Genomic DNA, 55,512 nt, shown 5'->3' with positions numbered 1-55,512 from the left:
GATAAAACCGTGTTGCTGTCGCTTCGCTTTCGCACAGATAAAACCGTGTTGCTGCCGCTTCGCTTTCGCACAGATAAATTGCCACAGGACGTGGCCTTCTTAGACTGAGTTCCTCTATTTCAGCTGTGTTTGGACACCCACTGAAAAGTAACTTAAATTCACATTCATTTGCTGAAAGAAGTTAAATAATCTATACCTTGTCGTCGTACTTTCATCACTCGCAATGCAGTAAACAATTCAGCATATTGGAATTGCTAGTTCAATCATTTACTAATCGCTAGATGTCTCATTTTATGATGAGACATTCGTGAATCACGCCGAAACCGAATATTTGTTCTATATTATCATACTTCACACTAGATGAGAAATGTATTCAAAGAATATTCATTAATAGTATCGCCTTATTTTTTTCACAATTTTCTCATTTTATCGAAATATTCGCTAGTTTTAACGTGAAGTTTATAAATCTTCTATGTATAATAGATATATATTTAATTAAAGGGTGGGGTTTGTATGGAAAATTACCGTTTTACAGCTTTTGAACAAACTGGGGAAACATTGTTTGATGAAACATGGACATTCGAAAACGATGAGGCTGCAAAAATCAACGGTCTACAGCAGATCGAAGAAAAAGGTGTTGCCAACAAAACTCATCGCCTTGTTAACGCTTCGGGTAAATTAATCTTATTCCATGTCTAAAAATGACTATTAAAAGGCACGTAGTACACCTTACTACGTGCCTTTTTAGGCCAACATGATGTTGGTCACTCAGTCGTGTGTTGTTGTTGTTGCTGTCGCTTCGCTTTCGCACAGATAAATTGCCACAGGACGTGGCGTTCTTAGACTGAGTTCCTCTATATCAACGGGTATTTGGACACCCAATGAAAGAAGTTAAATTTATTTCCCTACAAATGCAGGTGCTCTTTTCTCTACAAATGCATGGATTCCTTCCAAATGATCGGTCGTTTTACGCATCGCTGCTTGCCCTGCTGCTTCCATTGATAAAATACTCTCTAATTGCGGTAAATTTTGAGCATGTAGAATTTTTTTAGTCGTAATCATCGATGCAATTGGAGAAGCAAGCATTTTTCCTACTAGTTGGTCCGTAATCGCAAAAACAGTCCCATCTGGTGCAATATAATCAATTAACCCTTCATCATGTGCCTCCGATGCCGTTAAAACTTTACCTTCCCAAATCATTTGTTTAGCTTTAACAGTACCTACACGTTCCTTCATAAAGAAATGTCCCCCACCATCAGGGATGAGCCCTATGCCGATGAAGTTCATAGCGAGCTTACTATTTTCACAGGCCACAACTATATCTGCCCCAAGCGCTAGACTAAAGCCTAATCCGGCTGATGCTCCATGAACCGCTGCAATGACGATCATCGGTAGCTGGTAATACGCTTTGACAATACGTGTTAAGTAAACCATTGCCTCATTAATATTAAGCGGCTTATTTGGATCTAGCATCGCTTTAATATCGCCACCTGCTGAAAAGACTTTTCCTTCCCCGCGAATAACGAGAACTTGTATTTCTTGTTCCTGCTGTAGTGCCTCAAAGCATTCTGCTAGTTCACGCATCATCACATCATCCATAGCATTCATAGCATCTGGTCGATTTAATGTTAATGTTGCACGGCGTTCTAATTTTTCTAATGTAATCGTTGAAAATTCCATCCCTACACCCCCAAATATGAATAGTCATTCACTATGTACTATTCGCGTTTTTTTAGAAAACTCCTTCTACCCTACGCAAAATTGCACTTGATATGCTATATTTAAGGACGAATATCGATTTGAAGGTGGTTAATGATTGTGACACAGAAAGACTATCGTGTATTACTTTATTATAAATATATAGCTATTGAAGACCCTGTGGCATTCGCAGAGGAACATTTAGCACTTTGTAAAGAAATCGGGCTTCTTGGTCGTATTTTAGTTGGCGATGAAGGTATTAATGGAACGGTTTCAGGCACAGTTGAGCAAACTGATGCTTACATGAATCATATGAAGGCAGACCCTCGTTTTAGCGACATTATGTGGAAAATTGATGAAGTTGAAGGGCATACCTTTAAAAAAATGCATGTGCGCCCTCGTCAAGAGATTGTACACCTCGGTTTAAACGATGATATTAATCCTTTAGAAATAACAGGAGATTATTTATCACCAAAGGAATTTATGGAACGTATGCAGGAAGACAATACGGTTATTATTGATGCACGTAATGATTATGAATATGACCTCGGACATTTCCGTGGTGCTATTCGTCCAGATATTGAAACCTTCCGTGACCTACCAGATTGGATGGAGGCCCATAAAGAAGATTTTACGGGCAAGAAAGTTTTAACTTACTGCACAGGTGGTATTCGCTGCGAAAAATTCTCTGGCTGGTTAAAACGTGAAGGCTATGGAGAAAGTGTTGGTCAATTACATGGTGGAATTGCCACGTATGCAAAAGACCCTGAGGTAAAAGGTCAACTATGGGATGGGCAAATGTTCGTCTTTGATCGACGTCGCAGTGTACCCATTAATCAGGTTGAGCATGTGATTGTTGGTAAGGATTTCTTCACAGGTGAACCGACAGAACGTTATACAAACTGTGCAAATCCTGAATGCCATAAATTAATGCTTTGCGAGGAAAAGCATGAGGCCTTTTATATGCGTAGCTGTTCAGACGAATGTCGCCGCGCAAAACGCAACTTCTTCGTTGAAGAGAATGGTTGGACAAAAGAGCAGATTGAGGAACAAATCGTTAAAATCGCTCAAGTTCAAAATTCTTCTTTATAAGAAAAAAGAGCATCATCCATTTGTGATGATGCTCTTTCTTATTTTTCAGGATTTTCATTCCCCTTTTGCCAAGTAACGCCCTACCTGTCGGCCACTAAATAAACAACCTCCCACAAATGTCCCTTCTAAAGCACGGTAACCATGTACACCGCCGCCACCAAAACCACTAACTTCCCCAGCTGCAAATAAACCCGGTACAGGCTGACCATCCGCTCCTAACACAGCACCATTCAAATTTGTCTGTAAGCCTCCTAATGTTTTACGCGTTAAAATATTTAAGCGAACCGCAATAAGTGGCCAATTGTTTGGATCTAAAATTTTATGGGGCTTTGCAACGCGCACAAATTTATCACCTACATAGTTTCTTGCGCCATGAATAGCATTAACCTGTAAGTCCTTTGTAAATTTATTATCCATTTCACGATCCCTTGCTAAAATTTGCTCTTTTATTTTGATAAAATCAAGAAGGTCTTTGCCAGCCAATTTGTTCATTCCATCAACTAACTCCTTTAAATCATTAGCAATTACAAAGTCCTCACCATGATTTTTAAATGCCTGAATGGGAGCTGGTGGTCCTGGCAAAACACGTTTCAAAACATCAGTAATACTTTTATTTGTTAAATCTGGATTTTGCTCAGAGCCCGATAGTGCAAATTCTTTTTCAATAATTTTTTCCGTTAAAATAAACCATGAGTAATCATAGCCAGTTTTTTGAATGGCTTCTAATGTACTTAACGTATCAAAACCCGGAAAATTAGGTGCACTAAATCGATTGCCTTCTGCATCAAACCATAATGATGATGGGCCAGGCAAAATTCGAATACCATGATTGGGCCAAATAGGGTCCCAATTTTTCAAGCCTTCTGTATAGTGCCACATGCGATCTCTATTAACGATACGCCCACCGGCATGTTCCGTAATTTCTAACATTCTACCGTCTACATATGCTGGTACACCACAGACCATATTTTTCGGTGGTGTTCCAAGTCGTGCTGGCCAACTTTTTCTAACTAAATCAAAATTTGCACCTATTCCACCGCTGGCTACAATAACCGCTCCAGCTTCATAAGAAAATTCACCTATGCCTAGTCGAGAGCTTTTTTCTCCACGGTTTGCATAGCTTTGCGCCAAAACTGTGCCACTAATCCCTGTAATTTTTCCATCTCGTTGAATAAATTCGTCTACTCGATGTCTCGGTTTAAAATCTATATAACCATTCTTTATGGCCTTTTTCACTTTTTCAGCAAAAGGCTTTACAATGCCTGGTCCGGTTCCCCAAACTATATGGAATCTAGGTACTGAATTACCATGTCCGCCTGCTAACGATCCCCCGCGCTCTGCCCAACCGACGACAGGAAAAAACTTCATCCCCATAGACTTTAACCAGCTATATTTTTCACCAGCTGCAAAATCTACATAAGCTCTAGCCCATTTGTATGCCCATGAATCTTCATCCTCCAATCGATCGAAGCCAGCCGTTCCTTGCCAATCCTGCCATGCAAGCTCTTTACTATCCTTAATACCAAGCCTTCTTTGCTCAGGTGAATTCACTAAAAAAATACCTCCAAAGGACCAAAATGCCTGTCCCCCCATTGAATTTTCAGGTTCTTGATCTACTAATAGAATTTTTTTCTTTGCATCCGCTAACTCACAGGCAGCTACTAACCCCGCCAGTCCTGCACCGACAATTGCTACATCATACATCATTCTATACCCCCTAAAAATCAATCTTCCTTTACTTACATTCTTCTCTAATTGACAGTTTACCTTCTACACTTCGTAATTTTGACAAAAATGTGACAAGAAAATAATGTTCGCTTTCCTCCTCTAAACAAAGAAAGTTTCCAACGTATAATTTTCGACCTCGAATATTTGTTAAACGCCCATGTAATCTGACGTAACATATATCGGTAGCGCTTTCATTGTCCTTCCCTAAAACACGAACAATTAATGAATGACAACAATAAAACGTTCGCGTTTAACCGTTTTACAGACTTCCGAAGTCATGAATTTTAATCTTTTTCAGAAATATTGTTGACAAAGGTGAACAATAAGGATTATGATGTTAACAATTAAATCACACGAAAATATAACGACGGAGACACGCTAGTCGCTAGAAAATCCAAAGAGAGCTGATGGTTGGTGTAAATCAGTGATTTCTACGATAATAGTTCCACTCCTGAATAGATAAGCCGAACATCTCCAAAGTAAGCTTATCCGTCACATGCACGTTACGCATATAGCTAAGACTGCTAAAAAATTTTTAAGCAGTGATTAAGGGTGGTACCGCGAACCAATGTTTATTATGCCTTTCGCCCCTTACAACACAATATCTGTGTTTGTAAGGCGTGGAGGGCTTTTTTTATCTTCATTTTGTAACACTTACAAAATGAAGACAAAGCCTCTGGCGGATGTCATGGATTTTGTAAGGAATAAACAAAGGATGTTAGCCTAAAACCTTTGCATCCTGCGAAAACGGCTAACTGACCTGCATCGGTAAAAACGCCACGTCCTGTGGCATTACCGAAATGACCGACATCGTGTCGGCCCTCGTGCAGGCCTAAGCACAATTCAAAATCCAGACGCATTGTTTATCTGCGTGAAAGCAAAGCGTCAGCGGCAATTACGCCAAGGCGAAATTGATATTGCTCTCATTTCTACAAAGGAGATTTGTATGCTGTAAGATGTACTATCTCTACAAAATTCAGACTGTTTCGTATATAAAGAACACTAACATTTTTTAATTAAAAGGAGCTAATTACAAATGACTACATTACAAATGACTACTGCAACAAAGGCAATTAACGTATTTATCGCTGACCCACTAAGTGAAGATGGTATTTTTCCTCTACGACAAGAACAAGATTTAGACTTAAATATCATCGTTGATACTGGTCTTGCACCAGAAGAATTAATCGCAAAAATTGCAGATGTAGATGTTTTACTAGTACGTTCTCAAACAACGGTAACACGCGAAGTAATTGAAGCGGCTAAAAACTTAAAACTTATCGGACGTGCTGGAGTAGGTGTAGACAACATTGATCTAACTGCTGCAACTGAACATGGTATTATCGTTGTGAATGCACCCGACGGCAACACGAACTCTGCTGCTGAGCACACTATTGCCATGATGACTTCACTTGCTCGTCACATCCCACAAGCATTCAATACACTTAAAAATGGTAAATGGGATCGTAAATCTTATGTTGGTGTTGAACTTAAAAATAAAACTCTAGGTGTTGTAGGCTTCGGTCGTATCGGTGTTGAAGTTGCTTATCGTGCAAAAGGTCAACGCATGAATGTTATGGCATACGATCCATTCCTAACAGACGAACGCGCTAAAGAGTTAGGGGTAACAAAATCAACAGTTGAAGAAATTTGTGCTGCTGCAGATTTCATTACCGTACACACACCACTTCTTCCTGAAACACGTAACCTTATTAACAAAGAAAAATTCGCTATGATGAAAGATGGAGTGCGCATCATTAACTGTGCACGTGGCGGTATTATCAATGAGGATGATTTATATGATGCAATCGTAGAAGGTAAAGTAGCGGGTGCTGCTCTTGACGTATTCGTATCTGAGCCAGCAACAGATCATAAACTACTTACTTTACCGCAAGTAATCGCAACACCTCACTTAGGTGCATCTACAATTGAAGCACAGGAGTCTGTAGCGGTTGACGTTTCAAACGACATCATTAAATTCTATAAAACAGGTACTGTAACTAATCCAGTGAACATGCCATCTATTCCAAAAGAGTTGCTTGCACAAGTTGAGCCTTTCTTCGAATTAGCTGAAAAACTTGGTTCATTCTTATCTCAACTTACAACTGAGCCTGTGAAAGAAATCAACTTATCTTATGCTGGTGAAGTAGCAAATTATGATGTTCGTCCATTAACGTCAAACGCGTTAAAAGGCTTATTAACTAAAAATCACGGTAATCATGTTAATGACGTAAATGCTCGTTACCTATCTGAACGTATCGGCATGAAAATAAATGAGCATAAAACAACAACTGCAAAAGGCTTCACTAGCTTAATTACGATTGAAATTAAAACAGTAAACGAAACACACACAGTTGCTGGTACATTATTAAATGGTTTAGGTGCACGTATTGTTAAAGTAGAAGACTACGTTGTTGACGTTATCCCACAAGGTCACCTTCTTTACATTAAAAACACTGACAAACCAGGTGCTATCGGTCGCGTAGCAACAAAGCTAGCAGAAAAAGATGTGAACATCGCAACAATGCAAGTTGGTCGTGCACAAGTTGGTGGAACAGCTGTCATGATGCTAACAATCGATAATGCTGTAACAGAAGAAGATTTAACATTCGTTGCACAGCTTGAAAATATTGATGAAGCAAAAGCGATTAACCTATAATAGATTGATTGATAAGCAGAGAGTAGTTGCTCTCTGCTTTTTTTATTTTTAGGCTCATCACCATAACGTAGGGTTGATGTCCATTCCGACTGAGCGCTTTCCTCGGAAGGGAGGACGATGAGCAGCTAAAGCGAAGCGGTAGCAACAACTTGGGTTTGTCTGTGCGAAAGCGAAGCGGCAGCAACAACTTGGGTTTGTCTGTGCGAAAGCGAAGCGGCAGCAACAACTTGGGTTTGTCTGTGCGAAATGTTAGGAAAACAGGATATGTTATAATAAGAAAGTAATTTGAAGCAATGATTTTGAAACCATTGGTTGCTTTTAAAAGTTTATATCGTTTTAGGAGAGTAACAATTATGAAAAAAACAATAATCTTCTTTGCAATAGGAAGTAGTATTTTATTATTGTTTTATACAATGTTTAAGCTTATCGGGAATGAATCTTCTATGTTGACATTAATAACATATGGGTTATTTACGGTCACTTTTATTTATTCAATCATTTATTTATTTCAAAAGAAATGGGTTCCAATTATTATTCAATTAATAACACTACTCATAGTGATTGTATTGCCACCATTGATTAGAACAGAAGTGAATTTTTATTTTTATAAAGATGATAGAGAAAAAATCATTAGCATGTTAGTCAATGGGGAAATAAAAAAAGAAGCAAATAGATACGGAAGTAAAGGTTTTTACTCGTATTACACTCCCCCGCAATATATAGATGCGGTTAAAGATGAGACGATCAGAGTAGGTATGCATTCGAAAGATCATTTTTTTGTCTTTTTCCAATCAGCTGAACAACCCTTTATGGACATGCAGGGTTTAAGGGAAGGATTTATTTTTTCATCCGCAGGTGAATTTCCAACTGCCAAAGAGTTTGATTATTATAGTGATTACAAGAAAATAGATAATCACTGGTATTTCGTATCAAGTGATGTTAACAGATTTGAGAAATCATGTTTGTTTTTATGTGAATAATTAAGTAAAAGATAAGAAGTTGACATTCAGTAGGAAGCTTTAGCACAATAACTAAATTATCCATTGTTGATTGCGGACTATCTCCAAATTTACAAGGGCTACTCTCGCTTATTTATTTTTGGGGCTCATCACTATGACGTAGGTTTGGTGTCCGTTCCGACTGAGCGCTTTGTCGCTGCCGCTTCGCTTTCGCGCAATAAACATTTGTTGTTGCTGTCGCTACTCTTTCGCACAGATAAAACAATTGCTGCCACTTCGCTTTCGCACAGAGCAAAGCTTCCTGGGGACGTCCGATGAGAAGCTTGGACAAAAAGATGTTTTATGTACGAAAACTATGTATTGCAATAGCTTTTACATTGCTGTATTTTGCATATTATATACACTACTAGCTGTTCAATTAGTTATTGGACAGCTTTTTTTACACACCAAAATAAAAAAGTATCCCAGAAACACTTCTGAGATACCCCCTCCGAATAAGGGCAATCCTAGCCCTCATTTCAACGCTATACAAATATTTTTAGCTTCCGTAAAGAATTCCAAGCTATGATGACCGCCTTCACGTCCTACCCCACTCTTTTTAAAGCCTCCAAACGGGGCACGTAAATCACGCACAAACCAGCAATTTACCCAAATCGTACCTGCACGTACATCGTGTGAAATACGGTGAGCGCGCTGTAAGTTTTCGGTCCAAACAACTGCACTTAAACCGTACTCTGTCCCGTTTGCTATCGCAAGTGCCTCTTCTTCCGTTTCAAACGGGATAATTGTAACGATAGGACCGAAAATCTCCTCTTGGCAAATGCGGGCTTGTGGATTTTCTTGTAAATAGATTGTCGGCTGTAAATAATAACCCGTACTTAGATGCGCTGGTAATTCAGGACGTTCACCACCATAAATAAGTGTAGAATTTTCATATTCAGCTATACTTAAATAGCTCGTTACCTTGTTATAATGTGTTTCACTTACGACTGGTCCCATATTCGTTTTTGAATCTTGAGGGTCACCAACGACTAATGCTGCAGCCGCTTCTTTAAAACGTGTAAGGAATTCATCTAAGATTGTTCGTTGCACTAAAATACGTGACCCCGCTAGACAAACTTGACCGGAATTCATAAATGCTGCTTGAATCGATACCGGTATAGCTTTTTCTAAATTCGCATCTTCAAAAATAATATTTGCTGCCTTGCCACCTAGTTCGAAGGAAACCTTTTTCAATGAATCAGCACCGTTTTTCATGATTGCTTTACCTGTCGTCGTTTCCCCCGTGAAGGAAATTAAATCGACTTCTGGATGTGTCGTCATAAATTCACCTGCTGATTGTACCCCAAAGCCATGAACAACATTAACAACACCGTCTGGAATACCCGCCTGTTGGGCAATCTCACCAAGTAACGATACGGTTAAAGGTGTAATTTCTGCCGGCTTTATGACCGCCGTATTTCCTGATGCTAAGCATGGACCAAGCTTCCACGTTGTTAGCATAAACGGTAAATTCCAAGGGGTAATTAAAGCAGCAACCCCAACTGGCTCATAGCGCGTATAATTTAAATAAGCATCATCCATTGGGTATACTTCGCCGCCTTGCTGTTCCATAAAGTCAGCAAAAAACTTTAAATTTTCTGCGGCACGTGGAATTTCACGTTCTAATGCTACTTGATAGGGCTTACCTACATCTAATGCTTCTAGGCGTGCTAACTCTTCTTTGCGTTCTAGAATAATTTCTGCCATCCGACGAATTTTTGCCAAACGCTCAGATAAAGGCATTGTACGCCATGGCCCTTCTTCAAAAGCTTTCCGTGCTGCTTCACACGCCCGATCCACATCTTCAAAGCTTGCTTCATGGACTTTTGCAATAATCTCCTGGGTCGCAGGATTTTTCACCTCGAACAATGTTTGAGAAGAAGATTCTACATATTCCCCATTAATAAATAGCTTAACTTCTTTCAATTTCGTTTGTGTATTCCCCATAGTAGACACTCCTTATTATTCATTTTGTCGACGGTGGACGGACTTCCCTGCAATTCCCCAATGAGCGCTTGGGATTTCATTTAAGCATACACGAACCGTTTCAAGCGGTGCGTCTAATACAGAAGAAACGGTTTTGCTCACTTCTTCAATTAACCTTTCCTTTTGTTCTGGTGTACGTCCTTCAATGAGTGTTACTTGAATAATTGGCATTTCACCTTCCTCCTTCTCTATAGGTCTACTTCAACTGTTAACGACTCCATTCCGTCAAAGCTTACAGTAAAGCTATCCCCCGCATGCATTGTTGCGGCTCCTGTTAACGCACCACTTAGCACAATATCTCCAGCTCGAATGTGTTGTCCACGAGCGATTAATTTATTCGCCATCCATGCAATGGCACGTGCTGGATGTCCCATAACTGAACCTGCTGTACTCGTCGCAAAGATTTCATCATTTTGCCTAAAAATACAGCCCATATTCACAAGATCCACTTCGTTCACCGCATACTTTTGTGAACTTACTATGTAGCGCGAAGAAGAAGAGTTATCGGCAATCACATCTGGTAAGGTAAAATTGAAATTTAAATAACGACTATCGATCATTTCCATGGCAGGTGCAATATAATCAGTCGCTTTCAAAACTTGTGCAACAGTTACATTTGGACCGCGTAAATCTTCTTTAAAAACAAAGGCAATCTCTGGCTCAATTTTCGGATGAATTAAAGATTTCAAGGAAATCGGCAGTTGTGGATTTAGCGCCATATTCGCTAACAGCACGCCATAAGATGGCTCATGTACACCCATCATTTGTTGTTTTGCCTTACTCGTTAAACCAAGCTTTAGCCCTGAAATGGTTGTTTGCTCATGCATACGCTTTAGTTCAATTAGTTTGTCTTGAATGTCATAGGCTGTTTCCACTGTCAGCTCTGGATATTTTTCGACAAACTTCGCGACCTCAGACACATCTCGCTCTGCTTTATACAACTCATACGCAATTTGATCTAGCGTATCTGTTTTCATCATCGCTCATCCCTCCGGTTCTACTAGACTGTCTTTGCAATCTCACGAGCAATTTCTGCGATTATATCCTCTTGCCCACCTACCACTTTCCTCTTGCCGAGCTCCACTAAAATTTCACGTTCATCTACGTTGTATTTTTTCGCTGCTTCCTGCGTAAATAATAAAAAGCTAGAGTAGACACCAGCATAGCCCATCATTAAGCTAGCGCCTGTTATTTCTTGCGGACGTGGCATAATTGGTGCAACTACTTCATTAGCAACATCGATGACACTATATAAATCAATCCCAGTTTCATAGCCAAGACGATCGAAAACAGCAGCCATTACTTCCGTTTGTGTATTACCACTACCAGCGCCTAAACAGCGTAAACTACCATCTACATACGTAGCACCTGCTTCGACAGCAGCTATCGTATTTGCCAAGGCAAGTGATAAATTATTATGTGCATGGAAGCCAATTTCACAAGAAACATGTGACTTTAATGCGGCTACACGTTCCTTGACCTCATGAGGTAACATGGCACCTGCTGAATCCGTCACATAAATAATTTCTGCACCGTAACTCTCAAATAACTTCGCTTGTTCTACTATTACGGACGTTGGAGCCATATGTGCCATCATTAAAAATCCAACTGTTTTCAATCCTAGCTCACGGCTTAAGTAAATATGTTGTCCCGCAACATCGGCCTCGGTAACATGGGTTGCCACCCTGGCCATTTTAGCTCCTGCCTTCACTGCATTTTTCAAATCTTCTTTTACACCTATACCAGGTAAAATTAAGACCGAAATAGCCGAATCACCACATTCTTCTCGTGCCGCCTCGATTAACTTCAGTTCATCCACTTTTGAAAAGCCGTACTGTAGAGAAGAGCCCCCTAATCCATCTCCATGGGATACCTCAAAATATTTCACCTTTGCTTTCCTTAAACCACGAGCTACATCTCTCACTTGCTGCTCTGTAAATGCATGGCGCATTGAATGACTACCATCACGCAATGTGACATCTAAAACTGTTAATTTTGTCATTTACTCACCTCCGCTTGGTTCGCCCTCACTGTTTCATGATGCTGTTTAGCGATTTCATTCCCTACTTGTACTGCTGCAGCCGTCATAATATCGAGATTTCCTAAATAGGTTGGGAAAAAATCTCCTGCTCCCTCTACTTCTAAAAAGATTGATACCTGTTTACCATTAAAAATAGGAGCGCTCGTCATGCGATATCCAGGTACATATTGCTGAACAGCTAGCACTATATCTTCAATTGCTTCGATAATTTCTTGTTCCTTGTCACATTCATTCACTAAAACATGCACAGTATCACGCATTATAATCGGCGGATCAGCTGGATTTAAAATGATAATCGCCTTTCCCCTATTCGCTCCGCCTACGTCCTCTATTGCATTTGCTGTTGTTCGTGTAAATTCATCTATATTAGCCCGTGTTCCAGGTCCTGCGCTTTTACTCGCTACCGTTGCAACAATCTCCGCATATTCAACATCAGCTACTTGGTTAATAGCATAGACAATTGGAATAGTCGCTTGGCCACCACATGTCACCATATTGACATTATCGGCCGCCGTGAACTTTTCCAAATTAGCACACGGCACAACGAATGGGCCAATAGCAGCTGGCGTTAAATCAATGATTTTCTTACCAAGAGCAAGCACTCTCTCACTGTGCATAGAATGCGCCTTTGCAGTTGTGGCATCAAATACAATATCAAAAAGCTCAGGACATGCCACTAAGCCATCTATTCCATTCGTGATTGTATGATAGCCACGAGCCTTCGCACGTTGAATTCCCTCAGAAGCAGGGTCAATCCCTACCATGACGCTCATTGTTAAGAAATCACTACGCTCAATTTTGTACATTAAATCTGTACCGATATTACCGGAGCCTAAAATCGCAATTTTTAACTTTGCCATCTTCATTTCTCCTCCTTCAGCCTAAACGTAGCGGACACAGTACCTAGATGGGCAAACTCTGCCGTAAACGTATCTCCATCCTCAAGTGTGACTGCCGCTGTTAATGCTCCTGCTAACACCAACTCACCCGCCTGTAAACCGATATGATATTTACTAAGTTTATTAGCTAACCATGCAACTGCACGTAATGGATCACCCATGACAGCGGCAGCGGCTGCACTATCAAACAATTCACCATTTCGGTAAACATTCATGCCAATATGCGGTAAGTCTATATCTAGCAATTTAGTAGGCGATCCGCCAATAATCACCATGGCAGATGAACCATTGTCTGCGACCGTATCTTCAAAACGAATTTTCCAATCTACTATGCGACTATCAATTACTTCTAGTGCGGGGACAATGTAATCTGTCGCCTCAATGACATCCTCCACTGTAATATTTGGTCCATATAAATCCTTCTTCAAAACAAATGCAATCTCAAATTCCAACTTTGGTTGAATAAATTGATTGAGTGAGATCGTTGCACCATCGACTTCCACCATATCCGATAAAATATGACCGTAGTCTGGCTCCGAAACTTTAAATTGCTGCTGCATTGCTTTACTCGTTAAACCAATCTTCTTACCAACAATTTGCTTCCCCTCTTGTTGCTTTGTAGCAATTTGAAGTAATTGAATAGCATAAGCGTCATCTACAGTTATGTCTGGAACAATAGATGATAGCGGATCGATTGGTTGCTTCGTTGCCTCAGCTTCCTGTAATTTCTCTGCATATAGTTGTCTATCCATATCTGACCTCCTAGACCTGTAGCGTGGTTTCTGCTGATAATGCACCATACTGTCCGTTAAAGAATAGCAATGGCTCCCCATCTTCTAGATGAATGTTTTTCACTCGTCCGATAAATAACGTATGATCTCCTTCTATATAGGTGCTAGCTACCTCACAGCTCACCTGTGCAATAGCGCCTTCAATTGTCGGTGCACCTTGTAAATCACCGAACGTTACTTGACGCTTTTCTTTTATTTGTCCGGCAAATAGCATGGATAGCTCTTGCTGCTGTGCTGATAAAAAATTGACAGTAAATGTTCCGCTTTGTTGGATATGCTCCAGCATCGAAGCTTTTTCACCGATAGAGATGACAACTAATTTTGGATCAAGAGAAACAGACATGAACGCATTTGCAGTCATACCATGGATACTGCCATTTACATTTGTTGTAATTACTGTGACTCCTGTTGCAAATTTCCCCATCGCATTCCTAAACAAACGATCCTCCATTACATAACCTCCTTATGATTTAGTGCTGTCTCAAATACTCTGAAGTAGTATTTGAGACAGCGATGTAAATTTTTCAGGTAAACTATTACTGGCTCATCATCATCACGTGGGTTGATTTCCGTTCCGACTAGACGCTTTCCCAAGGAGTTGCCCAGTTGTAACGAAGATCAACTTATATATACGACATACGTTTTTTAACAAATAATATCGCTAACTTTTGGCGATGAACTACTATTGTTTATTTCACAGGAACCTTTATTGATCGATCTGGTGTACCATATAAGAAATACTCATTAGGTAGTGGAGAGCCATACCAAACAATCGCTTCATCTAACTCATTTTCATGCCATGTTATTGGCTTCCAATCAGGATCGAAAATTAAGTAACCTGAATCGCCAAATAATTCAACTCGGTTGCCACCAGGCTCCATCACGTACATGAAGTACGCTTGACTCACACCATGCTTGCCAGGTCCAGCTTCTATTTGAATACCGTTTTCTACAAAAATATCTGCTGTATCCATTAGGTGCTGTGGATAGCCGTACCAAAAAGCAATATGATGGAAGCGGCCACTATTGCCAGTTTGGTCGTTCATTAACGCTACCTCATGTACAAGTGGGCTAACACTCATCCATGCACCAATTTCCTCATCATTGTTTAAAACAATTTGTTCACGTAATTTGAAGCCTAAATGCTCTGACATAAACTCACGGTTTTTTGCTACATCTCTACACATTAAGTTAATATGATCTAAACGACGTGCCGGAACACCCATCAACGGGCGCTTTTGTGGACGACTTTTTAATAATGTTTTTTGATCTTCAGCAGGCTGAAAATAATCTACTTCCCACAAAATCTCTTGGTTGTGTCCATCTGGTGTGACAAATTGGTAGGCACGACCGTGACCTAAATCACCATCAATCCAGCCTTTTCCGTAACCGCTTTTTTCTAAAGATGCCACCCGACGCTCTAGCGCTTCTGGTGAACTTGCTCGCCATGCAGAATGTCCAAGTCCAGCTTCTTTTCCTTCCGTAAGCTTTAATGTGTGATGATAAAAATCTTCATAGCCTCGTAAATAAACAGATTGCCCCTCGCGTGCAGTAATTTGTAGTCCCATATAATCTGTGAAGAATTTTAAAGATTCCTCTGGCTTTGGTGTAAAAAGCTCCACATGCGCTAATTGTGCTACATCAAAATTTGACATCAAACATTCCCCCTAATTGTTTTCATTATTTATTTGTAAAATAATTCACATCATCTGGATTAACCCACGTTGGGTCTGTCCACCCCGTTAAATCGTAATCTGCCATACATTGCTCAGCAAACGCGATAAACTCATCTGTTTTACCGCTACCTTGTGCACCGAACAACGTTTGTAATCGAATATCTTCATGGTTTCCAGCATAATTACGTTCATATAATTCACTACGGCCGCCAAACTCAGTACCAATCGCATCCCAAAGTAGCTTAATTGTTTTAATCTTTTCAAGGGCTTCAATACCATTTGAACCACGGTAAAGCTTATCTAATGTCGGACGGAATTCCTCGTTTAAAAAATCCCTTGCACTAGATGGTTGGACGATTAAATTCCCCGCTACAATCTGCTGAATGATGCCCTTAATCTTTGGCCAACCTTCCTGTAAAAATACACGATACGCTAATCCACCATTTAAATTCGGAACAACGGTGCCATTTTCTTTTTTCTCAGGATTCAGCGCCATCGCATCGCTTAATGACCAGAACATATGACGCCAAGCTATAATTTCACCGATATGCACCTGTACACCACGGAATTGATCGGTGCCCGCTGTTTTTAATGCTTTCAATAATACGCCGATAATAAAATCTAATTTCACAGCTAAGCGTGTGACACCTTGGAAAGTAAAACGATTAATGAAACCGCTTTCTACAAAGAATGAAGTTGTCTTTTGCATATCTTCATAAATTAAAATATTTTCCCATGGGATAAGTGCTTGCTCGAATACAAGTACCGCATCATTTTCATCGAAACGGCTACTTAGCGGATAATCAAATGGGCTCCCCATAACTGCAGACGTCATTTCATACGAAGCACGACTGATAAGCTTCACACCGGGTGCATCCATTGGTGCAATAAAGACAACTGCAAATTTTTTATCTTTAATCGGTAATCCATACGTACCAACAAAATTGTAATTCGTAATAGCTGAACCTGTAGCCACCATCTTTGAACCACTAATAATCAAGCCTTCGTCCGTTTCACGTTCCACTTGGATAAAAACATCCCCTACTTCATGGACATCTTTATGTCGATCAACAGGTGGATTCACAATTGCATGATTAAAAAACCAATTACGTTCTTGTGATTCTTTGTACCAACGCTTTGCATTTTCTTGGTAAGGTGAATAATATTCCGCGTTTCCGCCAAGTGTTGCAAGGAATGAAGCCTTATAGTCTGGTGTCCGCCCCATCTGCCCATATGTAAGTCGGGCCCAAGCAACAATAGCATCTCGACCTTTAATTAAATCATCCGCGCTACGTGCTGCACGGAAATATCTATGGGTATAACCACCACTACCTGTATCCGTTTCACAAGTTAAAATATCTTTGTATTTTGGGTCATGCATGGCATCATATAGACGTGAAATTGATCGTGCTGAATTTCGAAAAGCTGGGTGGGTCGTGACATCCTTTACACGTTCACCATGTAACCAAATTTCCCGACCATCCTTTAAACTTTCTATATATTCCTGCCCTGTCAAAGGCTTCGTACCTTGCTTTACAACCATTCTCTTCCCTCCTACAATTATTTTTTCTTGTTTGACATGTCTATTTAACTGTAATGCTTTTCGAATTTTTAGATAATTTATTAAAAGTATAGTAATCTGTTTTTTTTCTTTAAAATTTGAAAGGGAAATATGCGAAAAATAGAAAAAAGCCAGCGAATTCGCTGACTTCTCTTACTTTTTATTTTCTATCGCTTTCATTACATAATAGATTTTCAAAGCCAATTGGCATCTGAATCGCCCATCACCTGTACGTAAATCTTCTCGCAATAGAGATTCAATTTTCTCCAATCGGTAACGAAAACCAGGAATGGATAGATTCAAAGCCTTCGCTGTCTTATTGACATTCCCACTGTGATTTAAGAAAACTTCTAACGTATGGACAAGTGTTGCATTATTTTGCTTATCATAACTTAATAGATGACCAAGTACCTCTTCATAAAACTGTAAAAGCTCCTTTGGATTTGTCGTCTTTAAAAATAGCATTATGTGCTGAAAGTTTTCGTAAATAGCAGCCTGTGTCTGTCCAGGTGCTGCATATCGCAAAAATTGACAAATCAATCTTGCCTCGTTGTGACTGTTCCCAATTTCCTCTAACTTCTCTGCATTTTTTCCTACACCAATTTGAAATATAGATTGTTTGAATCGTTCTTTTAAACGTTTCGATAATACGCTAACAAAGTCCGACATATATTCGATATTATTCTCACAGTCCTCTAGAATAAGTAGGACTTCCTGATTTTTAATAAAGCATTCCACATTTAAATACTCTGTCATTAAAAAGCTGTGTAATATTTCCGGGTCCTCATGCTCAGTTGTTATAACAATTACACGATTGTTTTTACTCGGATCAAAATAGAAAATACTACGTGCCTTTTTAATAAGTTCCTCTGTGGAAGATTGTCTACTCATGACTTCATCTAAAAAATCAGACTTTCGTTGCCACTGTGATTGAGCAATTTGCATCTGTGTATATAAATAAATTGAGAAGACCGTTACAGCGCGTTCAATAATCATTTCCTGCTCGCGCGTTAGATTATTATGACTAAGAATCACTAAAGTCCCCAATTGTTTTTTCATGGTCATAATCTCATACTCATGTCGAAACTCTTTTCTCTTACGACTTCCTTCTATATAAAGTTGCTCATCATCCTTTTGCATAAAATAATAGCCGATTGGCTTCATTAAATATCTACGCTCAATTGTTACACTACATTGTAAAGCATCACTTAAAAGATGTAACAGTTGATTCAACGTATAGCCTTCAAGCATGGCATGTGTCATTTGCTTATGGATGGTATCAGAATGTAGGATCGAATTATTCAACGTTTTTAACTCATTGTACGTAGTATCTAACTCGTCAGCTAAGGACGTTTCTTGAAAATATCGTAATATATCTAGTTGCTCTGCTGTAGCATGCTCTTTTGTTCGAACGACAAATTTACAATAGTCATCGCATTTACCACGACACTTTTCTTCAAAAATGACAATCTCCTTTGGATAAGTTTTTGCTAAAAAACCTGCTACATAGCCAATCAATGTCCAACATACACTTTCGTCACTAAAACCAAAATGGCGGACGTGCTCCTCCGCCTCGTAAGAATGAAACCACTTACCTTCCATTTCAAATTTATCGTCACTTATTTCCAATACATCAATTTCTACACTAACAACGCCCTCTAATGTATGAATCGCCGCTCCAGCTCTTATCAACTCTTTTAACTCTTTCCAATTGTACATCTTCTCAATAGAGCCACCAGCACTATAACCACATGCCCAACCATAGCGTAATAAAAAGCCTTTTGCTCGTTCCATATTCAACGTTTGAATAATATCACGCCTAAAAAAGCCAAGTGCCTCAGCCGATTTTAAGATCATTCGATTCCCATTGAACTTAATGATGCCTGAACGTGGATTAATATCAATTGAATTTTCAAACACTAAACGATTTGCTTTCATCATATACACCCCTATAACGATGAAGTTCTATAGATTTTTTCTTATTTTCTCCAAATCGAAATCACTAGATTGTAAGTGTTTACTTTTATTTTCAATAATAGTATAAATTATTTTTTCGGACAATTCACTCAATTGCAACAACAAATGTTTCGACATTTCCCTTCGATAAATCAAAAAAATGTACTGATCCATTGATGAATCAGTACATTTTTGCTTATAGCTTATTTACTAGTTCTAATAATGCCGTTAAAGAATCAACTTCATATGTTGGCGTGACAACGCCGTTTGGTGCATTGTTTTCACGATTTATCCAAACGTTGCGCATACCAACACGAGATGAGCCTAAAATATCAGTGTTTAAGTTATCTCCAACCATAATCGCATCGTCTGCTGTAATACTTGCTTTTTCCATTACATGTTCGAAAATAGAGGCATCTGGTTTCCCTTTACCAAAGTCCCCAGAAATAATGATATGGTCAAAATATGGCGCGATTTCTGGTGTTATTTCCAGCTTTAAATTTTGTAAACTTGGTGCTCCATTTGTCAGTAATACGAGTTGATACTTTCCTTTCAGCTTATCTAGCACATCAAAAGTATCTTCATATAGTAATGGAGACACTTTACGCTCTGCCACAAAGCGCTCCCCTAGTTCCGCCCCTAATTGTGCATCATCAATGCCAAGAGCCGCTAAGCCTTTTGTCCATGCTTCTGTACGATAGCCTGGTACGATCTTTTTCATTTTTTGGAAAGAATCTGTTGGATCATCGAATGTTCCCCAAAGTCCCTCGAATGGATTAATGCCGATTAACACCGTATAATCATATGTTTCATAGCCTTCGTAAAGTGCACGTGCTTCTTTACGCACAGCTTCCTCAAGCTCAGCCGGATTCACATTATGTATTGTTGCTGCGTATTCACACGTTTTTTCAAATGCTGTTTTGACGGATTTTTTATCCCATAATAGCGTATCATCTAAATCAAAAATAATTGTGTTAATTGACATTGTGTCAGCTCCTAGCTTCCTATTAGTATAATTATTTTAGCATATATTCAAAATATTTAGCATAGCGTTTTAGTGTTTTTCCATCGTCAAAACGTAAGGTTGATTTCCGTTCCGGCCGGGCGCTTTGTTGCTGACACTTCGCTTTCGCACAGATAAAACATTTGCCGCTGACGCTTCGCTTTCGCGCAGAGCAGAGCTTCCTGGGGGCGTCCGATGAGCCGCTTCGCTTCGCTGCAGGGTCTCGGGCCAACAGATGTTTTCTGCGCGAAAGCGTAGTGCAAATGTAGCGGCAGCAGAGGGTTTTGTTTGTGCGAAAGCGCAGCGTCAGCAACAGCACCGAGGTTGGTCACGAAGGCGTTATCACAGGATGTGATGATTTTAGCCTTCGTTCCTCTATTGCTGATCCCCAAGGAGTCGCCCAGCCGTAACGAAGATCAACATATTACATGGTATCCATTTTAACAAATGCTATCCCCAACTTCAGGTGATGAGCCTAATCCTAGCCGCTTCTACTATTGATTTTTTCTACGCAATCTATCCATTAGGCTTTGTATGTCAGCCTTTTTTTGTTCAGTTTCTTCTTTCAAAATTTCAATTTGGTAGATGCCGTCCACTTCTTCAATTAGCACACGATCGCCAACCTGTACTGGTTTATTCATAGCAGACTGTAAAATGATTAGCTGTTCCTCTTCCTCTGGGTACTTCAAAAAAACTGCATATCCATCTTCAATACGGTCTAAGGTGTATTTAGTCGAGCTCACTAACGATATCCCCTTTCGCATTACGTAATTGTGCAGCATCCCCATCATTCAGCCAAATCTGTTTCTTTGTCCATTTTAAATAGTTTTGACCTTCTCGTGCATTTGAGCCACTTGTGACATAAAACGTTTTCCCTGGCTGCAATGTCACATTCGGGAAATTAAAAACTTGAGCTCCTTCAATGGATATAAGCTGCCAACCCTTTAAGGACACTGCTTCATTACCATTATTTTTAATGCCTACAATTTCTTCTATTAAATCCTTACTAACAATGTCAACACTTGCACTAGTTGTTGGTGATGCTGCTGGTGCTGGTGCTGAGGCAATGTTTCCAGACCATTCTTTCGAATTCACGTCATAGTTTACACCATCCGTTGACACGATAACAGTTCCCACTTCTGCAGTTGCGTAAATTTTACTGCCAATTGCTTGTAATCGCTCAACTACTTCAGCATGAGGATGACCATACTTATTGCCCTCTCCGTAGCTTAAAATTGTCACTTCTGGATGTACTTTCTGAATGAACTCCGCAGAGCTACTCGTGTTAGAGCCATGATGACCTGCCTTTAAAATCGTGGCTTTCACATCGTCCTGCATCATCTCTTTTTCTAACGCGATTCCCGCGTCGGCTGTTAATAAAAATGATACATTACCATAAGCAAGTTTTAAGACAATGGAAGCATCATTATTATCTGTTGCATTTTCATTTGCGTTTAACACCTTCACATTAATATCATCATCAAACGCTATACGATCGCCTGTTTTCGGAACATTATAAGGAATATTCTTCGTATCAATAAGTGTCAGCATCTCTTCAAAAGTTTGAGATGTATGTACTTTCCCTGAATCATAAAATTGTCCAATATCTATCGAATTTAACACAGGAATTAAACCACCAATATGGTCTGCATCAGGATGGGTTGCGACTACTATATCAAGCTTGTTCACACCGAGCTCCTTCAAATAGGAAACAACTTTTTGACCAGCCCCTTTAACGCCTCCATCAACAAGCATCGTTTTACCGTTTGGCGATTCAATAAAAATCGAATCTCCTTGTCCCACATCAATAAAATGTACGCGCATCCCATGTCCCGCAGTGACGGATACTTTCTTCGTATTTGACGTCTCTGTACAGCCTGCTAATACAAAAATACAAAGGAGCATTACTATTAATTTTTTCATCTCTAACTTCCTTTCTACTTTTCTATTATACAAAAAGAGAGCTACTCATGGGCCGGGGGCGTTCGACGAGTAGCAAGATCAACTTATGATGGGTCAAAGTTATATCCATTTTGTATATAATTCTCAACCATATTCTTTGTTTTCATGCGAATAAAATAAGAAGATTCTTGCATTGCCTGCTGAACACTAATACTCTCATCTACTAATGATTCAACTACAGTGAAATATTCAAGTAATTCAGGTTTATCATTTTCATCTATTGCCCCCGACAATAAAACAGCGTGTACATTGGCTAATGTTGCAGTCTTCGCCACTCCTAATGGTGCTTTCCCATGTAATGTTTGGCGATCTGATTGTCCTTCACCTGTCATCACAAACTCAGCACCCTCTAAATGCTTTTTTAACTGTACTGCATTCATCACAATCTCTATACCTGCATGAAAACTGCTGTTAAAAAAAGCTATTAACGCGCCTCCCATTCCACCTGCAGCGCCTGCCCCTTTGTAGTCGTGCAGTCGAATGCTAAATTGCTTTTCTACAATGTCCGCAAACTGCTTTAAACAGCTATCAAAATAAGCAATTTGATGCTCTTTTACACCTTTTTGAGGCCCAAAAATAGCTGTTGCCCCCCGTTCCCCAATCAATGGATTATCAACATCACAGGCAATAATAAATTGTGCTTCAGCTAATCGGGGATCTAGTTGACTGATATCAATTGAGGATAAATCTAATAGTGCCGACACCCCATCAACAATTAAAGTGCCATCTTCTTTTTTTAGTTGCAATCCAAGTGCCTTTAACATGCCAATACCAGCATCATTTGTAGCACTACCGCCAATTCCAATAATAAATTTTCTATACCCTTTATCAAGAGCCGCCTTGATTAGCTGCCCCGTCCCATACGTCGATGCAAGCTCGGGGTTTTTTTCTTCATCCTGCAACAGCATAATGCCGGATGCCTGAGCCATTTCAATAACACATGTTTCATTATCACCAAGCACACCATATCGAGCTTCAATTTTTCTTCCCAATGGATCAAGCACATGGTGTGAAATATAGTTACCCTCTGTTGAAGTAACTAGTGATTCTAGTGTACCTTCTCCGCCGTCTGCAACTGGTAAAATGACTGTTTCAATCGATTGATCAACATCCAAGATTCCTGCCTGCATAGCTCTAGCCACCTCGATGGCCGACAAAGTCCCCTTATAGGAATCTGGACTAATAACGATTTTCATGTTATACCTCCACTCATGTAAGTTAGGTGCTTATCATCATTATAATTCAGACTAAAAACATTCCTGCGCTTTTATCGGAATGTTTTTTTGTTTTATCGGAACATTTTGTGTTTATCGGAATGTTTTCCAGCTTTATCGGAACATTATGCTGATTTATCGGAATAAAAAAGGCAACCTGAAAAAACATCAGATTGCCATCTTGTTTATGCCTTATATAATTCATCTAAAAACTCAATTTTTTTACCGATTGCCTCTTCAAACGTCATAATGTAGGCAGCAGGATCCTTTGGATTATGGAACTGTGTAATCTTGCCTGTCTCAGGATGAACAAATTTAGAGGAGGCTCCACAGCCAATCCCTAAAATAGTTTGTACTTCTTCCATGATGACAATATTATAGATGCTCTCTTCGCCAGCTTTACTGTAGCCGACATTTTCTAAATTACCTAAAATATTTTTTTGACGATATAAATAGTACGGTACATACTCATTTTCCTTCGTCCATACTTGTGCCATATGCATCATTTGTGCAACAGTATCACGGTCTGCTACCTTGTACTTATCCTTATTACGTGTCATTTCCGAAGCACGTTTAAATGATAATGTGTGTACTGTTAGCGATTCTGGCTGCATTTTTGCAGATTCGTCTAATGAATTTTGGAACTCTTCAATCCCTTCATTCGGTAAACCAATAATTAAATCCATATTAATATTATTCATGCCTGATTCACGCGCTAACCAGAACTTATCAATTGTTTCTTGTACCGTATGATGACGACCAATTGCTTTAAGTGTCTCATCTGTGTACGATTGTGGATTAACACTTATTCGGTCAATGCCCCATTTTTTTAACACGTCTAGTTTTTCAGGCGTAATCGTATCAGGTCTGCCCGCTTCAACAGTTACTTCACGGATTGTTTCAGGATTTGGGAAGGAGTCATACATCGTCTGATACAATGCATCCATTTCATCCGCCTCGATAGATGTCGGTGTACCACCACCCCAATAAATGGACGTGATTTTCATATTATTGTCCTTCAGCCATTTCCCCATTTCACGTAATTCAATATGCAATCCATCTAAAAATGTTGCAACTCGTCCTTGCTTGCGATTGCTGCCAATCGCATACGCTGGGAACGTACAATAGGCACATTTAGTCGGGCAAAAAGGAATGCCAATATAAATACTTATTTCTTTACCGATTTCATCTATATCAGGAATCGTCACTAACTGACGAGCAACTATTTCTTTAAGTAGCGCTACCTTTTCTTCGGACAGACGGAAATCACGAATTAGAATATCAGCAATTTCTTCCTCGCTCTTTCCGGCCATTCGAAATTTATGGTACAGCTTAGTCGGACGCACACCTGTTAAAATTCCCCATTGTTGTTGCATGCCCGTATGTTGCTCTAGCACATCTAAAAATACGTGTGACAAAGCACGCTTCATACGAATATTTAGCTCCCGTCCTTCAGCTCCAGATTCGTATTGAATACGGTAATCATTCGTATAACGCTTACCATCTACCTCAAGCACAGCTTTTGTAGAAATTGAAGAATCCTCCCCAACGTTATATTCGAATGACACTGTCATATTTGTTCCTTCAGCCTCTACTTTTAGCTTTGAATCTTCAAAAAATAAATTCGCAATATGATTTAATACGCGAATCCAATCCTCAGGATATTTTTGATCTATGTGAATAATTTTCATTGTCTTCGCTCTTTTCTCTCAAAAATTACAGCATCAATAGTTTAACAAATTTTTATAACGTTAAGCAAAGCTACAATTAATAACAGAACATTCTGTTTAAATTCTTTCGGCAATTATTTTCTGTACCGTAAGTGAAACGGCAGTTACAAATGTCTCCCACCTCTATAGGCGGTGAGATGAATGTGGGTTTAAGTTACTTTTCAGCGGATGCCCAAACATCCACTGAAATAGAGGAACTCAGGCTAAGAACTTCACATCCTGTGAAAACACCTGAGTGACCAACATCGTGTTGTTGCTGACGCTACGTTAACACTTCGCTTTCGCGCAAAGAAACCCATATAAAGGTAGGACCTTTATATGGGTTTCTGAATTATTTTAAATATTCCTCTACAAATTCAACTGGTACATATGTTTTAGATGCTTCTAGCAAAGCAGGCGCTGCATTAAGTGGGCGTAATGCTTTGTTATAACCAAACATTTTTTCTCCACGAGTAATTGTGTAAGATAGATTACCTTTTGATACAATTGCCCCTTTACTTGTTGACTCTACTTTATAGCCAAGCTTTTCGGCAATCAAACGCAACGGAACCATTTTTGTTCCATCTACTTCATAGTAATCTGTCGCGATAATTTGTGCTATTTCCGCTTCTACAGTATTTTCTGTTGGATTTTTTGTGTTGTCATCAAGAACAATTACTTTCGAAGGTGTTGTTTGAGCTGGGATACTTTTTGTTGAAGCTGTATAGAAAACAACTAAGTTCTTCTCTGTTAAATCTTTAGCTGCAACTTTCTCTCCCTTCGTATTGAAAAGCTCTGTGTTTTTACCAATGTTTAATTTTAACATATTGTAAGTATTCGTTAAGTTTTCAAAGAAGTAATCAACTTTAACCAATCCCGCTTCCTCAGTTTCAACAATGACAACATCAGGATTGAATTGTGGTGGATAAATTGCTTTTTGTGGCTTGTTTGCAAATGTATAAGCTACTATTTTATCCCCTTCTTTAGGTTCTACTTTTTTACCTGTATTATCGAACACAAGTGTATCCTTTGTTATTTCTAAAATGTTTGTTTGCTCGCCATCTTGTACTGTGAAGTATGTAATGTTTTCACTTAAATTGACTTTTTCAACCGTTCCATAGGTAGTGTTGAAAATGTGGACAGGATCAATTTGGATTTGTGGTACTTGTTGTTCTGTGTCTGTCTTATTTTCATTTGCTGAAGCGACTGGTATTACTACACTTCCAAATAATAAAGCCGTCATTGCTACGGGTGCAAATTTTTTCATGTTCATAAAATCTCTCCTTATTATTAGGTTCATAGTAGTAGTAGCTTTAGACTGGTAAAAGTTTCATTAAAAATAGGAAAATTTGTGATAAAAATTTTACTAACATCTAGCTGAGCTAGGATAAAACTATTCAAAACCTTAAAAAGCACGAGAACTCAATTTTGAAACATTGAGTTCTCGCGCCTTTATGATAGCTTTAAACATATACATAGGTCGCAATCTTTTCTCTTTCGAAGTGCCTAATACCTACTCTTTTACAATTTCCTTTAATCCTGTGATATCGATACCGTTTAATGCTTGAGTTGCAAGGCGGTCGGCTTCAGAATTGCCTTTACGTGATATCAGCTTGTACTCCGGCTGAATACTAAGCGCCTCTAGCTTTGCGTCGATTTTATCTGCCCAGCTAGATAAATTCTTTTCTAGCGCTGGCCATTCCCCACTCAATTGATTGATAACTACTTGGGAATCACCAGTGAAACAAACGGGCAAATGGTGAACATTCATTAGCTCAAGCTCAACTAACCCTAAATAAAGTGCTGCGTACTCTGCCTCATTGTTAGATTTAAGCTCTGACGAAAAAGAATTTTGTCTTAATCGATATGGCTTGCCATTTTGTTCATAATAAATCACACAGCCTAGCCCCGATTGATTTGTTGTACGATCAAAGCCACCATCAAAATAGACAGTTATATTGTGTGGCTCAGTGTCAATTTCCTTTAAATATGCCTTAAGTTCCTTTAAAGACCAACTTGTATCCTGTCGATCGATACAATGCAGTGATTTTACTCTCCCTGTTCGCTCCATGTCCTCTGCAAGTAGTAATGCTTGAGCTGCTGGCATTTCTTCTGAACGTAAAACAGTTTCCGCACCCTTTTGCGCTTTATAGGTCCATTCAATGATTACATGCATAGTATAACCTCCAATGATAGTGAGCCATAAATTGAAAACGTGCTCCGACTTGCGGAAACACGTTTTCTTCTTACTTGTTATATGTGCAACTAATCGTATTTTTATGCCTGCGCTTTTTCAGGGCTCTCGTTTGCGACGCTAGATACTACTTTTCCACCGCTTAGATGCCAAACTTCGCTGTTAAAATTCTTCATACAATGCTTGAATAGGTTTTATTAAAATGCGGTTTACCTCTTCGATGATCTTACTTAGATCCATTTCGGCCTGAAGCATCGCAGAAATTTTTGTATTTTGCTGCGCTAGCTGTGCAGCTTTCTGCGCATATACAAGTTCATCTTCCAGAATATCTTCACCCGTTAATTGCTTTTTCTGTAGGTCAATTTGAACCTTACGGAAATTTTTGAAAAGATTTAACGCCTCTTCATCTTCCTTAACAACTGTCACTGCTGCTTCCAAAGCTTCAAATTCAGGTGTTTTACGAAAAGTTGCCTCTAACGCATTAATTTCATTGTAAATATTTATCATAAACATAATTCTCCTTTTTAAATAAAGTAAACAATTAACCCTTGCACAATCCCAATCAGTCCACCAAGAACTGCACCAAGTACGGTAATCATTTTAAACTCACGCTTTGAAATACCTAGTACAAGCTCCTCTAATTTCTCTACAGGGAAAGAATCAACCTGCTCGCGTACTACTTCTTGTAAATTTAAGCGTTTCAACACATCTTCTAATTTGTCTTCAGCCTTTACAAAAGCTTTTTCAATGGCTTGTGGAATCACTGTTTCCTTCATCCATGAATTACCTTCTGGCCAGTAATGCGATATAGGATAATTTAAGCGCTCTTCAACTGCTATTTGTTCTTTTACGTAAGTTTGCAATTTCGATAATATTTGTTCAAAACGAATATCTTGTAAGAAATCCATTGCTGGGCGATCCTTTAATTTCTCCAATTCCTGCGTAAAAATTTTCGTTAGTAATGCTGATGTTCCTGGTTTTTGTAAAAATTTTATAAGTTCGCGCTGAACCTTTGACATGAGCGACGAAGAATCACCTAAAAACATATTAATCATTCCACCAAGTGATCCTTTTGACGATAAGAAGTCATCAATCATCGCCTTAATTGTCAGTTCTCCTTCAGGTGATAAAAAATAATCCTCACCTTTTTCTAAAATATGATCTACTGCTACTGGTATCTTTGCATCAATAGTATTTTGAATATCTGCTGATAATAGTGTACGAATTGATTTCGTTGATAGTGTATTCTTAACTGACTCAAATTGTCCCTCAACAATTGCTTCAACCTTCTGTTCAATTGTTGCTGGCATATTGGAAAACCCAGCTAATGATAGCCAATCTTGAATTGTTTTATCATTTGTAAAAATCGTTTCTTCTACCTTTGTTTGTACAAACTGTTCTACCTTTTCCTGAATATCCTTTGAGAAAAATTTCTTTCTAAAGGTTTCAGGTGTTAATAAATAATTCACAACCGTTAGCCCAAGTTGCTTTGCTAATTCGTCACGTCGTTTTGGAATAAGGCCTGGTGTAAAAGGCACTCGCCAATTTTTAATATATATAGCATTGTGCGGTCGAAAAAGCATTTTAATAGCTAGATGATTCGTTACACCACCAATTGCAGCTCCAATGATTGCCATAAATATTAATGTCACTAGAAAATTATCCATTTGTATCCTCTCATTTCAATTGTATTCACTATTGGCGTATTTTGTCGCCTAATGCACTCATTATAGCAGAGCAATGATTTTCTACGAAAGAAATACCCCTGTTAAAGTATGATGATTAACTATTTTTATCCTTCTTCATTCATTTGAAGAAGCTGATTTTCGCTACAGCTACTCGCGATCCTCAGTTTTCATCAGTTCACTTCCAAAAACAGGAATGTATTTTAATTAAAACTTATGCTTTATGAATATGTATAAGCATATATCCACCAATCACAAAACGTTCTTTAAGTGAGTAGTTGCAAAATTACCACTATCCTTGAATAATATTAACTACATATATTAAGAAATGGGGTTTGATTATGATTCAACATTTTAGCTTTAGACCTTTATTTGAAAATTCTCAGCTTCCTGGTTGGTCCATTTCGTTCTTTTATCAACGTGAACGTTATACAGCGGAGTACTTAAAAGATGGCGCTATACAATGGAATGGACCTATCCCTCCTAACGAAGAAGAAGTAAAAAAAATGATTCATGAGCTTATGTTGTACCATGTTTACGACTAATAAAAGTAATAATTTTAGCACTCACACTGTATAAATATACCTATTTTCCACCATTTCCAGCACTGCTATTATCTTAAAATTGTTTAAATATGTTGGAATTCCCTTATCCTTCTTATACATTTATGTTATCATGTATGAAAGGGATTTTATGCAGGAGGTTATTTCAATGAATAAAGTCACTCTTTCTGATGACTTAAACAGTTATAATTCAAAAGCATTAATTCGTGCAAAAGTAAAAGAAGTTTTTTCCGAATTTTCGGCTAAAATTTTCGATTTAGCGAATGAGGCTGAAGTTATTGATAGTAAAAAATTCGAGGCTCTTTCTGGCTTTAAAAGTGATTTCTACACTGAATACTGCAGTCAATTAAAAGGATTTTTCAATTCTTCTGCTAGTACTTTCGGAAAAAGACCTGTAAAAAATATGTTTTTAACATATAAGGGCAATAATTATATTTTGACAAAACAAGGTATAGCAGAAAAAGCACCTGTTACAATTTCTCTTTATTCAGGTGAAATACCTGTAAAAGAAACGCTACATGATGTGGAAAAAGCGTGCTTGAATTACGCTTTCAACAAAAATTAAATAATGAAGAAGGAGCCATCTCTTACGAAAATGGCTCTTTTTTTGTTGCAAACTATTTTGACATTAGCCGTAGCTACGCTTTCACAAAAAACATATGCTGAAGTTTTGTTTTATCACTACAATTGAGAGTAACCTGCCAGCACATATATCTTATGCAGAATGGTTGATTGGAGTGGAGACTGGGCGACTCCTTGGGGATCAGCGATTAGGGGAACGAAGGCTAAGAGCATCACGTCCTGTGATAACGCCTTCGTGACCAACATCCTGTTGCCCCAAGCGGCTCATCGGACGCCCCCAGGAAGCTCTGCTCTGTGCGAAAGCGAAGCGTCAGCAACAAAGCGCCCAGTCGGAACGGAAATCAACCCCTTGTTTTGCCGAAAAGTGATACTATGACACCGTCTATTTTATTTTCTACAATACAAAGAAGCCACCTCATATGCATGAGATGGCCCCGTTTTTGTTGCTATTAAAAATAATTCATTTAAAAAAATCCGCAAGTAAGCACCTTGAGATTTTTGACGTGTCGTTTTATATGAGATGTAAATGCTTCTTTCTCTAAACAAACTATCTTCTTTGCTACATTTAAAGTTAGCATAACAAATTTTCATTTTCAATCTTTTGGTGTTTGAAAATATATATTTTTTTTATTTATTGTGTGAAAATCCACTAAAAAAGTTGTTGTCAATATTTGTGTTTTGCATGTAAATATTTTATGATTATATCATTCAACAATTTTTTAAATCATAGGAGGTGTACACTTTGTTTTCCTCCCTCATTCGGGCGGGAGCAAAGGAATTATTTGGACGGAGACATAATGGAAATAACCATAAGGTTGGCGGCATTTGCCCTACTAATAATAATGACAGGATTTTTCGTTGCAACTGAATTTGCAATCGTTAAAGTAAGAACTACGCGTATTGATCAATTGCTTGCAGAAGGAAATAAAAAAGCAAAGAATGCAAAACGTGTAGTTTCAGATTTAGATGAATACTTATCTGCATGTCAATTAGGTATTACGATCACTGCTTTAGGTCTAGGTTGGCTTGGTGAACCTACATTTAAGATTATTTTGAATCCAGTGTTTGAATTTCTAAATTTGAGTGAAAGTCTTACTACGGTCCTTTCATTTATACTTGCATTCTCAGTTGTAACGTTTATGCATGTAGTTATGGGGGAATTGGCGCCAAAAACACTTGCCATCCAAAAAGCAGAATTTGTAACATTAAACCTTGCTGGCCCATTAATTTTATTCCACAACATTACGTATCCAATCATTAAGCTTTTAAACGGATCTGCACGTGGCTTAACTGGCCTTTTCGGCTTGAAAATGATGTCAGAATCAGAAGTAGCCCATACTGAAGAAGAGTTACGTATGATTTTGTCGGATAGTTTAAAGGGTGGAGAAATTAATACTTCAGAATATGAATATGTAAACAGTATTTTTGAGTTCTCTGATCGTCTTGCGAAAGAAATCATGGTCCCACGTACTGAAATCGTTGGCATTGAAAAAGAACTAACGATTAGAGAAGTTTTCGATTTAATGGGCGTTGAGCAATATACCCGTTACCCAATTATCGATGGTGACAAAGACCATATTATCGGCTTAGTCAATATGAAGCACTTATTAACCGCCTACATTAAAGACCCAGCAAATGGCGATAAACCAGTGATTGATTATATGCAGCCAATTATTCGCGTAATGGAAACAACGCAAATTAACGAATTGTTACTAAAAATACAGCGTGAGCGCATTCATATGGCCATTTTAATGGATGAATATGGCGGAACATCTGGTTTAGTTACGATTGAGGATATTATTGAGGAAATTGTCGGCGACATTCAAGATGAATTCGATGAAGATGAAATTCCAGAGGTTCAGGAAATTGCAGAAGATCACTTTATTTTAGATGCGAAGATGCTAGTAGAAAGCGTCAATGATATGCTAGGTACTGACATAGAAGATGATGATATTGATACAATCGGTGGTTGGTTCATGACGAAACGCTTTGATGCAGTCGAAGGAGACAGTATTGAAGAACAAGGTTATGAATTTATCGCAAAAGAATTAGATGGTCACCATATTTTATACTTAGAAGTTCTGAAATTACCTGAACGTGATTTATCAAATGACAACGGTGAAGTAAATGACTAAAAATCAATTATGCCCTTGGCATAATTGCATTGGATTCGGCTTTGTACTTACACAAAGCCTGAGTTCCACTCTTTAGCAGATGTTTGGACAACCGCTGGAAGAGGTCGTATTTGCAGTGGTATGATTCATGTCGCGCTTGTATGATCAGGTATAAAGCTAGTATTTTGCTCACAACCTATAATGGCAAGAGCTTCTACTTAAATAAAATAAATATTTACGCAAAAAAACGACTCCCTTACACGAGAAGGGAGTCGTTTTATAATGCCCGAAAGTTTTGCTAGGAGGAAACAAAATGGAGCTCTATACAAATTTACGTCAAGGGGAAAAAGGTGCTTGGTTATCTATTGGTACGTATATAATTCTGAGCTCAATAAAACTAACGATTGGCTATATCGGAACATCAGAAGCACTAAAAGCAGATGGACTTAACAATACCACTGATATTATCGCATCGATAGCGGTTTTAATTGGATTACGGATTGCTCAAATACCACCTGACTCTAATCACCAATATGGACATTTACGTGCTGAAACCGTTGCTTCACTTGTTGCATCGTTTATTATGCTAATTGTTGGCTTACAGGTACTCATCAATTCGCTAAAAAGTTTATGGGAGCCAACCGGCACAACACCATCATTATTAACAGCCTTTGTGGCAATCGGCAGTGCAGTCGTGATGTATATCGTGTATCGCTATAATTTGGCACTATCCCAAAAAATAAAAAGTGCTGCAGTTAAAGCTGCCGCCTATGATAATCGCTCAGATGCCCTTGTCAGTATCGGTACAGCAATCGGAATTTTTGGCGCCATTTTTGGCTTCCCCATTATCGATACAATAACAGCTCTACTCGTCGCATTTCTTATTATTAAAACAGCTGTAGAAATCTTTTGGGAGGCAGTTCAAAGCCTCACAGATGCCTTTGATGTTGATGAGGTCGAAACATTATCCGTTTTAATCCGCAATGTTGATGGCGTGATCAATCTTATAGACTTTAAGGGGCGTGCTCATGGCAATATGCATTTTATAGACGTAACCGTGACCGTTGATCCTTACTTAAATGTCTTTGAAAGTCACCGAATCACAGAGGAGATTGAAAAAACCGTTTCTCATGAAAGTTCCTTCTGCCAGGTACTCGTGCATATTGAGCCAGAAATAGAAGTAATTCCTCCAGCAAATGACGACAAGTCTCCTACCAATTGATTGGTTGGAGACTTGTTTTGTTATACGAACTATATCGATGTTTGCATTATAAGCATGTCTTGAAGGACCTTAGTGTCTATGCATTACAGTTCAATTATTGTTGGACTAGATGTTAACTAAAGACTGTCGATCCGGCTTCCTTTTTTATTTGGAAATGAAAGTTACATATATTATGTTAAAACAAATGAAAACATTTATGGTTCACCAATTCCCATTGCTAATTGTAATAGATAAGCAAAAATCAAAACTAATACATTTGCGATTAGACCAAACCAACCAAAAATACGTTTTCTAGAAATAAACAAAGAAATTACAGCAAATATAATACCGATCAGTGATAAAATGCTAAAAACGGCGATAGCAAAATAAATATCAAAATCGGGTCCTCTTTTTAAAAAGAAAAAAATAACACTTATTATCGCGGGTAATAAAGATGTAACACTTAAAATGTCGCCTACTTTTCTCTTAGTCAAACACTAATCCCTCCCTCAGTCGTCTTTATCCCCTTCCTACTGCAATAAACGACTCATCATCAGAACGTGGGTTAAGTTCCGTAGTGATTACTTACATCAGACATTTCTTTCTTTTCATTATACAAAACATAATTATGGAAGTGTATGCTTTCACACCGTTATATGTAAAAAATTCCAATATAAACAAAAAGCCTCCTATTTATTATAGATAGGAGGTTTAATTTTTTTATATTATTTGATTGCAATATAAATATCGACCTGAGCTTCTTGAGGGTTGGCACATCGTTCATCGTACATTTCGAAGTCACCTGTGTATGTTCGCTCTACACCTGAGCTTGCAAACCAAGCCCAGACATCCTGCCATGCTTTTACAACAACTTCTTCAAATGGACCTTTGTTAGAAGTAAAAACTAAGTATTTAGCAGCTGGCACTGTTTTAACAAACATACCTTCAGGAATTTCGTTGGCAGCTAATACTTCCACTCCAAGTGTAATGGAATATTCTCCATTAACATCCGTTTCATAGTCAGAATACAGCCCATATGTTACATGATTTACTGCATTAGCTATTTGTCCTACAACATTTTGATGATAAAAATCCGACCATAATTGCGGGATTTTTGCTTGAGCGGTAAATTCATTCGCATTGCTTGTTCGCGCTGAAATTCCTACAATTTGAAATGATTCTTTATTCATCACAACTGGTTCTGGTATATCATGCTTTCTCCATCTCTTTAAGCTTGGTAAAAAAGACGTCAACATTTGGCGTGCTTCCTCTTCCGCCATACCATCTTCCTTTAAATGCGGTACACAAATTTCGATCATTTCTTCAACTGTTAGAGTTGGCTGTTTGAACTCTCCCACTTCATAACAATAAGTGCAATAGTCCTCACTTTTGTATCCATCTTTTTCTGTACCAAGTAACGCCTCATCCACTAATGGTATTCCACAGCTTTGACAATAACTTTGCATCATTAAATCCACCCTTCATCCTATTTGTTACGACTATAACAAAGGAAACCTGACAACTGTATGTCATCAATTGAAAAGAAGTTAAATTTCTTTATACAACTCCACAATTTCCTGGGCTCGCTTTAATACAATCTCACGTATATGGGGTGGTTCTAAAACTTTTAGGCGATGGCCAAAGCTAAGAAGAAAGCCATATAGCCATTCATCTTCAGGCAACACAATGTTAATAGTTGAATTCTCATTATCTACATGCTCAGCGCCAAATGATTCTTCTACTAATGTCGTTATGGCAGAATCGAAAGATAATATAAGGTTTACTACATTTTGAGGGTGATGCCACTCTTTATCCCATGGAAGTTCAGATAAATTGACTTCCCTGCGCTGAAAAGTCGTCATCTCTTCTTGTATATCCTTCATTCTTGAAATTTTAAATAAGCGAAAATCTTCTCTCAATGTGCAATAGCCATAAACATACCAAACCTTTCCCTTTTGCACTAAAGTATGTGGCTCTAATAATCGTCTTGTTATATGACCATGTGTAGTAGAATATGTAAAGCTTATACAATGTTCGTGTTCAATTGCCTTTTTCAATAAAGTAATCTGTTCCTTGAAAATAACGTTTGGCCCCCAAGGACTAAGGTCAATAAATAGTTGATCAATCGATTGTTTTACTTCCTCATCCGCAACTCCTGTTAATTTTTCTAGTACTGCTTCAGCATGTGAATCCTCATATGTTGTTAATGCACTTTTAATGGCAATAGAAAGTGACGTAAGCTCCTCCTTCGTCAACACCTGCTTATCAACACGATAGCCATCAATCAAACTAATCCCACCATGAACCCCCTGCTGGCTAATAACAGGAACCCCAGCACAGCTCAATGTTTCAATATCTCGATAAATAGTACGCACGGACACATTAAATAAATCGGCAAGCTCCTGGGCTGTCACCTTTTTCCGATTTATTAAAATCATTGTCATCGTTAAAAGCCGCTCTAATTTCATATTTGTACTCCTTTCTCTAACTACTATTTTCCCCTATGCTAATTACTTCGTATTACGCTATTCCCGCTTGGTCACCGCTCACTGCTCATATACTTTCATACAAAACGGCGAGTTCCTACAAATTGTAGCAACCCGCCGTTTACATTTATTTTATCTTATCAATTATGCCTCGGCGTAATTGCGTCCGGAATCGGCTTTGTGCTTAGGTCTGCACGAGGGCCGACACGATGTCGGTCATTAAGGTAATGCCACAGGACGTGGCGTTTTTTCCGATGCAGGTCAGTTAGCCGTTATCGCATGGATGCGATGATTTTAGGCTAACATCCCCTAAGAACTCCATTTCGATTCCGTGACATCCGCCAGAGGCTTTAGGCCAACACGATGTTGGTCACTCAGGCGTTTTCACAGGATCTGAAGTTTTTAGCCTGAGTTCCCCTATTTCAACGGGTGTTTGGGTACCCGCTGAAAGAAATTAAACACCGCTAGCCTCTGTCAGTCCGTGCTTCACAGCATAAAGGGCCGCCTGGGTACGATCCTGCACCTGTAGCTTCGTAAAAATATTAGAAATATGAGTTTTCACTGTTTTTTCTGTAACGAATAAAGAGGACGCAATCTCTCGATTACTTTTCCCTTTTGTAAGCTCTGCAAGCACATCCTGTTCACGAGGTGTTAGCGGGTTTAAAACATGAGGTGCATTTTTCGATTCTTGACGGTCCATTTCCAGAGTCGTTGTTGCATCTGGATGTAATGTATTTTCTCCTCGCATAATACGACGAATGGACAATACCAACTCATCAGGCTCAATATCTTTCAACTGATAGCCTGCAGCTCCTGCCTCCATAGCTGGCACCACATGATCACGATCTGAAAAGCTTGTCAGCATTAGAATTTCTATATGCGGAAACTTAGCTTTAATGCGCTTTGTTGCCTGAATACCATCCAATTCAGGCATTACTAAGTCCATAAGTATAATATCTGGCTGTATACTCTCTGCTAATGCTACTGCCTCTAGCCCATTTTTCGCTTCTCCTACAACTTCAATATCTTTCTGTGTTTTTAAGAAAAATAATAATCCACGACGTACTACATGATGGTCGTCTGCGATTAAAACACGTATCATACTCTTCCCTCCTAATATGGCAAGCGGATTAACAGCTCTGTTCCTTTGCCAATTTCACTAACCCAGTCAGCTTTGCCACCAACTGATTTTGCACGATCCTTTATGGATTGCAAGCCTATTGAAAGTAACTTCGTGTTATGATCGATGACGAAGCCTCGACCCTCATCACGAATAACAAGTAAAATATCTGTAGAAGTGACCGTTATATATAGTGCAGCCTCCAGCACACCCGCATGACGACGAACATTATTAAGAGCTTCTTGGGCTACCCGAAATAATGTTTCTTCGATACGCGATGGGAATTGCAGTACACCAGAGACCGTTACTTGGAGCTTCAAGCCAAGCATTTCAGCATACACTTTGATCGCTTCAAGCAAACCATTTTCTAAACCTTTTGGACGAAGCTGCCAAATGAGGGCACGCATTTCTGTTAAGGCATCCTGTGTTAAGTGCTGAATCTCCTTAAATGTTTCCTTCACATCACTATCATTTGTCATTTCAATACCAGCTCTCGCCGTTAATGTAACGGAAAAAAGTAGCTGATTGACAGAATCATGTAAATCTCGTGCTAGACGATTGCGCTCCTTCACAAGTGCCATTTCTTGTTCCTGCTTTGTCAGTAAAATACGCTTAATGGCCGACCCCATCTGAAATGCAACCGATTCAAGTAATGCTAGCTCTTCCTCTGAAAAACGCACGGTATCCTTCGATGCAACATTTAAGACACCAAAACGCTCTTGTCCTGATTGAAGCGGAACCGTTGCATGATGTGTAATGCCTTCGTGATCACCAACATTTGCAGCAATTGCACTTTCAATACGTTGACATTCAATAATATTAGAAGCTTTCTTTAATTCCTCATTACGATAGCGGGAAACACACCAGCAGCCTCCCTTTTCTAAATAATGACAACTTTTATACTCCAGAGCCTCTGGTAAATTGACATGGACAACAAGCTCTGATCGCCCTTTTTCATCGATAAAAAAAACCCAGCCTGTTTCAAAGTTTGTGCCATTTAAAAATTTCACAAGTGCTCCTTTTAACATCGACACAATTTCAGTTTCTTCGTTTAATAACTCTGCAATCTCTTTTAAAATACCGATATTGGAATGATCATTCTCCCTCACAAAAACACCTCTTCTTTGGCATTGCTAATTTAATGATAACATTTCAAAGTCTGGAACGTCTGCCTAAGCCATTCATACTTTAGACTGAAATTTTTTAGCCTCTTTCAGTAAGGATTTTCGTAGCGACAGCAACAAGGTTTTACTGTGCGAAAGCGAAGCGACAGCAACAAGGTTTTACTGTGCGAAAGCGAAGCGACAGCAACAAGGTTTTAACTGTGCGGAAGCGAAGCGACAGCAACAAGGTTTTAACTGTGCGAAAGCGAAGCGACAGCAACAACACACGACTGAGTGACCAACATCACGTTGACCCAAATCCGATTCCGGACACAATTATGCCAAGGCATAAATAAAGATTGTTTTCTAAAAGATTGTTGCTATTAAAACATAAAGACAGATTAAATCTAGAAACTGTACAGTAATTAAATTTCCTTTCCTAAGTAATTTCTCCATAGCTTTCGATAATGTCAAAAATTTCATTATTGAATAATCCATGGTAAAAATAGTTGAATGATGGTATATTATAGAAATCTTTTGCCAATTTTATGAAAGGGAGTGCGTTAATGAATAAAACACTTGAAAATTTACAAAAAGAAATTATATTTGAAGCAAAAAAAGGATACCCCATTTTGCTTTCTGGCGCCGTTGTCTTTTTAATTTTCACCCTAATGCCCTTAGTTTTCCCAATAGAAGCTGTACGTTTAATTTGGATATTTGGCTTAGGAGTCATTTTTCCTATTGGGATTGTCATTAGTAAAATTCTAGGTGTTAATTTACTCTCTACTGACAACCCTTTAGGTACTTTAGTTGGAATAGTAGCAGCTCCTCAAGCTTTTTATATACCTGTATTTATAATTGTGTATATGAAAATACCTGAATACCTGCCCTTCACAATTGGTTTACTTGCAGGCTCTCATTTTCTGCCTTACATATGGATTTATAAAAGCAAAGCTTATTTATTTGTTACTTTAGGAATCTGTCTTTCTGCTCTAATTTTAGGTGGCTTCCTTGTTGGTCAAGCTTTCACTCTAGTACCTTTAGCAATGTCTATTGTTTATGGAATTGGTGTTCTTTTAATTCTAAGAGAACTCAAAGTCAGTTAAGTTTAAGCACCTATTGTCAGTTGAATAACAGTAAACCACTGAATCTGTTTAAAAGCATCTGAATAAAGGTGCTTTTTGTCATTTCTTAATGCTACAACTGTGAAATAGTTAGATTCAGCCTTTAGGAAAAAAGGGTGAGCGTAGTTAGTTAGAAGTGGCTTTAGTTAAAGATTCGGTTTGCGGAAAATAAAAAAGCAGAGTTAATCTACAAAAATGTGTAGAAATTAACTCTGTTTTTGCTGATTTCAAAATTTTGTGTAGCATTCTGCAAGAAAATAGCCTTATGTTTTAACAGCAACAAACTTTGAGAAAACAGCCTTGATAAAATACACCTTATTTTGGGTAAGTTAATTTACATATAAAACTAGAACAACTATAATCGAACAAGTACATGGTTATACTAAGGAGAGAACTTATATGTCTAAAAAAGTAGAGAATGGCTTATTATTTATTTGGATTGTCTCTGTCGTTGCAACATTGGGTTCCTTATACTTTTCTGAAATTCGTCACTATGAACCTTGTAAAATGTGTTGGTACCAACGAATTTTCATGTATCCAATTGTCATTATGACAACGATTGCCTTTATTCAAAAAAATGCACGTATTGCTGTTACAACCGCTGTTTTTGCCATTATGGGAGGCAGTATATCACTTTACCATTATGGTATTCAAAAGCTTAGTTTTTTAGCTGATACTGCTCCTTCTTGTGGTGCTGTTTCATGTACTGGCCAATATATCAACTGGTTAGGTTTTATCACAATCCCATTTTTAGCGTTAACTGCATTTATTTTAATTGCAGGGGCAAGCTTCTATGTAATGAAGGCTGCTAAAGCAGCAAATTAATTTCAAGACCGTGTTCTACAATTGGAATACGGTCTTTTCTACGGAGGAAGATATATGTTTCACTATGAAATAAATACGAATGATTTAACAGTCGAGGATCTATTACGCAATCATTGGCGACTCGGTAAAAAGCTAGTCCATGAATTGAGAATGGCGAAGGCTATCACAACTGTTGACGGAGAACCTATTCTGTGGAAAGATCCACTACAAGTAGGAACAATCATAAAATTTACATTCCCGATTCCGACATCCAATTATCAACCGACACCGGTTTGTGCAATTGATGTCGTCTATGAGGATGACCATTGCTTGATCGTTTCTAAACCAAAAGGCATGTCGACACATCCAAATGATGAGCGTGATACTCATACTTGTATGAATCATGTTATGGCTCATATTAAACAGCAAGGCGGCACTTATGCGGAGCATGTCCACCGTTTAGATAGAGGGACACAAGGTTTGTTACTTGTAGCAAAACATCCTTTAGCAAAATCAATCTTTGACCGTATGATTGAGGAAAAATCCATTATTCGAACATACGCTGCAGAGGTGCAAGGAAATTTACGTTCTTCATCGGGCACAATTTCTGAAGCAATCGGGAAAGACCGACATCATGCAACAAGACGTGTCGTTTCTAAAACTGGACAGCATGCAGTTACACACTATGAAGTTGTAGCTCGCTATAAAAGCTCTTGTGTTGTCCATCTAATTCTTGAAACAGGGAGAACACATCAAATTCGCGTGCATTTAGCACATCTCGGTCATCCGATTATTGGTGATACTATGTACGGAGCAAGAGAAACGGCAAGTGATGATTACGAGCTCCATGCTATTCAATTGGAATTCGAGCATCCATTTTTAAATAAGCAAATCGTTGTAAAGGACGAGAAATAATTGTTGCACTGCACTTCCTATTGTTAAACAGCTAACAATAGGAAGTGCATTTTTTTGTCTTTCTACTTTAATCTATTTACTTAAAATACCAAAAAAGGTATAAATACATTATTTACATTTCTTTCATCTATTTTTTACAGCAAATTTAATATACATTTCCATTATTGGTAATGACGGTGGATTTCTTTCGTGATAGAATTAGATTAAATTGTCAGTCATCTGACTAATATGAGGGGGAATTCATTGATGAAATGGGTTAAAAGTATTGCAGCAACAACTCTAGTTGCGAGTTTACTAGCTACACCAGGATTTGCTGCGCATGCAGCAGAAACAGCACCAACAGCTACGAAAGATGGTTTCAAATTAACAGTTCTACACTCAAATGACACGCATGCACACGTTGAGGATGCTCCAAAGCGTGCAACAAAAGTAAAAGAACTTCGTGCTGCAAATAAAAATTCACTTCTTTTAGATGCTGGTGACGTTTTCTCTGGTACTTTATACTTCAACGAATTTGCCGGAGAAACTGATATGAAGTTAATGAACTTAATGGGTTATGATGCCATGACTTTTGGTAACCATGAGTTCGATTTAGGATCAAGCCCAGAAGGACATGCTGCACTTGCGAAATTCGTTAAGGGCGCAAACTTCCCATTATTAGGAAGTAACTTAGATTTTTCAAAGGATTCTTTATTTGATGGCTTACAATTCAAAAAAGTCACTAAAGACTTTGAAAACGGTAAAATTTATGACGGTATCATTAAAGAAATCGCTGGTGAACAAGTAGGTATTTTCAGTTTAACAACAGAAGAAACACCTTCAATTTCAAGCGTTGCTAACGTGCAATTTGCAAACTATATCGACTCTGCGAAAAAAGCAGTAGCAGAATTTGAAAAACAAGGTGTTAACAAAATTGTCGCATTAACACACATAGGCTTCGATGATTCAGCAGAATGGGATAATGACCAATTACTAGCGAAAGCTGTAGAAGGCATTGATGTAATCGTAGGTGGTCATACACATACAAAATTAGACAAGCCCGTGAAAGCTGAAACATCATTTAAAAACCCTACAATTATCGTTCAAACAGGTCAATATAGCGAAAATTTAGGTGAATTAGACCTAACATTCGACAATAACGGTGCTGTTGTTGACTACTTCGGCCAATTACATTCTCTAACTGATAAAGAAAAGCCTGTAGAAGCTGACGCAGAAGCTGCAGCACTTTTAGCACCATATAAAGAGAAAATTTCAAAAATTTTAAACCAATCAACAGGTAATACAGCTGTTTCACCATTAAATGGCGGTCGTAATCTTTGGGGCGTTCGTGCTGGTGAAACAAACCTTGGTAACTTAATTACTGATGGTATGCTTGCTGGTGCTAAAAAAATTGACCCAGAAGTACAATTTGCTTTCCAAAATGGTGGTGGTATCCGCGCAAGTATTGATGCAGGAGATATCACTGTTGGCGAAGTTATGACAGTCATGCCATTCGGTAATGCTCTAGGCATCGTAAAATTAAAAGGTGCTGAAATCTATGATATTGCTGAACATAGTGTGAAAGATTTCCCTAAAGAATTTGGTGGCTTCTTACACTTCTCTGGTTTACAAGTAGAATTTGATGGAAAAGCACCTGCTGGTAAACGTGTAAAATCTATTAAATTAAATGGTAAAGAACTAGATAAGGCAGCCTATTATAAAGCTGCAACAAATACGTTCACTGCTAAAGGTGGAGACGGCTACGATACACTGAAAAAAGTTTATGAAGACGGCCGTGTAAGTGAACCTGGTACGATTGACTATGAAATGTTTATCGAACACTTAAATACACTGAAAAAAGTTGATGCAAAAGTAGAAGGACGTGTTATTGCAACAATTCCATTTACAGATATCGTAAAAGGATCAGAAACAGAAGGCTATGTTCGCGACCTTTATTACCGTGATTTAACAAACGGTACTTCTGCAACAATCTATTCACCAAACGCAAACTTAACTCGTGCTCAAGCTGCATCATTTATCACGCGTGCCTTAAAGCTTGAAGCGAAAGGTCAAGCAACATTCTCGGATATTGCTAATTTAAAAGCTGAAACACAAAAAGAAATTACAGCACTTGCTGAAGCAGGAATTGTAAAAGGTGTGAATGGTGGTAAATTCAACCCTAATGCAAAAGTAACTCGTGCTCAACTTGCATTAATGTTCTCTCGTGCTTATAACCTACAACATGATGCAAAAACAGGTTTAAAAGCTGATTTCAGTGATATTTCTCAATACGACGCTGAAACACAAGATGCTATTGCACTTCTGAAAGACTTAAAGATTGTTAGCGGCGCAAACGGTAAATTTATGCCTGGTAACAACGCTACACGTGCACATATGGCAAAAATGCTTTCTAACTACGTTCCTTTTGTAAAAGAATCTAAATAATTTTTTAAATCCCGCTTCTCTAAGTAGAGAGCGGGATTTCTATTTAACTTATAAGTCTGTAGTTAAAAATTAAATTTAAAGTTATCTGGGTCCTGTCCAAATCGTTCATTACGATTTACTGTAGCTATTTTATCCATCTGTGCTAGTGTTAATTCAAAATCAAAAATCTGTGCATTTTCCTCAATACGACTAGGTGTCACAGACTTTGGAATAACAAGTGTGTCATTTTGTAAATGCCAGCGTAGCACTACTTGAGCAGCTGTCTTCCCTATTTCGCGACCAATTTCCATAATCGTTGGATTATCAAGCACACCACCGCGACCTAACGGAGACCATGCCGTAACAGCAATTCCATGCTCATTACAATATGCTTTTAATGCATCTTGCTGTAAATATGGATGCACCTCTACTTGATTGACCATTGGTGCAATATTTGCTTTAGCTAATAGCTTTTGTAAATGGTGCTCATGGTGGTTTGAAACTCCCGTTGCACGAATTAATTTTTCATCATATAAACGTTCAATTGCTCTATACGTATCTTCAAATGTTTCTGGTACTGCCCAATGAGTTAAATATAAATCTAAATAGTCAATATTTAACTTTTTCAAAGATACTTCAAAAGCTCGTAATGTTTCATCATAGCCTTGGTCATTATTCCAAACCTTTGTCGTCACAAAAATATCCTCACGTTTAACGCCTGAATGACGAATAGCTTCGCCCACCTCTGCCTCATTACCATAAAGAGAAGCCGTATCTATAGCTCGGTAGCCATAATTAAGAGCTTTATCAATAGCCTGTAAAGTCTCATCGCGCTCTGTCATTTTATAAACACCTAAGCCAAAGCGAGGCATTTCCACACCGTTTGCTAATGTTTTTGTTGATTGTAAATTCAAGAATAACAACCCCTTTCTTTTCCTAGTTCCATTATACAAAAAATTGGTTTTAAGAAACATAAGGAAAATTTCCGGGGTCATTGCTTATTGTTCTTCTGCTTTCTCTTCATAATCATCTACTTGGATAGGGTCTGGAATTCGATCGTCTTCTACAAGCTCTTGACCATCACGCAAATGCTCCATCTGCTTTCCTAAATCCTGCAAATCTTTAAAATTTCGAGCCATTGTACCGTTTTCGATATTTGGAACCTTTTTTTCCACTATCATCACCTCTCTTATAGTTTTCCCTAAATAGTTATTTCTGAACCATTTCTGACATATTTTATTCCGCTACGTCGTTTCATTTTTATAGTAGATAGGCTATACTAAAAAAAGATGTCTTTATAAACATGAGGAGGGTTCTTCCATGAGTTTACTATTAATTATTGGTGTAACTGTAGCGTTCTTAACTGCTATTTTCACTGCTGGTTACGAAGGCAACTACAGATCAGACAAATAATACTTCAAGAAAATCACTAAGCATGAATATGTGCTTAGTGATTTTTTTGTTTTTGTAAAACTATTACGGCAAAAGGTATAAGGTGCCCTATTGTAAAAAGGTTTGACACTTCGGCAAAGCGAGGAGTTGATTTCCGTTCCGACTGGGCGCTTTGTTGCTGTCGCTACGTTAGCACTACGCTTTCGCACAGAGCAAAGCTTCCTGGGGGCGTCCGATGAGCCGCTTCACTCGCTTTGCTCGCTCCAGGGTCTCGGGCCAACACGACGTTGGTCACGAAGGCGTTATCACAGGATGTGATGCTCTTAGCCTTCGTTCCCCTATCGCTGATCCCCGAGGAGTCGCCCAGTCTCCACTCCAATCAACTTATTCAAATGACATACATTACAAAATGACATCTCAAAATTCTAATAGTGTACAAAATTTATCAGAAAAATCCGCTTGCATGACCCATCACTATAACGTTGGGTTGATTTCCGTTCCGACAGTGTGCTTTCACGAGGACGTCCGATAGCCGCTTCGTTTATTTCTCTTATTTATTGGAACAATATAATTACTTGACTTTCTGCACTTTATAAAATAAACTTACTTACATAAAGTAAGTTGATAATTAATAATAACTTTTATTCGGAGGTAATTTACTATGCATTTTCATGAAAAACCTAACACATATGTCACAAATGTTGAAATTAAAGTGAGTGATTTACAACGTTCATTAACTTATTATCAAGAGGTAATTGGCTTTAGCGTTTTACATCAGGAATCTCATAGAGCAACTTTAACAGCTGATGGTAAAACAGCTTTACTAACAATCGTTCAACCCGAAACAGTAGAGGAAAAAACAAACTTTACAACTGGCCTTTATCACTTTGCCATTTTATTGCCTACTCGTCGTGATTTAGCAAATATTATTACTCATTTCCATAACAATGGCGTGTACTTCGGAGCATCTGACCATGATGTCAGTGAAGCACTTTATTTAAATGATCCTGATAATAATGGTATTGAGGTTTATGCGGACCGCCCTGAAAGTGAATGGACTTGGCATTTCGATCAAGTGCATATGGTGACAGAACCACTTAAAGTCCAATCTATATTAGCGGAAGGCGACGGTAGCTGGAATGGCCTGCCTGCTGATACGGTTATGGGACATATTCATCTATCAGTTTCTAATTTAGCTGCCGCAGAGGAATTTTATACAAAAGGTTTAGGATTTGAGATTGTCACTCGCTATGGGGCACAAGCTTTATTCATCTCAACTGGCCGCTATCACCATCATATCGGTTTAAACACTTGGCACTCTGAAAACGCACCAAAGCTTGGTGAAAATCAGGTTGGCTTACAAACATTTTCACTGCGTCTAGATAACGAAGAGCAAGCAACAACAATGAAAGAAAATCTTCGCGCAATTGGTGCACCTGTTACTGATATAGATGGAGGTTTCCAAACAGCGGACCCATCAGGTATCGTTGTTTTATTAAAATTTTAAAAATGATGTAAAGGGCTATCCGTCGGTTATGAGGTTTTATCCGTCGATTGCAGGCGGCTTTCCGTCACTCCTCGGGGACTATCCGTCGATTACGTATTTCTATCCGTCGCTCGCCAGGACTCACAGGCAACTTTACGTCTAATAAAAAAGCAAAAGCAGTTCTCCTCTATGAGAGAACTGCTTTTGTTTAATGTAATCCTGGATATCCTTGTTGACGTAACGCTTCATAAATAACAATGGCTGCTGTATTTGATAAATTGAGTGAACGAACATGCTCACTCTGTGGAATACGTAAGCACATATCCCGACGCTCATACGCAAAATCCTTTGGTAGACCAGTCGTTTCTTTTCCAAACATAAAGTAAATATCACGATCTTTATCACTAAAATCATGTGTCGTAAATGGCTCTTCACTATATGTCTCAATTAAATAAACGTCGCCATTTTTGGATGCCTCTAAAAAATCCTCTAGCGAATCGTGGTATACGACATTGACACTATGCCAGTAATCTAAGCCAGCACGTTTTAGCATTTTATCGTCTGTGGAAAAGCCAAGAGGGCGAATTAAATGTAGTGAAGTATTTGTTCCAGCACATGTGCGTGCAATATTTCCTGTATTCGCTGGAATCTCTGGTTGATATAAAACGATATGCAATGGCATAACGGTACACTTCCTTAACTAAAAAATTGTAAACCTTTATCAATTTCAACGAGTACTTCCTCGTCTCGTTCTTTTGTTTTTGCCTCAAGTAATGCAGATTGGGCCTGCTCCCCGCCTATCTTACCTATAGCCCATGCTGCTGTTCCTCGAATAACAGGTCGTTCATCCTTTTCAAGAAGTGCTACTAAATCTGGTACCGCAGCTTCTTCTTTAAAGTGTGCAAGTGCCAAAATAGCATTACGTTGAATTGGCTTTTTCCCCCGCCACGAACCAGAAACATGTCCAAACTTTTCTTTAAAATCACGATTTGAAATCGTTAAAAGTGGTACAAGTAATGGCTTTGCAAGCTCTGGATCAGGCTTAAATTCCTCATGTATCCAGTTAATCTTTCCTTTATTCTTTGGGCATACGGTCTGGCATGTATCACAGCCATACAAACGATTACCAATATGGGTACGAAACTCATCAGGTAACATTCCCTTAGTTTGCGTTAAAAAGGCTATACAACGCTGTGAGTCTAGCTGTCCCCCTTCGATTAACGCACCTGTTGGACAAACATCTAAACATAAACGGCAATCCCCGCATTCATCCTCCATAGGCTTATCAGGCGCAAAAGGGATATTCGTGATAAGCTCTCCTAAATATACATAAGAACCGAACTCAGGTGTAATAACCGAGCAGTTTTTTCCGCTCCAGCCTATCCCTGCACGTTCTGCAACTGCCCTATCCACAAGTGCACCCGTATCAACCATTGATTCAATACGTGCACCTTCTATACGCTCTTCAAGCCAGGCTGATAATAATTTCAATCGCTCACGTAATGCTGTATGATAATCGACACCCCAGGAAGCACGGCAAAAAATCCCGCGTCTTGCTCCCTTCTTGCCAACAGGTGCATTTTGCATGCGCGACGGATAGGCTACAGCGATCGCCACAATGCTCTCTGCTCCCTCTAACAATTGTAGGGGTTCGGTACGTTTTTCAACATCGCTTTCTTCAAAGCCAGACTGATAGCCAAGTTCTTGCTGACGGCGCAGTCTATTTTTTAATTCTGTAAATGGAGCTGCTGTTGTAAAGCCAATTTTGTCTACACCAATGGACATTGCATACGCCACAAATTCACGTTGTAGGTCATGTATGTTCATTTCATTTCCAACTCCTTACATGATACAATAATAGAAATAGATAAAGTAGGTGATGTTTTATGGAAATTTCAATTAATCAATCTCTATTGACACAACATCCCGAGCTAAAAATCGGCATTATTCATTATACCAAAATTGTCGTTGCAGAATCGCCTCAAATGATTAAAGGCCGCATGCAATTGTATCAGGAAAATCTCTTTTTAGAAATGCAAGATTGTCCTGTAACGCAACGAGAGGGTATCGCAGAATGGCGACAACTATGGAAAAAACTTGGCGCAGATCCGAACCGCTATCGTCACTCAGCAGAAAGCTTAATGCGCCGAATTAGTAAGCAAAATTATTTAACACCTCTTCACTCAGGTGTTGATTTAAATAATTTCTTCTCCCTCCAATATGAAATTCCAGTAGGCTTATATGATGTAGCTAAACTAAAAGGCCATATAGAGATTGCACTTGGCGACGAGGAAACTGGCTATGAGGGCTTAAATGGACGTTTCAATTCATTATCAAATATCCTATATAGCTGTGATGCTGAGGGAGCGTTTGGGTCACCATTTGTCGATTCTAAACGTACGTCTGTTTCAGAGGAAACGACCGAGGCTCTACATATTTTCTACCTTCGCCCATCGTTATCAGAAGAAAATGCGAAAGAGCTTCTTACCTCTGCTGGTAAGATGTTTAACCAAGTTCATGGCGGCGATTATAAAATGACCTTATTAACAAACGCTGCACCATCTACTACACTTTAAAAGGGCGTGTTTTCATGATTAATCTTGCAGAAGCCGTTAAGCTAAAAAGTATTTTAGCAAAAAAAGTTCAGGACCTTGTTAACGAATTACATCGTAGCGCCTTTGTAACTGTTGAAAAAGGGCAAGCCCCTAAAACAAGTAATCGTGCAATGACAGTAATTGAAGCAGAATTAGCTCAAGTACGTCTCGATGTTCGTACATTGGATCGTTTAGTATATGAAGCAAATATAAAAAGCTCAGTGGACTTTAAAGGGGAAAAACTAGCATTAGTTGAAGCGATTGAGCTCGCAACACAGCTACGCGCAGATGCCGAGCTGTGCAAACAGTTTAGTATGCACGAAAAAGAGAGTGTACGCATGGGTTACGGCGAAAATACAATGCTTTATGAAATTGCGATGTATGAGCCAGATGAGTATCGTGAACGTGCTATTAAACTTGAAAAAGATGCCCATAAATTATCGAATCTTATCAATGCAAAGAATTATAGTGTTGAAATTAACTTCGATGATTCTCGATATTTCTAAACCTCGGGGCGGTGAGACTCCAAACCGAGTTGGATGGCTGTTTTCACAACTAGCTTCTTGGGGCTAACTTAGTTAAACCAATGACAAGTTACCTGTTACTGTATGACCCATGACTAATAACCAACTATAAGCAATGGCCATACTCAATCAACTTGACAATTCTTTGAAAACGCCATCCAATAGCTCTCTTACACCTTGTGTGTAGGAGGGCTTTTTAATTCTCTTATTATTACCTCTTCTTGCTTTAACGTATAACGAAGCCATATAGAAAATAGACCCTATGACAAAGGAAGATAATTGATCTAATCATAATTCATCATGAAGAACCCATCTTAACAAAAAGACTCTCCCCCTTTGGACTCTCCAATTCCCTTATAAATTAAATTAAAGTTATCCCTCGCTTTTAAAATTAATTTTAATCAGAATGAATAATGTTAATAGCGCAAAAATACCCACTACCCACAATAGAAACCAATCACCTAGATATTTAATGCCTATTGGAATAATTAAAATTAGTAAGCCGATTACTATTGAATATATCCCCATAATTCTCCCTAATTTTTCTTTGTCTCCTTTATACTCTGAATCTTGATAACCAGCTATTATATTTAATCTTTTCTTTTTCCAAATTGACCAACCGCTTATGATAAAACAAGCCCCTAAAATAATTGAGATGACTACTGCAGTTTTGAAGTCCGTATTTAAAGACAAATCTTATCAACCCTCCATATATTAATTTGATGAAAAATAACATATTCAAAAATACTTATAATTCTTGAAGTATTTATATAATTTCTTAAAAAGCATAAAAAATTATAGATATATATTTAAAGAGTTACAGTGTACTCACCTCATCCAGTACTATTTAACAACTTACACCGTTTATTATTGTTTCAGCACAACCACGGTACTAAATTTACCTAATGTATAAGGAAAAGTGAAAACCCATCAGCAATGATCACCATGAAGTCCTTATCCCAAACTTGTTAATAACCGTAGCATTAATTTCAGAACTTTCAAAACCGTATTTCGCAGGTATTTATACATATTTTGATCATCCACTTAAAAATGAACAAACAAACTTCTTTAAAGATTAATCTTTTATTAACAATAAAAAGAGAGATGTATCGCTTACTTGATACATCTCCCTGACTAGCTTGCATTATTCTATTCCAATGCAGCGCTTCATGTTTTCCTTGATCCTCATCCTCTTTGATAGGATAAGGAACTTACTTAAGACCAATAATAAAGAGAGTTATTTTTCTCCCTTTTTTATTATATCTTTTAAGTCTTTTATTTCTTTCTCTAATTGCAATAACTTTCTCTTTAAAACATCTGATTGTGAAGATGTATAAATTGCTAAACCTAATCCCATCATAGCAATTGAAAATACAAGTATTGTCGACACAATTTACACCCCATAAAAGTAATCATCAAAACCTGCAACAACTAAAGGTCCAAATGTAGCTCCAATTCCAGCTCTATAAAGCCATCTATTTTTTTTATACCCTTTTTCAGTTAAACCTAATCTAACTTCACACTGTCTTGCAGCATATTTACCAGCAGCATATAAAGAACCACCTAAACCAATTGCTCCAGCAATAATGCCTATAATAGAACCAATTCCAATAGAATATGTATCTATCATAGCTTCATTCAATTCTTCATCTAATTTAATCATATCATCTTCAGTTATTCCCCATTCATTTGCTAATTGCACAGATATGGGATCATTAATAGAAGAGAATTCTTGATTTTGTAGAAGTATAATTGACGTTAGATAAGATTGCTCAGCATCATCATTCTCCTTATTACTTTCTTTTGCATCTGCAATCCCTGGTAAGAGATACGAGCATAATAAAATTGTAGAAGAAAAACTTATAATACTTTTTTTCAACATCTTTCATACCCCCATATTTATTATTTTAAATCTCTGACATAGGCGTTAATAACCACTTTTTGGTTACCTCTATTTTCTCTCGAAAAATTACAATGGTTTTTTATATCCAACACCAATAATAAGAGATTAACACAAGGTTTTGTATTAAGTTTCGGAATATTCAAAAATGAATTTTTGTTTTTAATCTTCAATTCTATCAAGGTTTCAATTTTCTTGTAATCTGATATGATAATTTGAATATCGTTTATAACAGCTATTCGCGAGTTTTATTTTTTGTAAAAACCTAGTGTTTATTATAGGAGGTTACTTTTATGAATATTAATCTTGGTAATACAATAAAATTGATCCGAGAAAATAAAGGGTTAACACAAGCATATATTTCCGACAAAATACTGACTCAGGGTAATTATTCCAAATTCGAAAATTTGAACTTGGATATCGGAGGTGCTTCGTTAATTGCCATTCTTAATAAATTAGAATTGTCATTAGAAGAGTTTCTATTTATCAAAAATAATTTTACGATTACTGAACGCAATAGCATAATACATAAATTCCACAGTCTCACTTATAATGACAGAAAAGGATTAATTAATTTACTAAATGATATTGAGAAATACTCAAGAAGAAAAAATGATTTTTTAATAGAATCTATTGAGAAAATTTGCAAATCTTTATTGATATTTATTAAAACCAAAGATATAGAAAATGCACGAATAGGAATTAATAGTATATGGACTCATTTAAGTAAAAGAAATCATTTATATATTTCGGATATCTATTTATTGAATTCAATATTATTTTTCTTTCCTCTTCAAACAGGTAGAGAAATCATTAAATATTTACTTAGAGGTATAGATAAATACAAAAATTTTAAAGATATAGAAAAAATGAAAATTAATTGCTTACTAAACTTCTCTATTTTTTTAATCAAAAATAGGGAATATAAAGATGCATTAATTTATATAGAAAATGCAATATCAATGTGTAAACTTTACAAATACTATTCAAAAATTACAGTTTGTTATATCAGAAAAGGAATTTGTTTAAATCAAATTAATAGAGAATGTAAATCAGGTTTGTTTTGGATTAATAAAGGTTTTAATTTATTAAAAGAAATGGATGAAACAGATTTAATAATTCAATTAAAGGATGAGATTGAAAGGCTAAATTATAAATAAAATCAATTTATAGGCCATCGCTTATTATTCGAAGCCCCCCTAACAGCATTCATTAACTCTCTTCCATCTCGTGTGTAGGAGAGTTTTTTCATGTCTATTTGTTCACTAACATGGACAAAATGGCTATATCAAAAGAAAGGGGTTATACAATGACAAAACAACATGATTCAACAGAAGAGCATGACATGACCTTGACAAATCGACAGGGGCATCCTATTACTAACAATCAAAATATACGAACTGTCAGTAATCGAGGACCTGCAACCCTTGAAAACTATGATTTTATAGAAAAAATAAGTCACTTTGACCGTGAAAGAGTTCCCGAGCGTGTTGTTCATGCCCGAGGTGCTGGGGCACATGGCTATTTTGAGACATATGGTGTAGCCGGGGAAAAGCCTATTTCTAACTATACAAGAGCAAAGGTATTTCAGGAAAAGGGCAAGCAGACACCTGTTTTTGTGCGTTTCTCAACAGTTATTCATGGTGGCCATTCGCCAGAAACTTTACGTGATCCACGAGGCTTTGCAGTAAAATTCTATACTGAGGATGGTAACTGGGATTTAGTCGGCAATAATTTAAAAATCTTCTTTATCCGTGATGCTATGAAATTCCCTGATATGATTCATGCCTTTAAGCCTGATCCCATTACAAATATTCAGGATGTTGAACGCTTTTTTGATTTCTGTGCAAGCTCTCCAGAATCCTTCCATATGGTGACATTCGTTTATTCGCCTTGGGGCATTCCAGCTAATTATCGAATGATGCAAGGCTCTGGCGTCAATACGTATAAATGGGTCAATAGTGAAGGCAAAGCAGTCCTTGTAAAATATCATTGGGAACCTTTACAGGGCATTAAAAACTTAACGCAAACAGAAGCTGAAGAAATCCAAAAGAAAAACTTCAATCATGCTACACAGGATTTATACGATGCAATTGAAAAAGGTGATTATCCTGAATGGGAGCTTAACGTACAAATTATGGAGGACGGTCCACATCCTGAGCTTGATTTTGATCCATTGGATGATACGAAGCTTTGGCCTAATGATCAGTTCCCTTGGTATCCAGTTGGTAAGATGGTGTTAAATAAAAATCCAGAAGATTATTTTGCTGAGGTCGAACAGGCTACTTTCGGTACAGGTGTGCTTGTGGACGGATTGGATTTCTCGGACGATAAAATGTTACAAGGGCGTACCTTCTCCTACTCTGATACACAGCGTCATCGCGTAGGTGCAAACTATTTACAACTTCCTATCAATGCTCCTAAAAAACGAGTTGCAACCAATCAAAACGGTGGTCAAATGCTGTATAAGCGTGATTTAGCTCCAGGGCAAAATCCTCATATAAACTACGAGCCTTCGATGTTAAATGGTTTAAAAGAGGCTACTCAGACGGCTAAGGAACATACACCACTTGTGGAAGGCAATCTCGTTCGGGAATCCATTGATCGTCAAAGCAATACGAAGCAAGCTGGAGAAACATATCGCAATTTTGAGCAATGGGAGCGGGATGAGCTGCTAGAAAACTTAATTCGTGATTTAGCAGTTTGCGACAGTGCCATTCAAGAGGCGATGATCGCATTAGCGCAGGAAGCAGACGAGGAATATGGTCGCTTGTTAAAAGAAGGGTTACAACAAGCTCGAAATAATTCATCTTCCTCAAAGCCACTTGGCAATATAGATGGTGATGAAGCCCCTAAAAAGGCTGTAGATAAAGGGCATGACGCAGAGCCTTATTAATAAAAACGCTCAGCACAATATACAGTGCTGAGCGTTTTTTTAATGCACACCAGGCAAAATTTTCAGTGCCTTTTCCTGTGCGTCTAAAATGGCATCTACTCCTAATGGAATTGCAATATTCGTTGAATCATGGCCAATTTTAAAGCCTGCCACAACTGGAACACCTAAATCCCCAAAATAGTCCTTCATTAAAGTCAATAACGCCGCTTCATCCGCTTCCGTTTGCGTAAAGGAGCCGATCATAACACCTGCTAACTGTTCAAGCTTTCTCGCCTGTTTTAATTGTTGCAGCATCGAATCAATTCTTGGAATAGTTTCCGCAATATCCTCAATCAATAAAATGCGACCTTCCGTACGCACTTCAAATTTAGTACCTAATGTGTTAACAAGGCGACGTAGATTCCCACCAATAATCTGACCGCGAGCAACACCAGGAGCAATCGTTGTTAACGGGGCAATATCCTCCGTATACTGCAATTCCATTGGTGAAAATAGCTGCAAAAACATTTTCTTTGATAAATCATCGATTCTGTCTACAGACATAAGGAGCGGTCCATGGAACGTCACTAAATTAGCATATTCATTAATCGCGCAATGTAAATATGTAAGATCAGAGAAGCCCCAGAAGATTTTCGGATTTTCCTCAAGCAGTCCGTAGTCAATCTTTTCCGCAATACGCGCAGAGCCATAGCCCCCCTTAACACAAAAAATTGCCTTCACCTCTGGATTGCTTACCATCTCATGAAATTCAGCTAGACGCTCCTCATCACTACCTGCCAGGTAATCGTGCTTTGCCTGAATGGTATCTCCAATTATATAGTTAAGACCTAACTCTTCAAGAAAGGCTATTGCATCTCCTAGCTTTTCGGGCTTTACTTGACTTGATAAAGCCACAAGACCAACTGTATCGCCCTTTTCTAAATGTGGTACGGTGCTTTTCACCCTAACCCCTCCTAATGTTTTTCTCATTCTATCATATAGATAATATTGTAGCATTGATTAATGGCGAAGCTAGTGCCTATGACATCTAAATTTCTGGGCGAATGCGCCTTCCTTTTTAGGTTCTAATCGACACTTTGGGGTTCTATCCACGATTTTGGCGAGTCTATCCACGACTTTGACCGTTCTATCCACGACTTTGACTGTTCTATCCACGACTTTGACTGTTCTATCCACGGCTTTGACTGTTCTATCCACGACTTTGGCTTCTCTATCCGTCGCTTTGTCGATTCTATCCGTCATCTTGGCTCTTCTTTCCGTCGCTCTCGCCTTTCTATCCGTCGCTTCGGCTCTTCTTTCCGTCGCTCTAATTTCTATCCGTCACCTTGGCTCTTCTTTCCGTCGCTTTGTCGAGTCTATCCACGACTTTGGCTTCTCTATCCGTCGCTTTGTCGATTCTATCCGTCATCTTGGCTCTTCTTTCCGTCGCTCTCGCCTTTCTATCCGTCGC

At 38.2% G+C, this 55,512-nt stretch carries 52 protein-coding genes and 1 other annotated feature; of the genes, 18 read left to right on the top strand and 34 right to left on the bottom strand.

Annotated features, from left to right (window positions below; genetic code table 11):
- Window positions 1-513: 513 nt before the first annotated feature.
- Entirely contained in the window at window positions 514-699 is a 186-nt protein-coding gene (locus ACQKMI_RS23910; protein ID WP_323649880.1) for a YhzD family protein, read from the top strand.
- 198 nt (window positions 700-897) lie between these two features.
- On the opposite strand, the gene ACQKMI_RS23905 is transcribed toward ACQKMI_RS23910, so the two are convergent.
- Complete coding sequence (locus tag ACQKMI_RS23905) at window positions 898-1,680, bottom strand: enoyl-CoA hydratase (RefSeq protein ID WP_427492962.1); 783 nt, start codon at window positions 1,678-1,680, stop codon at window positions 898-900.
- A gap of 138 nt (window positions 1,681-1,818) precedes the next feature.
- Here ACQKMI_RS23905 and ACQKMI_RS23900 point away from each other — a divergent pair, with 138 nt between their 5' ends.
- Window positions 1,819-2,790 carry a rhodanese-related sulfurtransferase gene (locus ACQKMI_RS23900; protein ID WP_427492960.1) on the top strand — a complete coding sequence of 324 codons (972 nt, stop codon included), beginning with the start codon at window positions 1,819-1,821 and terminating at the stop codon, window positions 2,788-2,790.
- A gap of 54 nt (window positions 2,791-2,844) precedes the next feature.
- Here ACQKMI_RS23900 and ACQKMI_RS23895 read toward each other — a convergent pair whose 3' ends face one another.
- Window positions 2,845-4,497, bottom strand: coding sequence for an FAD-binding dehydrogenase (locus tag ACQKMI_RS23895; RefSeq protein ID WP_427492958.1), 1,653 nt, complete (start codon window positions 4,495-4,497; stop codon window positions 2,845-2,847).
- Window positions 4,498-4,873: 376 nt separating this feature from the next.
- Window positions 4,874-5,113 (top strand) — a binding site (T-box leader).
- A 456-nt stretch (window positions 5,114-5,569) separates the two neighbouring features.
- Here ACQKMI_RS23895 and serA point away from each other — a divergent pair.
- Complete coding sequence (serA, locus tag ACQKMI_RS23890; protein ID WP_427492965.1) at window positions 5,570-7,177, top strand: phosphoglycerate dehydrogenase; 1,608 nt, start codon at window positions 5,570-5,572, stop codon at window positions 7,175-7,177.
- A gap of 353 nt (window positions 7,178-7,530) precedes the next feature.
- Window positions 7,531-8,157: a hypothetical protein gene (locus ACQKMI_RS23885; RefSeq protein WP_427492957.1), complete on the top strand. Its 627-nt coding sequence runs from the start codon at window positions 7,531-7,533 to the stop codon at window positions 8,155-8,157.
- A gap of 492 nt (window positions 8,158-8,649) precedes the next feature.
- Here ACQKMI_RS23885 and ACQKMI_RS23880 read toward each other — a convergent pair whose 3' ends face one another.
- The 19 genes from ACQKMI_RS23880 to ACQKMI_RS23790 form a co-directional block, all read right to left on the bottom strand.
- The gene (locus ACQKMI_RS23880) at window positions 8,650-10,125 is read right to left on the bottom strand and encodes an aldehyde dehydrogenase (RefSeq protein ID WP_427492955.1); all 1,476 of its coding nucleotides are present in this window, start codon (window positions 10,123-10,125) and stop codon (window positions 8,650-8,652) included.
- A gap of 15 nt (window positions 10,126-10,140) precedes the next feature.
- Window positions 10,141-10,335, bottom strand: coding sequence for a 4-oxalocrotonate tautomerase (locus ACQKMI_RS23875; protein WP_427492953.1), 195 nt, complete (start codon window positions 10,333-10,335; stop codon window positions 10,141-10,143).
- A gap of 17 nt (window positions 10,336-10,352) precedes the next feature.
- Window positions 10,353-11,144, bottom strand: a complete 792-nt coding sequence (locus tag ACQKMI_RS23870; RefSeq protein WP_427492951.1) for a 2-keto-4-pentenoate hydratase — start codon at window positions 11,142-11,144, stop codon at window positions 10,353-10,355.
- A 20-nt stretch (window positions 11,145-11,164) separates the two neighbouring features.
- Window positions 11,165-12,166: a 4-hydroxy-2-oxovalerate aldolase gene (gene dmpG / locus ACQKMI_RS23865; protein ID WP_427492950.1), complete on the bottom strand. Its 1,002-nt coding sequence runs from the start codon at window positions 12,164-12,166 to the stop codon at window positions 11,165-11,167.
- Entirely contained in the window at window positions 12,163-13,065 is a 903-nt protein-coding gene (locus ACQKMI_RS23860; RefSeq protein WP_427492948.1) for an acetaldehyde dehydrogenase (acetylating), read from the bottom strand. The genes dmpG and ACQKMI_RS23860 overlap by 4 nt, the downstream gene beginning before the upstream one ends.
- A 2-nt stretch (window positions 13,066-13,067) precedes the next feature.
- Complete coding sequence (locus ACQKMI_RS23855) at window positions 13,068-13,856, bottom strand: 2-keto-4-pentenoate hydratase (RefSeq protein WP_427492946.1); 789 nt, start codon at window positions 13,854-13,856, stop codon at window positions 13,068-13,070.
- A 10-nt stretch (window positions 13,857-13,866) separates the two neighbouring features.
- Window positions 13,867-14,346, bottom strand: coding sequence for a flavin reductase family protein (locus ACQKMI_RS23850; RefSeq protein ID WP_427492944.1), 480 nt, complete (start codon window positions 14,344-14,346; stop codon window positions 13,867-13,869).
- A 238-nt stretch (window positions 14,347-14,584) separates the two neighbouring features.
- Window positions 14,585-15,550: a catechol 2,3-dioxygenase gene (locus ACQKMI_RS23845; protein ID WP_427492942.1), complete on the bottom strand. Its 966-nt coding sequence runs from the start codon at window positions 15,548-15,550 to the stop codon at window positions 14,585-14,587.
- Window positions 15,551-15,575: 25 nt separating this feature from the next.
- Window positions 15,576-17,114: a 4-hydroxyphenylacetate 3-hydroxylase N-terminal domain-containing protein gene (locus ACQKMI_RS23840; RefSeq protein WP_427492940.1), complete on the bottom strand. Its 1,539-nt coding sequence runs from the start codon at window positions 17,112-17,114 to the stop codon at window positions 15,576-15,578.
- Between the two features lie 171 nt (window positions 17,115-17,285).
- Window positions 17,286-19,070, bottom strand: a complete 1,785-nt coding sequence (locus ACQKMI_RS23835; protein ID WP_427492938.1) for a XylR N-terminal domain-containing protein — start codon at window positions 19,068-19,070, stop codon at window positions 17,286-17,288.
- A 214-nt stretch (window positions 19,071-19,284) separates the two neighbouring features.
- On the bottom strand, window positions 19,285-20,073 hold the full coding sequence (locus ACQKMI_RS23830; RefSeq protein ID WP_427492936.1) for an HAD family hydrolase: 789 nt from the start codon (window positions 20,071-20,073) through the stop codon (window positions 19,285-19,287).
- A 512-nt stretch (window positions 20,074-20,585) separates the two neighbouring features.
- Complete coding sequence (locus tag ACQKMI_RS23825) at window positions 20,586-20,834, bottom strand: DUF3006 domain-containing protein (RefSeq protein WP_427415577.1); 249 nt, start codon at window positions 20,832-20,834, stop codon at window positions 20,586-20,588.
- Window positions 20,821-22,014, bottom strand: coding sequence for an MBL fold metallo-hydrolase (locus tag ACQKMI_RS23820; RefSeq protein WP_427492934.1), 1,194 nt, complete (start codon window positions 22,012-22,014; stop codon window positions 20,821-20,823). The genes ACQKMI_RS23825 and ACQKMI_RS23820 overlap by 14 nt, the downstream gene beginning before the upstream one ends.
- A gap of 83 nt (window positions 22,015-22,097) precedes the next feature.
- Window positions 22,098-23,249, bottom strand: coding sequence for a glycerate kinase (locus tag ACQKMI_RS23815; RefSeq protein WP_427492932.1), 1,152 nt, complete (start codon window positions 23,247-23,249; stop codon window positions 22,098-22,100).
- A 203-nt stretch (window positions 23,250-23,452) separates the two neighbouring features.
- Window positions 23,453-24,958 (bottom strand): coproporphyrinogen III oxidase, encoded by a 1,506-nt coding sequence (locus ACQKMI_RS23810; RefSeq protein WP_427492930.1) that lies wholly within the window; start codon window positions 24,956-24,958, stop codon window positions 23,453-23,455.
- A gap of 370 nt (window positions 24,959-25,328) precedes the next feature.
- Complete coding sequence (locus ACQKMI_RS23805) at window positions 25,329-26,249, bottom strand: stalk domain-containing protein (RefSeq protein WP_427492928.1); 921 nt, start codon at window positions 26,247-26,249, stop codon at window positions 25,329-25,331.
- Between the two features lie 240 nt (window positions 26,250-26,489).
- On the bottom strand, window positions 26,490-27,152 hold the full coding sequence (locus ACQKMI_RS23800; RefSeq protein WP_427492925.1) for a ribonuclease H family protein: 663 nt from the start codon (window positions 27,150-27,152) through the stop codon (window positions 26,490-26,492).
- A 180-nt stretch (window positions 27,153-27,332) separates the two neighbouring features.
- Window positions 27,333-27,677: a YlbF family regulator gene (locus ACQKMI_RS23795; protein WP_427492923.1), complete on the bottom strand. Its 345-nt coding sequence runs from the start codon at window positions 27,675-27,677 to the stop codon at window positions 27,333-27,335.
- A gap of 17 nt (window positions 27,678-27,694) precedes the next feature.
- Window positions 27,695-28,837, bottom strand: a complete 1,143-nt coding sequence (locus ACQKMI_RS23790; protein WP_323649902.1) for a DUF445 domain-containing protein — start codon at window positions 28,835-28,837, stop codon at window positions 27,695-27,697.
- A 359-nt stretch (window positions 28,838-29,196) separates the two neighbouring features.
- On the opposite strand from ACQKMI_RS23790, the gene ACQKMI_RS23785 reads away from it, so the two are divergent.
- From ACQKMI_RS23785 to ACQKMI_RS23770, 4 genes are all read left to right on the top strand, one after another.
- The gene (locus tag ACQKMI_RS23785; protein ID WP_427415587.1) at window positions 29,197-29,400 is read left to right on the top strand and encodes a YheE family protein; all 204 of its coding nucleotides are present in this window, start codon (window positions 29,197-29,199) and stop codon (window positions 29,398-29,400) included.
- A 166-nt stretch (window positions 29,401-29,566) separates the two neighbouring features.
- Entirely contained in the window at window positions 29,567-29,983 is a 417-nt protein-coding gene (locus ACQKMI_RS23780; protein WP_427492921.1) for a hypothetical protein, read from the top strand.
- 814 nt (window positions 29,984-30,797) lie between these two features.
- On the top strand, window positions 30,798-32,135 hold the full coding sequence (locus tag ACQKMI_RS23775) for a hemolysin family protein (RefSeq protein WP_323649907.1): 1,338 nt from the start codon (window positions 30,798-30,800) through the stop codon (window positions 32,133-32,135).
- 292 nt (window positions 32,136-32,427) lie between these two features.
- A complete protein-coding gene (locus ACQKMI_RS23770) occupies window positions 32,428-33,336 on the top strand; it encodes a cation diffusion facilitator family transporter (RefSeq protein WP_427492919.1) in 909 nt (302 codons plus the stop codon).
- 194 nt (window positions 33,337-33,530) lie between these two features.
- Here ACQKMI_RS23770 and ACQKMI_RS23765 read toward each other — a convergent pair whose 3' ends face one another.
- The 5 genes from ACQKMI_RS23765 to ACQKMI_RS23745 form a co-directional block, all read right to left on the bottom strand.
- Window positions 33,531-33,809: a hypothetical protein gene (locus ACQKMI_RS23765; RefSeq protein ID WP_427492918.1), complete on the bottom strand. Its 279-nt coding sequence runs from the start codon at window positions 33,807-33,809 to the stop codon at window positions 33,531-33,533.
- Between the two features lie 231 nt (window positions 33,810-34,040).
- A complete protein-coding gene (locus tag ACQKMI_RS23760) occupies window positions 34,041-34,781 on the bottom strand; it encodes an effector binding domain-containing protein (protein WP_427492916.1) in 741 nt (246 codons plus the stop codon).
- Between the two features lie 81 nt (window positions 34,782-34,862).
- On the bottom strand, window positions 34,863-35,783 hold the full coding sequence (locus ACQKMI_RS23755; protein WP_427492914.1) for a helix-turn-helix transcriptional regulator: 921 nt from the start codon (window positions 35,781-35,783) through the stop codon (window positions 34,863-34,865).
- Window positions 35,784-36,255: 472 nt separating this feature from the next.
- Window positions 36,256-36,903, bottom strand: a complete 648-nt coding sequence (locus ACQKMI_RS23750; protein WP_427492912.1) for a response regulator — start codon at window positions 36,901-36,903, stop codon at window positions 36,256-36,258.
- Between the two features lie 11 nt (window positions 36,904-36,914).
- A complete protein-coding gene (locus tag ACQKMI_RS23745) occupies window positions 36,915-38,030 on the bottom strand; it encodes a GAF domain-containing sensor histidine kinase (protein ID WP_427492910.1) in 1,116 nt (371 codons plus the stop codon).
- Between the two features lie 560 nt (window positions 38,031-38,590).
- On the opposite strand from ACQKMI_RS23745, the gene ACQKMI_RS23740 reads away from it, so the two are divergent.
- The 4 genes from ACQKMI_RS23740 (at window position 38,591) to ACQKMI_RS23725 (ending at window position 43,291) form a co-directional block, all read left to right on the top strand.
- The gene (locus ACQKMI_RS23740) at window positions 38,591-39,130 is read left to right on the top strand and encodes a DUF7010 family protein (RefSeq protein WP_427492908.1); all 540 of its coding nucleotides are present in this window, start codon (window positions 38,591-38,593) and stop codon (window positions 39,128-39,130) included.
- A 417-nt stretch (window positions 39,131-39,547) separates the two neighbouring features.
- Window positions 39,548-39,973: a disulfide oxidoreductase gene (locus tag ACQKMI_RS23735; protein ID WP_323649918.1), complete on the top strand. Its 426-nt coding sequence runs from the start codon at window positions 39,548-39,550 to the stop codon at window positions 39,971-39,973.
- A 54-nt stretch (window positions 39,974-40,027) separates the two neighbouring features.
- Window positions 40,028-40,867: an RluA family pseudouridine synthase gene (locus ACQKMI_RS23730; protein WP_427492906.1), complete on the top strand. Its 840-nt coding sequence runs from the start codon at window positions 40,028-40,030 to the stop codon at window positions 40,865-40,867.
- Between the two features lie 246 nt (window positions 40,868-41,113).
- Window positions 41,114-43,291, top strand: coding sequence for a 5'-nucleotidase C-terminal domain-containing protein (locus ACQKMI_RS23725; protein WP_427492904.1), 2,178 nt, complete (start codon window positions 41,114-41,116; stop codon window positions 43,289-43,291).
- A gap of 62 nt (window positions 43,292-43,353) precedes the next feature.
- Here ACQKMI_RS23725 and ACQKMI_RS23720 read toward each other — a convergent pair whose 3' ends face one another.
- Window positions 43,354-44,184, bottom strand: a complete 831-nt coding sequence (locus ACQKMI_RS23720) for an aldo/keto reductase (RefSeq protein WP_427492902.1) — start codon at window positions 44,182-44,184, stop codon at window positions 43,354-43,356.
- A gap of 84 nt (window positions 44,185-44,268) precedes the next feature.
- Window positions 44,269-44,445: a hypothetical protein gene (locus ACQKMI_RS23715; protein WP_199777816.1), complete on the bottom strand. Its 177-nt coding sequence runs from the start codon at window positions 44,443-44,445 to the stop codon at window positions 44,269-44,271.
- Window positions 44,446-45,323: 878 nt separating this feature from the next.
- On the opposite strand from ACQKMI_RS23715, the gene ACQKMI_RS23710 reads away from it, so the two are divergent.
- A complete protein-coding gene (locus tag ACQKMI_RS23710) occupies window positions 45,324-46,169 on the top strand; it encodes a VOC family protein (RefSeq protein ID WP_427492900.1) in 846 nt (281 codons plus the stop codon).
- A 187-nt stretch (window positions 46,170-46,356) separates the two neighbouring features.
- Here ACQKMI_RS23710 and trmL read toward each other — a convergent pair whose 3' ends face one another.
- Entirely contained in the window at window positions 46,357-46,830 is a 474-nt protein-coding gene (trmL, locus tag ACQKMI_RS23705) for a tRNA (uridine(34)/cytosine(34)/5-carboxymethylaminomethyluridine(34)-2'-O)-methyltransferase TrmL (RefSeq protein ID WP_053485736.1), read from the bottom strand.
- A 14-nt stretch (window positions 46,831-46,844) separates the two neighbouring features.
- Entirely contained in the window at window positions 46,845-47,975 is a 1,131-nt protein-coding gene (gene queG / locus ACQKMI_RS23700; RefSeq protein ID WP_427492899.1) for a tRNA epoxyqueuosine(34) reductase QueG, read from the bottom strand.
- Window positions 47,976-48,034: 59 nt separating this feature from the next.
- Here queG and ACQKMI_RS23695 point away from each other — a divergent pair, with 59 nt between their 5' ends.
- Together ACQKMI_RS23695 and ACQKMI_RS23690 are read left to right on the top strand one after the other, a co-directional pair.
- Window positions 48,035-48,724 carry a B3/B4 domain-containing protein gene (locus ACQKMI_RS23695; protein ID WP_427492897.1) on the top strand — a complete coding sequence of 230 codons (690 nt, stop codon included), beginning with the start codon at window positions 48,035-48,037 and terminating at the stop codon, window positions 48,722-48,724.
- A 14-nt stretch (window positions 48,725-48,738) separates the two neighbouring features.
- Complete coding sequence (locus ACQKMI_RS23690; RefSeq protein ID WP_427492895.1) at window positions 48,739-49,248, top strand: hypothetical protein; 510 nt, start codon at window positions 48,739-48,741, stop codon at window positions 49,246-49,248.
- 390 nt (window positions 49,249-49,638) lie between these two features.
- Here ACQKMI_RS23690 and ACQKMI_RS23685 read toward each other — a convergent pair whose 3' ends face one another.
- The 3 genes from ACQKMI_RS23685 to ACQKMI_RS23675 form a co-directional block, all read right to left on the bottom strand.
- A complete protein-coding gene (locus ACQKMI_RS23685) occupies window positions 49,639-49,959 on the bottom strand; it encodes a DUF3784 domain-containing protein (RefSeq protein ID WP_427492893.1) in 321 nt (106 codons plus the stop codon).
- Window positions 49,960-50,503: 544 nt separating this feature from the next.
- Entirely contained in the window at window positions 50,504-50,656 is a 153-nt protein-coding gene (locus tag ACQKMI_RS23680; RefSeq protein WP_427492891.1) for a hypothetical protein, read from the bottom strand.
- 3 nt (window positions 50,657-50,659) lie between these two features.
- Window positions 50,660-51,148 (bottom strand): hypothetical protein, encoded by a 489-nt coding sequence (locus tag ACQKMI_RS23675; protein ID WP_427492889.1) that lies wholly within the window; start codon window positions 51,146-51,148, stop codon window positions 50,660-50,662.
- A gap of 311 nt (window positions 51,149-51,459) precedes the next feature.
- On the opposite strand from ACQKMI_RS23675, the gene ACQKMI_RS23670 reads away from it, so the two are divergent.
- Complete coding sequence (locus tag ACQKMI_RS23670) at window positions 51,460-52,326, top strand: helix-turn-helix domain-containing protein (RefSeq protein ID WP_427492887.1); 867 nt, start codon at window positions 51,460-51,462, stop codon at window positions 52,324-52,326.
- 149 nt (window positions 52,327-52,475) lie between these two features.
- Window positions 52,476-54,062 carry a catalase gene (locus tag ACQKMI_RS23665; protein ID WP_427492885.1) on the top strand — a complete coding sequence of 529 codons (1,587 nt, stop codon included), beginning with the start codon at window positions 52,476-52,478 and terminating at the stop codon, window positions 54,060-54,062.
- Window positions 54,063-54,101: 39 nt separating this feature from the next.
- Here ACQKMI_RS23665 and ACQKMI_RS23660 read toward each other — a convergent pair whose 3' ends face one another.
- Window positions 54,102-55,004 carry a S66 peptidase family protein gene (locus ACQKMI_RS23660; RefSeq protein ID WP_427492883.1) on the bottom strand — a complete coding sequence of 301 codons (903 nt, stop codon included), beginning with the start codon at window positions 55,002-55,004 and terminating at the stop codon, window positions 54,102-54,104.
- Window positions 55,005-55,284: 280 nt separating this feature from the next.
- Here ACQKMI_RS23660 and ACQKMI_RS23655 point away from each other — a divergent pair.
- The coding region (locus tag ACQKMI_RS23655) for a hypothetical protein (RefSeq protein ID WP_427492881.1) at window positions 55,285-55,512 on the top strand (228 nt) is incomplete at its 3' end.

It is taken from the genome of Lysinibacillus sp. NPDC097214 (genome assembly GCF_050277945.1).
Classification (GTDB): Bacteria; Bacillota; Bacilli; order Bacillales_A; family Planococcaceae; genus Lysinibacillus; species Lysinibacillus xylanilyticus_B.
Note: the sequence above shows the minus strand (reverse complement) of the source record. Positions and strands in the feature narration are given on the sequence as shown.

Coding starts and splice junctions, on each gene's coding strand:
- ACQKMI_RS23855 (WP_427492946.1), bottom strand. CDS start 13,856: ATGGATAGACAACTATATGCAGAGAAATTACAGGAAGCTGAGGCAACG.
- ACQKMI_RS23840 (WP_427492940.1), bottom strand. CDS start 17,114: ATGGTTGTAAAGCAAGGTACGAAGCCTTTGACAGGGCAGGAATATATA.
- ACQKMI_RS23835 (WP_427492938.1), bottom strand. CDS start 19,070: ATGAAAGCAAATCGTTTAGTGTTTGAAAATTCAATTGATATTAATCCA.
- ACQKMI_RS23870 (WP_427492951.1), bottom strand. CDS start 11,144: ATGATGAAAACAGATACGCTAGATCAAATTGCGTATGAGTTGTATAAA.
- ACQKMI_RS23740 (WP_427492908.1), top strand. CDS start 38,591: ATGAATAAAACACTTGAAAATTTACAAAAAGAAATTATATTTGAAGCA.
- queG (WP_427492899.1), bottom strand. CDS start 47,975: ATGAACATACATGACCTACAACGTGAATTTGTGGCGTATGCAATGTCC.
- ACQKMI_RS23895 (WP_427492958.1), bottom strand. CDS start 4,497: ATGATGTATGATGTAGCAATTGTCGGTGCAGGACTGGCGGGGTTAGTA.
- ACQKMI_RS23810 (WP_427492930.1), bottom strand. CDS start 24,958: ATGAAAATTATTCACATAGATCAAAAATATCCTGAGGATTGGATTCGC.
- ACQKMI_RS23910 (WP_323649880.1), top strand. CDS start 514: ATGGAAAATTACCGTTTTACAGCTTTTGAACAAACTGGGGAAACATTG.
- ACQKMI_RS23750 (WP_427492912.1), bottom strand. CDS start 36,903: ATGATACGTGTTTTAATCGCAGACGACCATCATGTAGTACGTCGTGGA.
- ACQKMI_RS23730 (WP_427492906.1), top strand. CDS start 40,028: ATGTTTCACTATGAAATAAATACGAATGATTTAACAGTCGAGGATCTA.
- ACQKMI_RS23670 (WP_427492887.1), top strand. CDS start 51,460: ATGAATATTAATCTTGGTAATACAATAAAATTGATCCGAGAAAATAAA.
- ACQKMI_RS23785 (WP_427415587.1), top strand. CDS start 29,197: ATGATTCAACATTTTAGCTTTAGACCTTTATTTGAAAATTCTCAGCTT.
- ACQKMI_RS23735 (WP_323649918.1), top strand. CDS start 39,548: ATGTCTAAAAAAGTAGAGAATGGCTTATTATTTATTTGGATTGTCTCT.
- ACQKMI_RS23665 (WP_427492885.1), top strand. CDS start 52,476: ATGACAAAACAACATGATTCAACAGAAGAGCATGACATGACCTTGACA.
- ACQKMI_RS23710 (WP_427492900.1), top strand. CDS start 45,324: ATGCATTTTCATGAAAAACCTAACACATATGTCACAAATGTTGAAATT.
- ACQKMI_RS23860 (WP_427492948.1), bottom strand. CDS start 13,065: ATGGCAAAGTTAAAAATTGCGATTTTAGGCTCCGGTAATATCGGTACA.
- ACQKMI_RS23760 (WP_427492916.1), bottom strand. CDS start 34,781: ATGCAAAGTTATTGTCAAAGCTGTGGAATACCATTAGTGGATGAGGCG.
- ACQKMI_RS23805 (WP_427492928.1), bottom strand. CDS start 26,249: ATGAACATGAAAAAATTTGCACCCGTAGCAATGACGGCTTTATTATTT.
- ACQKMI_RS23780 (WP_427492921.1), top strand. CDS start 29,567: ATGAATAAAGTCACTCTTTCTGATGACTTAAACAGTTATAATTCAAAA.
- ACQKMI_RS23885 (WP_427492957.1), top strand. CDS start 7,531: ATGAAAAAAACAATAATCTTCTTTGCAATAGGAAGTAGTATTTTATTA.
- ACQKMI_RS23695 (WP_427492897.1), top strand. CDS start 48,035: ATGGAAATTTCAATTAATCAATCTCTATTGACACAACATCCCGAGCTA.
- ACQKMI_RS23770 (WP_427492919.1), top strand. CDS start 32,428: ATGGAGCTCTATACAAATTTACGTCAAGGGGAAAAAGGTGCTTGGTTA.
- ACQKMI_RS23725 (WP_427492904.1), top strand. CDS start 41,114: ATGAAATGGGTTAAAAGTATTGCAGCAACAACTCTAGTTGCGAGTTTA.
- ACQKMI_RS23880 (WP_427492955.1), bottom strand. CDS start 10,125: ATGGGGAATACACAAACGAAATTGAAAGAAGTTAAGCTATTTATTAAT.
- ACQKMI_RS23755 (WP_427492914.1), bottom strand. CDS start 35,783: ATGAAATTAGAGCGGCTTTTAACGATGACAATGATTTTAATAAATCGG.
- ACQKMI_RS23875 (WP_427492953.1), bottom strand. CDS start 10,335: ATGCCAATTATTCAAGTAACACTCATTGAAGGACGTACACCAGAACAA.
- ACQKMI_RS23850 (WP_427492944.1), bottom strand. CDS start 14,346: ATGGAGGATCGTTTGTTTAGGAATGCGATGGGGAAATTTGCAACAGGA.
- trmL (WP_053485736.1), bottom strand. CDS start 46,830: ATGCCATTGCATATCGTTTTATATCAACCAGAGATTCCAGCGAATACA.
- ACQKMI_RS23800 (WP_427492925.1), bottom strand. CDS start 27,152: ATGCATGTAATCATTGAATGGACCTATAAAGCGCAAAAGGGTGCGGAA.
- ACQKMI_RS23830 (WP_427492936.1), bottom strand. CDS start 20,073: ATGTCAATTAACACAATTATTTTTGATTTAGATGATACGCTATTATGG.
- ACQKMI_RS23815 (WP_427492932.1), bottom strand. CDS start 23,249: ATGAAAATCGTTATTAGTCCAGATTCCTATAAGGGGACTTTGTCGGCC.
- serA (WP_427492965.1), top strand. CDS start 5,570: ATGACTACTGCAACAAAGGCAATTAACGTATTTATCGCTGACCCACTA.
- ACQKMI_RS23845 (WP_427492942.1), bottom strand. CDS start 15,550: ATGTCAAATTTTGATGTAGCACAATTAGCGCATGTGGAGCTTTTTACA.
- ACQKMI_RS23675 (WP_427492889.1), bottom strand. CDS start 51,148: ATGTTGAAAAAAAGTATTATAAGTTTTTCTTCTACAATTTTATTATGC.
- ACQKMI_RS23820 (WP_427492934.1), bottom strand. CDS start 22,014: ATGAAAAAATTAATAGTAATGCTCCTTTGTATTTTTGTATTAGCAGGC.
- ACQKMI_RS23690 (WP_427492895.1), top strand. CDS start 48,739: ATGATTAATCTTGCAGAAGCCGTTAAGCTAAAAAGTATTTTAGCAAAA.
- ACQKMI_RS23795 (WP_427492923.1), bottom strand. CDS start 27,677: ATGATAAATATTTACAATGAAATTAATGCGTTAGAGGCAACTTTTCGT.
- ACQKMI_RS23790 (WP_323649902.1), bottom strand. CDS start 28,837: ATGGATAATTTTCTAGTGACATTAATATTTATGGCAATCATTGGAGCT.
- dmpG (WP_427492950.1), bottom strand. CDS start 12,166: ATGACAAAATTAACAGTTTTAGATGTCACATTGCGTGATGGTAGTCAT.
- ACQKMI_RS23905 (WP_427492962.1), bottom strand. CDS start 1,680: ATGGAATTTTCAACGATTACATTAGAAAAATTAGAACGCCGTGCAACA.
- ACQKMI_RS23775 (WP_323649907.1), top strand. CDS start 30,798: ATGGAAATAACCATAAGGTTGGCGGCATTTGCCCTACTAATAATAATG.